The sequence below is a fragment of the Massilia sp. W12 genome (assembly GCF_037300705.1).
Classification (GTDB): Bacteria; Pseudomonadota; Gammaproteobacteria; order Burkholderiales; family Burkholderiaceae_D; genus JACPVY01.
Map to the genome: position 1 here is coordinate 115344 of NZ_CP147776.1, position 57671 is coordinate 173014.

The 57671-nt window shown below is 58.1% G+C and carries 41 protein-coding genes (1 of these 41 only partly in view); 24 read left to right on the plus strand and 17 right to left on the minus strand.

The features are described from left to right. Positions 1-151: 151 nt before the first annotated feature. Complete coding sequence (locus tag V8J88_RS00530) at positions 152-916, plus strand: SDR family oxidoreductase (RefSeq protein ID WP_338847186.1); 765 nt, start codon at positions 152-154, stop codon at positions 914-916. 2 nt (positions 917-918) lie between these two features. Here the strand turns inward: V8J88_RS00530 and V8J88_RS00535 are convergent, their stop codons facing one another. Continuing rightward, positions 919-1359 (minus strand): hypothetical protein, encoded by a 441-nt coding sequence (locus V8J88_RS00535; protein ID WP_338847187.1) that lies wholly within the window; start codon positions 1357-1359, stop codon positions 919-921. Between the two features lie 131 nt (positions 1360-1490). Here V8J88_RS00535 and V8J88_RS00540 point away from each other — a divergent pair, with 131 nt between their 5' ends. Further along, positions 1491-1766, plus strand: a complete 276-nt coding sequence (locus tag V8J88_RS00540; RefSeq protein WP_338847189.1) for a hypothetical protein — start codon at positions 1491-1493, stop codon at positions 1764-1766. Between the two features lie 177 nt (positions 1767-1943). Here the strand turns inward: V8J88_RS00540 and V8J88_RS00545 are convergent, their stop codons facing one another. Next, a complete protein-coding gene (locus tag V8J88_RS00545) occupies positions 1944-2276 on the minus strand; it encodes a hypothetical protein (RefSeq protein WP_338847190.1) in 333 nt (110 codons plus the stop codon). A gap of 93 nt (positions 2277-2369) precedes the next feature. Further along, positions 2370-2762: an MAPEG family protein gene (locus tag V8J88_RS00550; protein ID WP_338847191.1), complete on the minus strand. Its 393-nt coding sequence runs from the start codon at positions 2760-2762 to the stop codon at positions 2370-2372. Positions 2763-2870: 108 nt separating this feature from the next. Between V8J88_RS00550 and V8J88_RS00555 the strand changes: the two genes are divergently transcribed. Further along, positions 2871-4778: a SagB/ThcOx family dehydrogenase gene (locus V8J88_RS00555; RefSeq protein WP_338847192.1), complete on the plus strand. Its 1908-nt coding sequence runs from the start codon at positions 2871-2873 to the stop codon at positions 4776-4778. An 18-nt stretch (positions 4779-4796) separates the two neighbouring features. Here the strand turns inward: V8J88_RS00555 and V8J88_RS00560 are convergent, their stop codons facing one another. Together V8J88_RS00560 and V8J88_RS00565 are read right to left on the minus strand one after the other, a co-directional pair. After that, positions 4797-6791: an adenylate/guanylate cyclase domain-containing protein gene (locus V8J88_RS00560; RefSeq protein WP_338847193.1), complete on the minus strand. Its 1995-nt coding sequence runs from the start codon at positions 6789-6791 to the stop codon at positions 4797-4799. 5 nt (positions 6792-6796) lie between these two features. Next, positions 6797-7090, minus strand: a complete 294-nt coding sequence (locus V8J88_RS00565; RefSeq protein ID WP_338847195.1) for a hypothetical protein — start codon at positions 7088-7090, stop codon at positions 6797-6799. A 177-nt stretch (positions 7091-7267) separates the two neighbouring features. Between V8J88_RS00565 and V8J88_RS00570 the strand changes: the two genes are divergently transcribed. Both V8J88_RS00570 and V8J88_RS00575 read left to right on the plus strand, forming a co-directional pair. Beyond that, positions 7268-9313, plus strand: a complete 2046-nt coding sequence (locus V8J88_RS00570) for a S9 family peptidase (RefSeq protein WP_338847196.1) — start codon at positions 7268-7270, stop codon at positions 9311-9313. Continuing rightward, a complete protein-coding gene (locus V8J88_RS00575; protein WP_338847197.1) occupies positions 9310-11247 on the plus strand; it encodes a S9 family peptidase in 1938 nt (645 codons plus the stop codon). Before V8J88_RS00570 ends, V8J88_RS00575 begins: the two co-directional genes overlap by 4 nt. Positions 11248-11318: 71 nt before the next feature. On the opposite strand, the gene V8J88_RS00580 is transcribed toward V8J88_RS00575, so the two are convergent. Both V8J88_RS00580 and V8J88_RS00585 read right to left on the minus strand, forming a co-directional pair. Then, positions 11319-12185: a sulfotransferase domain-containing protein gene (locus tag V8J88_RS00580; protein WP_338847199.1), complete on the minus strand. Its 867-nt coding sequence runs from the start codon at positions 12183-12185 to the stop codon at positions 11319-11321. After that, positions 12182-14665: a prolyl oligopeptidase family serine peptidase gene (locus tag V8J88_RS00585; RefSeq protein WP_338847200.1), complete on the minus strand. Its 2484-nt coding sequence runs from the start codon at positions 14663-14665 to the stop codon at positions 12182-12184. The genes V8J88_RS00580 and V8J88_RS00585 overlap by 4 nt, the downstream gene beginning before the upstream one ends. Before the next feature lie 281 nt (positions 14666-14946). On the opposite strand from V8J88_RS00585, the gene V8J88_RS00590 reads away from it, so the two are divergent. After that, positions 14947-15438, plus strand: coding sequence for an Hsp20/alpha crystallin family protein (locus tag V8J88_RS00590; protein ID WP_338847201.1), 492 nt, complete (start codon positions 14947-14949; stop codon positions 15436-15438). A gap of 335 nt (positions 15439-15773) precedes the next feature. Here V8J88_RS00590 and V8J88_RS00595 read toward each other — a convergent pair whose 3' ends face one another. The 3 genes from V8J88_RS00595 to V8J88_RS00605 form a co-directional block, all read right to left on the minus strand. Next, on the minus strand, positions 15774-15989 hold the full coding sequence (locus tag V8J88_RS00595) for a hypothetical protein (protein ID WP_338847202.1): 216 nt from the start codon (positions 15987-15989) through the stop codon (positions 15774-15776). Between the two features lie 151 nt (positions 15990-16140). Then, positions 16141-16404: a RebB family R body protein gene (locus tag V8J88_RS00600; protein ID WP_338847203.1), complete on the minus strand. Its 264-nt coding sequence runs from the start codon at positions 16402-16404 to the stop codon at positions 16141-16143. 85 nt (positions 16405-16489) lie between these two features. Continuing rightward, complete coding sequence (locus V8J88_RS00605) at positions 16490-17326, minus strand: efflux RND transporter periplasmic adaptor subunit (RefSeq protein ID WP_338847204.1); 837 nt, start codon at positions 17324-17326, stop codon at positions 16490-16492. A 469-nt stretch (positions 17327-17795) separates the two neighbouring features. Between V8J88_RS00605 and V8J88_RS00610 the strand changes: the two genes are divergently transcribed. The 5 genes from V8J88_RS00610 (at position 17796) to V8J88_RS00630 (ending at position 26146) form a co-directional block, all read left to right on the plus strand. Next, positions 17796-19190 carry a TolC family outer membrane protein gene (locus V8J88_RS00610; RefSeq protein ID WP_338847205.1) on the plus strand — a complete coding sequence of 465 codons (1395 nt, stop codon included), beginning with the start codon at positions 17796-17798 and terminating at the stop codon, positions 19188-19190. 11 nt (positions 19191-19201) lie between these two features. Continuing rightward, a complete protein-coding gene (locus V8J88_RS00615; protein ID WP_338847206.1) occupies positions 19202-21061 on the plus strand; it encodes an efflux RND transporter periplasmic adaptor subunit in 1860 nt (619 codons plus the stop codon). A 19-nt stretch (positions 21062-21080) separates the two neighbouring features. Then, positions 21081-23228, plus strand: a complete 2148-nt coding sequence (locus tag V8J88_RS00620; RefSeq protein WP_338847207.1) for an HlyD family efflux transporter periplasmic adaptor subunit — start codon at positions 21081-21083, stop codon at positions 23226-23228. Continuing rightward, entirely contained in the window at positions 23221-25212 is a 1992-nt protein-coding gene (locus V8J88_RS00625) for a prepilin peptidase (protein WP_338847208.1), read from the plus strand. The genes V8J88_RS00620 and V8J88_RS00625 overlap by 8 nt, the downstream gene beginning before the upstream one ends. A 247-nt stretch (positions 25213-25459) precedes the next feature. After that, positions 25460-26146 (plus strand): PEP-CTERM sorting domain-containing protein, encoded by a 687-nt coding sequence (locus V8J88_RS00630; RefSeq protein ID WP_338847209.1) that lies wholly within the window; start codon positions 25460-25462, stop codon positions 26144-26146. Between the two features lie 179 nt (positions 26147-26325). On the opposite strand, the gene V8J88_RS00635 is transcribed toward V8J88_RS00630, so the two are convergent. The 4 genes from V8J88_RS00635 to chrA form a co-directional block, all read right to left on the minus strand. Beyond that, positions 26326-27084 (minus strand): PEP-CTERM sorting domain-containing protein, encoded by a 759-nt coding sequence (locus tag V8J88_RS00635; protein WP_338847210.1) that lies wholly within the window; start codon positions 27082-27084, stop codon positions 26326-26328. 517 nt (positions 27085-27601) lie between these two features. Continuing rightward, a complete protein-coding gene (locus V8J88_RS00640) occupies positions 27602-28798 on the minus strand; it encodes a serine protease (protein WP_338847211.1) in 1197 nt (398 codons plus the stop codon). A gap of 391 nt (positions 28799-29189) precedes the next feature. Further along, a complete protein-coding gene (locus tag V8J88_RS00645) occupies positions 29190-30386 on the minus strand; it encodes a serine protease (RefSeq protein ID WP_338847212.1) in 1197 nt (398 codons plus the stop codon). A 315-nt stretch (positions 30387-30701) separates the two neighbouring features. Then, the gene (gene chrA / locus V8J88_RS00650) at positions 30702-32039 is read right to left on the minus strand and encodes a chromate efflux transporter (protein ID WP_338847213.1); all 1338 of its coding nucleotides are present in this window, start codon (positions 32037-32039) and stop codon (positions 30702-30704) included. A 98-nt stretch (positions 32040-32137) separates the two neighbouring features. Between chrA and V8J88_RS00655 the strand changes: the two genes are divergently transcribed. The 7 genes from V8J88_RS00655 (at position 32138) to V8J88_RS00685 (ending at position 42863) form a co-directional block, all read left to right on the plus strand. Further along, positions 32138-32491 carry a DUF3147 family protein gene (locus V8J88_RS00655; RefSeq protein WP_338847214.1) on the plus strand — a complete coding sequence of 118 codons (354 nt, stop codon included), beginning with the start codon at positions 32138-32140 and terminating at the stop codon, positions 32489-32491. A 364-nt stretch (positions 32492-32855) separates the two neighbouring features. After that, the gene (tagH, locus tag V8J88_RS00660; RefSeq protein WP_338847215.1) at positions 32856-35054 is read left to right on the plus strand and encodes a type VI secretion system-associated FHA domain protein TagH; all 2199 of its coding nucleotides are present in this window, start codon (positions 32856-32858) and stop codon (positions 35052-35054) included. A gap of 98 nt (positions 35055-35152) precedes the next feature. After that, positions 35153-36481, plus strand: coding sequence for a type VI secretion system baseplate subunit TssK (gene tssK / locus V8J88_RS00665; RefSeq protein WP_338847216.1), 1329 nt, complete (start codon positions 35153-35155; stop codon positions 36479-36481). A gap of 153 nt (positions 36482-36634) precedes the next feature. Further along, complete coding sequence (gene icmH, locus V8J88_RS00670) at positions 36635-37954, plus strand: type IVB secretion system protein IcmH/DotU (protein ID WP_338847217.1); 1320 nt, start codon at positions 36635-36637, stop codon at positions 37952-37954. 31 nt (positions 37955-37985) lie between these two features. Next, a complete protein-coding gene (tssM, locus tag V8J88_RS00675) occupies positions 37986-41585 on the plus strand; it encodes a type VI secretion system membrane subunit TssM (protein ID WP_338847218.1) in 3600 nt (1199 codons plus the stop codon). Continuing rightward, entirely contained in the window at positions 41585-42310 is a 726-nt protein-coding gene (tagF, locus tag V8J88_RS00680; RefSeq protein WP_338847219.1) for a type VI secretion system-associated protein TagF, read from the plus strand. The genes tssM and tagF overlap by 1 nt, the downstream gene beginning before the upstream one ends. A 34-nt stretch (positions 42311-42344) precedes the next feature. Further along, a complete protein-coding gene (locus tag V8J88_RS00685) occupies positions 42345-42863 on the plus strand; it encodes a GNAT family N-acetyltransferase (RefSeq protein ID WP_338847220.1) in 519 nt (172 codons plus the stop codon). Between the two features lie 33 nt (positions 42864-42896). On the opposite strand, the gene V8J88_RS00690 is transcribed toward V8J88_RS00685, so the two are convergent. After that, positions 42897-43529, minus strand: a complete 633-nt coding sequence (locus V8J88_RS00690; protein ID WP_338847221.1) for a hypothetical protein — start codon at positions 43527-43529, stop codon at positions 42897-42899. A gap of 395 nt (positions 43530-43924) precedes the next feature. Between V8J88_RS00690 and V8J88_RS00695 the strand changes: the two genes are divergently transcribed. Then, a complete protein-coding gene (locus tag V8J88_RS00695; protein WP_338847222.1) occupies positions 43925-44581 on the plus strand; it encodes a hypothetical protein in 657 nt (218 codons plus the stop codon). A 63-nt stretch (positions 44582-44644) separates the two neighbouring features. On the opposite strand, the gene putA is transcribed toward V8J88_RS00695, so the two are convergent. Then, entirely contained in the window at positions 44645-48346 is a 3702-nt protein-coding gene (gene putA, locus V8J88_RS00700; RefSeq protein ID WP_338847223.1) for a trifunctional transcriptional regulator/proline dehydrogenase/L-glutamate gamma-semialdehyde dehydrogenase, read from the minus strand. 341 nt (positions 48347-48687) lie between these two features. Between putA and V8J88_RS00705 the strand changes: the two genes are divergently transcribed. After that, positions 48688-49146, plus strand: coding sequence for an Lrp/AsnC ligand binding domain-containing protein (locus V8J88_RS00705; RefSeq protein ID WP_338847224.1), 459 nt, complete (start codon positions 48688-48690; stop codon positions 49144-49146). A gap of 85 nt (positions 49147-49231) precedes the next feature. On the opposite strand, the gene V8J88_RS00710 is transcribed toward V8J88_RS00705, so the two are convergent. Next, positions 49232-49396 (minus strand): hypothetical protein, encoded by a 165-nt coding sequence (locus tag V8J88_RS00710; RefSeq protein WP_338847225.1) that lies wholly within the window; start codon positions 49394-49396, stop codon positions 49232-49234. Between the two features lie 322 nt (positions 49397-49718). On the opposite strand from V8J88_RS00710, the gene V8J88_RS00715 reads away from it, so the two are divergent. The 4 genes from V8J88_RS00715 to V8J88_RS00730 all read left to right on the plus strand — a co-directional run. Then, complete coding sequence (locus V8J88_RS00715; protein ID WP_338847226.1) at positions 49719-51443, plus strand: peptide-N4-asparagine amidase; 1725 nt, start codon at positions 49719-49721, stop codon at positions 51441-51443. Between the two features lie 2 nt (positions 51444-51445). Beyond that, positions 51446-51967 (plus strand): TrmH family RNA methyltransferase, encoded by a 522-nt coding sequence (locus tag V8J88_RS00720; protein WP_338847227.1) that lies wholly within the window; start codon positions 51446-51448, stop codon positions 51965-51967. Between the two features lie 451 nt (positions 51968-52418). Beyond that, positions 52419-56528 (plus strand): filamentous hemagglutinin N-terminal domain-containing protein, encoded by a 4110-nt coding sequence (locus V8J88_RS00725; protein WP_338847228.1) that lies wholly within the window; start codon positions 52419-52421, stop codon positions 56526-56528. A gap of 139 nt (positions 56529-56667) precedes the next feature. Further along, positions 56668-57671 carry the 5' end (the start) of a filamentous hemagglutinin N-terminal domain-containing protein gene (locus tag V8J88_RS00730; RefSeq protein WP_338847229.1) on the plus strand. Its footprint extends 10534 nt past the window's final position, so the window shows 1004 of its 11538 coding nt (coding positions 1-1004); it begins with the start codon at positions 56668-56670; its stop codon lies beyond the right edge, outside the window.

A 57671-nucleotide genomic window follows, 5' to 3' on the forward strand; every position in this document is an offset into this window, starting at 1 on the left:
CGGCTTGGCGCTGTATCTGCGCAGTCTGTGGCCGGGCTTGCTTTATTGCAGCATCGGTTTCCATCTCCTGTCGCTATGCTTGCTGTATGCCGCCTGGCGTGCGCTCGCAACATGGCCGCCAGGCGGATGAGACCGCACATGGGAGTGGCGTATGACATCGGATTTCAACGGTAAAGTGGCGCTGATTGTGGGCGGCACATCCGGCATTGGTTTGGCTGCAGCGCAGCTGTTTCACGCCGCCGGCGCACAAGTCGTAATCAGCGGGCGCGATTTGGAAAAAGGCCGCCATGCCGCGCACAGCATCGGGCCGCGTGCGCGCTTTCTCGCCTGCGATGTGACGCAAGCCGATCAGATCGCAGCCATGTTTGCGCTGCTTGGCGCGGAATACGGGCGGCTCGACGCCGCAGTCAACAGCGCCGCCGGCCCCGCCACGCCGGGCCAATTGCACGATATACCCGAAACGGATGCGCGCGCCCTGCTGGATACCGATGTGTTGGCCCCGCTGCTGTGCATGCAGCATGAAATCGCACTCTTGCGCCGGCAGGGCGGCGGCACGATTGTGAACCTGTCTTCCGTGAATGGTTTATCAGGCTGTCCCCAGGCGGCGCTCTACAGCGCAGGGCGGCATGCGGTGCTGGGCTTGACGCGCTCGGCGGCGCTGGAATACATCGCTGAAAATATCCGCATCAATGCGGTGTGTCCTGGCGCGGTGGATACGCCCAGACGCAGCCAGCGTCTGGCGCACTTGGCGCCGGAACAACAGCAAGCCGCCATGGCCCGGACTGCGCAGGACATACCGATTCGCCGGCTGGCGCGCGCGGAAGAAATCGCCAACGCCATTTTCTGGCTCAGCTCGCCGCAATCATCCTACGTGGTGGGGCATGCGCTGGTGGTGGATGGCGGCCTGGCGGCGTGAGATCAAACCTGCTTGAATTGCGGCCAGACTTGCCATAAACCCAGCGCATGGGTGAGGCCATAAGCCAGGCAGATCAAAGAACTCCATATCTCAAAACTGCCGACTTGCTGCGGCACAAACAGCCAAGCGGGAAACAGCGCCAAGCCGCGCAGCAAATAAATCGCCGTAATCAGGCAGAGCGCGGCTTTGCACCATGGCAAGCGGCGGATCAATCCGGCCCCGGACAGGGCATACGCCGCCCACCCCGCCAGCACGCAGGCAATCCCGGCTGTGATCAGGGCCGGATACAGGCTGCCCGCCTCGGCCGCCGCCGCCATGCCTTCGCCAGCGCCGAAAAAGCGATACCAGGGGCCGCCGCCAACAATGATGCAGAGATGCAAAAACGCGGCAAACGCGCTCAACGCAGCCCCGCACAGCAGCGCTGAATTCGGTTTATTTCTCATAGCAGAGTCTGATTGTTGAAGATTGTAATAGCCTGCGCAAATTGTTAAAAATTGCCGCATGGAAATGATTTGCTCTTATCGTGTCATGGCAGCTGGCTGTCAGCATGGATATGCAAGTCTTTGGAGAGAATATGTATTTTAGCGCAGCACTGTTATTGATTGCCTTTATCTTATTCGCGGGTTATCGCGAATTGCGCAAGCAGCCCCATCCCATCAACGGCGTCAGCACCTGGCTGTTTGCGATTCCGCCTTTTCTCGGCTTGCTGCTCAAGGTCAGCACGAATGAGGATTTGCCGCTGATGGTGCGCGGACTGACGGTCGGCGCTTTATGCGTGCTGGCGCTGGTGGTTTGCTGTGTGCTGTATCAATTGGCGCGCGAGGCGCAAAACGAAGGCAATCCATCGTAAGAAATCAATGGGAAATCAATGGGGTCAAAATCAAAATCAATGGAAATCAATGGGGTCAGACTGGATTGATTTTGATGAGGACTTGCCAGGAAATTTACATACGCATCTATTTGTATGGTTGGTATATTGGTAGTGTTCTGATATCGAGTAAAGGTAGAAAGCCAAAAGAATTTCAAATCAATCGAGTCCGACCCCATTGATCCACATTAGCGCCATGCTTGCCAACAGCGCAATGCCGGCGCCGCTCCACACGAGGCGCTTGATCTTTTTCTCCCTGGCCAGGCACGTTGCGCAAATCCGCAGCGCGCGCGCCGCGCCGATTGGCTGGATATATTCAGCTTGCACAGGCAACAAAAATTTACTGCAGCGTATGCATTGCGATTGGCTATCGCGCTGTTGCGCGCGTTGATCGAGGCGGCGCTGCAACAAGAGCAAAGCGATCACCGCGCCGAACAGATAAATTTTCCAGGGTGATTGGCGGCTGAAGAAAAAATAGTCCAGCCCGGCCATGGCAGCCAGGAAACAGAGGGCGAAAACAAGGCGGCGTGACATAATCAATAGAGCGGGATGGCGTAAACAGGCATTAAAACACGGCGTCGCATCTTACGGCCACAGCAGACACAACCAGAGTCCCAGCGCAGCCAGAAAATTGATGCTGAACACGGCCCCGCGCAAGCGGATATTCCCTGTGCAGATTTGCACTGCACTGTGCGCCAAGCGTCCTGCAATAAACAACCAGGCCAGCGTCAAGGCGGTTTGCGTATGGCTGGGCTGCACAATATGCAGCACGCCGGCGATATGAAACAAGAGCGGCCATTCAAACTGATTCGATAAATTCGCACTGATGCGCGGCTCCCAAAGCGCAAAAGGATTGCCGCCATCGGCGCGCCGCCCCACGCCCCACACAGCCGGTGCGCGCGCCACCGTCAACGCGCAATACAGGACTGCGCACCAGACGACATGTGCGGCCATGGGGTAAATCATTGCGTGTTGCATGCCGCGCCTCCAAAGGTAAATTTATCAGGACATATGATAAGTCTGTGCTTGCCATTCAAGTCTGCCAAATTATGGCAGCATGCAGTTTTCGCTTGGAATGTGCGCGCCATGTTGACGCAAATTTTATTCGCGGCAGCCCCCTTGCTGCTGTACGCCGTGTGGCTGGGCTGGCGTTTTGTGCGCGGGAACCCGCCGCCGCGTTTCGCTATCAATGTGCAACTCAGTTTGTGGCTGATGCTGTATCTGATGATTACCGCCGGCCTGGGCTTGTTTTGGGTGGCGAATCAGCAATTGCCGGTGTTCGACTGGCATTATTTATTCGGCTATCTGATGCTGCTGTTGTGCGGCGTGCATCTGTATTTCAATTTGCCGCTGGTGTGGCGTTATTGGCGCCGCCCCGGTGCGCAAAAGCAGCAGGCGGCGCAGCAGGCGCAAGCCGGCGCGCCGGCACAAGCCGCGCGCCGGCAGTGGGGACGGGTGGCGTTTTTGCTGTTCACACCTGCGGCGGCGTATTGGCTGGGGCGGCGCGGGCATGCCGCAAACGCCTGGTGGGAGCAGCCGGCGGCGGCAACCGGCGCGCCGGCGCTCCAAGCAGAGGGACAGAGCCAGCGCGCTTTGGTAATGCGGTATCACGAATTTTCTTCCGAGTCGCGGCGCGGCGTGTTTGCGCGCGCACCGGTGTTTGACTGGGGCCAGCGTCCGCCGCCCTTTAAAGATTGGCCGGGGTTGACGCCCTTGCGTTTGCAGCGCAGTGCGGCGCGGCGCAGTTTGCATCAGGTGTTGCAAGGGACGCAGCCGCGCACGCAGGACTTGCGCCTTGCAGAGCTGGCCGACATTTTGTTTGCCGGCCCCGGCATCACGCTGGCGCGGCCCGGTTCGGCCCCGTTGCGCGCCGCGCCATCCTCCGGCGCGCTGTTTCCGGCGGAGTTATACGTGCTGGTGCGGCGCATGGCTGATCTGGCCCCCGGTCTTTACCATTATGATGCGCGCGATGACAGCTTGCGCCAGCTGGCCGGCGCCGCCGCCGCCGCGCCGCTCAGCGCGCTGTTGCCGCCGGCCCCGCTGGCCTTGATCTGTACCGCAGTACTGGGACGCACCGGCTACAAATACCGGGAACGCGCCTACCGCTACGCCGGGGTGGATTTGGGCCATTTGCTGGAGAATCTGCGCTTAGCCGGGCATAACCACGATATGCAGGTTTTGCCGCTGGCGGCGTATGACGACGCGGCTTTGCAGCACGCCATGCGGCTTGATCTGCGCCAGGAATTGGCGCTGGCGGTGATGTTGCTGCAGCCGGCGCAAGAGATGCCGCAAGCTGTCCCCGGGATTTTGAGCGCACAGGCGCTGACGCCCGGCGCACTCGGTTTGAATGGTTTGCTGCATCAAGCCACTTCTTTGCATCAGACCGCTGCGGCGGCCATGCCGGCGCCCGGGCCTGATCCGGCGTGGTTGCGCTTGCCGCCAGCGCGTCCCTTGTCTGCGCCTTTGCGTGAAGTCTTGCAAAACCGGCGCAGCCGGCGCCGCTACACAGATCAGGCGCTCAGCGCGCAAAGCTTGAGCGATGTGCTGGCCGCATTGGCGGCGCCGGTGCAGTTTTCGCCTGCCATCCGCTGTTATCTGGGCCTGCAAAGGGTGGCTGGCGTGGCGTCCGGTTTGTACCGCTATCAGGCGGAGCGCGGTTTGCGCTTGCTGCAGGCGGGGGATTTTGGCGCCAGATTGGGGGCGGCTGCGCTGGATCAGGATGTGATTGGCGAGGCGGCGGCGGTTTTACTGATTTGCGCTGACAGCAAACTTGCGCTGGCCGCCGGCGCGCGCGGCTATCGCCATATGCTGCTTGAGTGCGGCATGGTGGGCGAACGCTGGTTGCTGGCGGCGCAGGCGCTCGGCCTGGCGGCATGTCCGGTCGGCGCGTTTTATGATGATGAGGTCAGTCAGTTATTCGGCTTGCAGGCGCGCGGCGAATGGGCTTTGCATTTTGCTTCGCTCGGGATTGCCGGGCAAGAAGAGGACGATTGAGGCGCAGGCCAGGGTGGCTTATTTCTGATCCAGGGTTTCCACCGCATCCCAATCTTCTTGCGGCGGATCTTTCAGAAAGCGCGCGCAGCGCGCGCGGTAGAGTTCGGTGACGGCGTCGTCTTCCAATGCGCAAAAGGCGGCGAAGGCGGCGTCAAATTCCGCTGCGCGATACAGCTGCAAGGCGGCATGGTAGGCTTGCAGCGCGGCCAGGGCGTCCGCCGATGTCTGGCTGCGCAGACCCAGCGCTTGATAAATCCGCACCGCCTGGCTCTTGCCTTTGACCCGCACTTTATCCAGTTCGCGCAGGCAGATATCGGGACAGGCTTGCGCCGTGGCTTCACTGACGATCACGCCGACTGCATATTTTTTGCACAAACCTTCCAGCCGCGCCGCCAGATTCACATTGTCGCCCAGCACGGTGTAATTCATGCGCGATTCAGAGCCGACATTGCCGGCCACCACATTGCCGCTGTGCACGCCGATGCCGACATGCAATTGCGGCCAGCCGGCGGCGGCGAAGTTGCGATTCAATTCCGGCAGCGCGGCCTGCATCGCCAGCGCGCATTGCACCGCCGCCTGGGCATGCTGCTGCAGCGCCACCGGTGCGCCAAACAGCGCCATCACCGCATCACCGATGTATTTATCCACCACTCCTTGCTGCTGGTCGATTTGCTGACTCATTTCACTCAGATATTGATTCAGCATTTGCAAAATCGCCGAGGGCGCCAAGCCTTCGGCCAGACTGGTGAAATTGCGGATATCGGAAAACAGCAAGGTCATTTCACGTTCTTCGCCGCCGAGTTCAATGCGGCGCGACAGCAATTCTTCCGCCACTTGCGGCGACACCACCTTACCCAGCAGCGAGCGGACTTTATCGCGCTCTTGCAAGCCGTGCACCATATTGTTAAAGGCATGCGCCAGCGCGCCGAATTCATCGCGCTGGTTGAGTTCTTCCACGCTGCGGTAATGGCCGGCGCTGATGTCTTGCGCGGCGCGCGCCAGGCGCGCCACCGGCTGCGTGACGCGGCGCGCGATCAAGACCGCCAGCAGCGCCGCCAGCAGGCTGGAGATGATGAAAATACCCAGCAATTGCCAGCGCAGCGCGCGGTAATCAGCAAGCGCCTCGTCCAGCGAGCGTTGCAGCAGCGCCAGCAAGACGCCGTCGCCGCCCCGGTTCAGGGACAGGGTCAGGGACACGAATTCAGCTTCTTGCAACAGCATGCGCGCTTGAGTCAGCGTATTCCGTTTGCTTTGCGCCAGCAGGGCCTGGCGCTGCGCCGCCGGCAAGGTGGAGGCCAGCATTTGCGGCGCGCCCGGCGCTGTCGCCGGGGCGGTTGGCGCGCCTTGCCAGAACAGGCTGACATGCGTGTGGGTTTGTTTTTCCAGCTCGGCGGCGAGCTGATCTGTGATCACAAAGCCGATCCCGACCCAGGCGATTTGTTCCGGTGCGCGCAAGGGCGCCAGCACCACCTGATACACCCGGCCTTTGATGATCAGGGCGCCGCTGCTTTCGCCTGATGCATGGCTGCGCGCGGCTTGCAGCAGGGCGGGGTGTTGAAACAGCGGTTTTTGCGGCGGCGCTTGTTCGCCATCCATGCTGTCGGCCAGCACCTGGCCATCCAGATCCAGCAGCACCATCCAGTCTGCATCGAGCCGTTTTTGATAACTGGAAAAAGCGGATAACACGGTTTCCCGGTCGCCTTCCGCGACTAAGGTTTTAAAGGCGTAATCATCGGCCAGCAGGCGCGCGTATTTGCGCAAATTCGCTTCGCGCGAACGGACGATGGTTTGCAGTGAGCTGGCGGTGAGTTCCAGGGTTTCCCTGCTGGCTTGCTGGGCTTGATTGTGCGCCGTGCTGCTGATCAGATAAAACAGCAGGGCTTGTAACACAATAATCAAACCCAGCATCAGCGCCAGCAGGCGCGATTGAAAACGGGTGAATTCAAAGCGGGGGCGCTTGAAGTTGAAGCGGCGGCGCGGCGTTGGCTCGGCGGGAGCTGGCGCGCGCTGCATCTGTGTTACTCCTGCGAGAAAATCGCGTCGCAGCCGTGGCGCTGTCCTTCCACATCCTGCAATTCATCCGCCATTTCCATGTCGAATAATTCTTCGACTGCGTTCATATAGTTTTTCAAGTGCATGCTGCCGATCAGGCGATAGATTTCGCCGCTGTCATTGCGGATGCCGATGATCATTTTTTCATCGCGCACTTCGGCTAAGCTGGTGTGCTCCATTAAAAGATTGTTGGTGATGTCGCGATCGAAACGCGGTACTTGGCGGCCTTCGATCAATGCGGTTTTCAGATGTGCGCTCATTACTGCTCCATATCAAATAGTCTGATCCGGGGCGCTAGTGTCGCACATGTGCCGCAAGCTGGCAAAATCTGCGCAGAATTACAGATTTGGCTTGGCCTCAATGCACAATTCAGGATTAACATATGCGTTTTTACGGCATACCGTCCGTGATTTTACCCACCGCATACATTTTCGCCCATGCCCAGCCCATCACCCACCCCGCAACAAGAGGCGATCAGCCTGCCAGGCTTCACCCCTGAACAATTAACACAATTGCAACGTGCGCAAAATCTGGCCTTAAGCCCTTGCGGGCGCTGGGCTGCCGTCGCACTGGAGCGCCTGCATGCGGATGGCGGGCATTATGTCTGCCATCTGTGGCGCGTGCCGCTGGATGGCAAAGGCAAGCCGCTGCAACTCACCAATGGCGATTGCCGCGACAGTCAGCCGGCTTTCCGCAGCGATGGCGGATTGGCGTTTTTGAGCGATCGGCGCGACGGGGAAAGCCCCGAAAGTTGCGATGCGCAACGGCGCCAGATCTGGCTCCTGCCGCCGCATGGCGGCATGCCGCTGCGCATCAGCGATGAGCCTTTGGGCGTGCTGGCCTTCAAGTTTGCGCGCAATGCTGAGACCATGGCCATGCTGGCGCCGCATTGGCCTGGCGTCGAACGCGACCAGCAGCGCGATGAAATGAAAAAGCGGCGTGAACACGGCCCCAGCGCTTTACATTACCGCAGCATGCCGGTGCGCCATTGGGACCACTGGCTGGGCGCGACGGCGCCGCATTTGCTGGTGGCGGATCAGGATGGCGCAGATGTGCGCGATTTGACCCCGGATCTGGATGCGCAGGGCGTGCGCGCGCTGGAACATGCCGAATTTGATATCAGCGCGGATGGCGCGCAAATCGCCATCACCTGGTCGCGCCTGGCGCCAGATCGCTATCGTGACAGTTCGCTGATGATTTTCACGCTCGACCGCGACACCCGCGCCATCGGTCAGCGTTTGTATGCGGTGCACGATTGCATACAAGTCGAGCACCCCCTCTTTTCACCGGATGGCAAAGCGCTGGCGTATTGCCAGGAAACGCGCAGCATGCAATATGCGCCGCGCCGCAGCTTGCACTTGCTGGATCTGGAGAGCGGCGACAGCCGCCGGCTGGCTCCAGAATGGGACGCCTGGCCGCAACCTGCAGCCTGGCATGACGATGGCAAGAGTTTGTTTGTCAGTGCGGAAGAGCAGGGCGAAGTGGCGATTTTCGCGCTCGAACTCGGCTCCGGCGATGTGGTTTGCATGACCCAGCATGGCAGCCACAGCGATTTGCATTTTGATGTGCGGCGCGAAATGCTGGTCGGCTTGCGCTCTTCGCTGCGCCATCCGCCGGAAGTGTTTCAGCTGGCGTGCAATGACAGCCGCACCCTGGATTTGCCGCACCTCATGTCCGGTTTCACCCCGGCGAAATTTGAAGTGCGCAAATTGCACGCCTATGCCGAAGATGGCAGCCGCATTCAATATTGGCTGTTATTGCCGCCGCATGGGGTGTATCCCTGCCCGGCGCTGATGTGGATTCACGGCGGCCCGATCAATGCCTGGCAGGACACCTGGCATTGGCGCTGGAATCCGCTGCTGGCGTTGGCCCAGGGCTATGCGGTGATTTTGCCGAATCCGCGCGGCTCGACCGGCTTCGGCCAGGAATTTGTCGATGGCATATGGAATAATCAATGGGGCGCGCAGTGCTATCGCGATCTGATTGCGGTCTTGAATGCTGTCAGCCAGCATGTCGAAATCGATCACCAGCGCATCGCCGCCATGGGCGGCTCGTTTGGCGGCTATATGACGAATTGGATCGGTACCCAAACCGGGCGCTTCTCCTGCCTGGTGACACACGCCAGCGTGTACGATATGCGCACCTTCGCCACCACGGTGGATGATCCGGCCTATTGGTATCTGACGATGGGCGGCGCGCCGTTTGCGCGCGGCCCGGAATATGAACGCTATTCGCCGGCGGCCCATGTGGCCAACTGGCGCAGCCCGACCTTGATTATTCACGGTGACAAAGACTACCGCGTGCCGGTGCAAGAAGCGCAAGCCCTGTTTGAAGCCTTGCAATATCACGGCGTCGAATCGGAAATGGTGATTTTCCCGGATGAGGGACATTGGATCGCCAAGCCGAAAAACACGATTGCCTGGTATGGCTTTATTTTTGAATTTTTACAGCGCCATTTAAAAGCGCAGGAGTTGTCGCAATGAGCGAAATCAAACCCTACGGCGAATGGCGTTCGCCGATTTCCGCCGCCCGCGTGGCGCAAGGCGCGCGCAGCCTGTCTTCGGTGCGGGTAGTGGGGACGGATGTATATTGGCTGGAAGGCCGCGCCAGCGAAGGCGGGCGCAATACGCTGCTGCGCGCCGGCGCTGCACCGCAGGAGGAAATCACCCCGCTGCCATTCAATGTCCGCAGCCGGGTGCACGAATACGGCGGCGGGGCTTATCTGGCGACCTCTGAATTTGTGGTGTTTTCCCATTTTGCCGATCATCAATTGCACCTGCAGCCATTTGCGGGACAGGTGCTCGCCTTAGGCAACGCCAGCACCCAGCGTTACGCCGATTTCATTCATGATGCGCAGCGCGCGCGCATTATCGGCGTGCGCGAAGACCATGCGCAATCCGATCTGCAACCGGCCAACACCTTGTGCAGCCTGGCGCTGGATGGCTCGGGCGCGCAAAGCGTGCTGGCGCAGGGACATGATTTCTATTCTTCCCCGCGCCTCTCGCCGGATGGCCGGCAGCTGGCTTTTTTAAGCTGGGATCATCCGCGCATGCCGTGGCAGGGCACGCAATTATGGCTGGCCGATTTTGCGGCGGATGGCGCTTTGCAGAATCTGCGCTGCGTCGCCGGCGGCGCTCAGGAATCGATTTGCCAGCCGGAATGGTCGCCGCAGGGCGAGTTGTTCTTTGTCTCCGATCGCAGCGGCTGGTGGAATTTATACCGCCTCGACGCGCAGGGCGCGGCGCATGCGCTGTGCCCGCGCGAGGCCGAATTCGGCGCGCCGCATTGGACTTTTGGCGAGTGGATGTATGGCTTTGTGGATAGCGCGCGGATTGTCGCCAGCTATATCGAAAACGGCGATAGCCATCTGGCCCTGTTGCAGGCGGATGAGGCCGGTAACTGGAGTATGCAGGCTTTGCCGCTGGACTATACCGACATCCATGAATTGGCGGTCTGCGGCGAGCAGGTGGCGCTGGTCGCCGCCAGTCCCACCATTCCGCTGCAAGTCGCCTGCCTGGATCTGGCCAGCCGCAATGTGCGGGTGCTGGCTTCCAGCATTGCCGAGCTGCCGCCGGCGAGCTATCTGTCACGTCCGCGCAGCATCAGCTATCCAAGTCATGGACGCACCGCGCACGCCATGTTTTACGCGCCGAAAAATGATGATTATCAAGCCCCGGCGGGCGAGTTGCCGCCCTTGCTGGTGTTCATCCACGGCGGCCCGACCGGCATGGCCAGCAGCAATTTACGTCTGCCTATCCAATTCTGGACCAGTCGCGGCTTTGCTGTGCTGGATGTGAATTACGGCGGCAGCAGCGGCTTTGGCCGTGCATATCGCGATTTGCTGCAAGGGCAATGGGGCGTGGTCGATGTGCAGGACTGCGTGGCCGGCGCGCAATATCTGGCGCAGCAAGGCTTGGTCGATGCGCAACGCTTGGTGATTCGCGGCGGCAGCGCGGGCGGTTTCACCACCTTGTGCGCTTTGGCGTTTTACGATGTGTTTAAAGCCGGCGCCAGCATCTATGGCGTATCGGATCTGGCGGCGCTGGATGCGGATTCGCATAAATTTGAATCGCATTACAACGCCTATCTGATCGGCCCGCGCGAACAGGCGCAGCAAATCTATCTGCAGCGCTCGCCAGTGCACCATGTCGATAAACTCAAGCGCCCCATGATTTTCCTGCAAGGTCTGGATGATAAAGTGGTGCCGCCTTCGCAATCAGAAACCATGGTGCAGGCTTTGCGCCAGAAAGGCGTGCCGGTGGCGTATCTCAGCTTTGCCGGCGAGGGACATGGCTTCCGCCAGGCCGCGACGATTGAGCGCGCCTGGGAAGCCGAGCTGTACTTTTACGCCAAGGTGTTTGGTTTCACTCTGGCGGATGTGGTGACGCCGGTGCAGATTGAGAATCTGCCTGACTGAGCCTGTCTTTTCCTGCGGACAACGGCCAGAATGTGGTCGTTGTCAGCGCAGCCAGCCTGCCGCCGATCTTGCTAAGTCCGGCAGCTTGCGCGCAGTGCGGCGTAATCGCGGTAGCCCAGGCCTGCCATTTCCTCTTGCCAGACTGCAGCTAATTCCTGCTGTACGGCGGCGGGCAGCTCAGGCCCGTTTTGTTGCGGCCTGACCTTCGCCGCCGCTCCGTGCGCGGGCAAGCCCATGGCCGGATTGCGCGTGCTTTGCACCAGATGGTCGTTGAATTTATCTGCGTGTTGCAGCATGAATTCGCGGCTCGATTGATGCAGCACGGTGGCCAGCAGTTCCGCATTCAGACCTATTCCCATCAAGTGTGCAATCTTGCGCACCGCGCCGGCCAGATCTTCCAGCAAGTCTTCATAAAACAGCAGCAAATTGCGGGACGGGTCTCTTTGCGCGAGCGCGGCTTGCGCGTGGCGATACCAATTTCTGCCGTGGCGGATGCGGTCGCGCGCGTATTGCTCCAGGCTGATGCTGTCCGGCTCAAACATCCAGCCGGACAGAAAGCGCCAATGCGACACCAGGCTGGCGCCCGGATCGCGCAACACAATGATGTACTTGCCGCCCTGCGGCAAATGCGGCAGCGGGTAATGGGTTTTGAAGGCTTGCGGCTGGAACGCCTGCCCGAGCGGCAGGCGCATATCGTGCGCCATCTCCAGCCATGGCACAACGCGCGTGATTTCATCAAATGACATATCGCCGCCGCTGCGCAAACCATGCACGATCTGTTGCACCCAGGTCGTGCCGCATTTGGGCGGCGTGACGATGAACACATCGCTGGCGCGCGCGCGGTAGGAGAGGCCGGCAGCCAGCCCGGCCTCAGTGGCGAAAAATTTACCACGCGCGTGCACTTCCTCCAGCGTGCGCGGCCGCTGCGCTGGCATCATGGTTTGTTCTCCCCATTTTTGGCTTCCGGCTTGGGCGGGTTTTTGACCCAGGCATTGAGCCAGTTCTCGCTTTCATACAGCATATGCAAAACCGATTCACGCGCGCGGTAGCCATGGCTTTCATTTGGCAGCATCACCAGTCGCGCCCGCTTGCCCAGACCGCGCATGGCTTGGAACATGCGTTCGCTTTGCATCGGAAAGGTGCCGGCGTTATTGTCCTGCTCGCCATGCACCAGCAATAAGGCGTCTTCAATCTTGTGTGCGTATTCAAACGGCGACATGGTGTGATATACCTCGCGCGCTTGCCAGAAATTGCGCTCTTCATACTGGAAGCCGAACGGGGTCAGACTGCGGTTATACGCGCCGCTGCGCGCCAAGCCCGCTTTGAACAGGCGTGTATGAGCCAACAGATTGGCGGTCATGAACGCGCCATAAGAGTGGCCGCCAACCGCCGCCTGGTCGCGCCGCGCCACCCCCATGGCCACTGCGGCGTCAAGCGCCGCTTCCGCGTTTGCAATCAATTGCGGCAGGAAGGTGTCATTCGGCTCTTTTTCGCCTTCGCCGATGATCGGCATGGCGGGATGGTCAAGCACGGCAAAACCCATGCTCAAAAACGGCAGCGGGCCGCCCACGCTGATGTTATTGAAGCGGTAGGGCGAGCCTTGCACCTGGCTGGCGGCCTTGGCGGATTTGAATTCATGCGGATAGGCCCACAACAAGATCGGCAAGGGGCCGTCGCGCTTGGCGTCATAGCCTGCGGGCAGGTATAAATCGCCGCTCAAATCCACCCCGTCCTTGCGCTTGTAATGGATTTTTTCTTTGCTCACGCCAGCCATGTGCGGATATGGATGCGGGAAGCTGGTCAGGGCCTGCAATTTGCCGTCCGCTTTGCGCAGGTGGTAATTCGGCTGCAGCTGCGGCGCTTCCCGGCTGATGATCAGTTGCTGTCCCTGTTTGTCGAGCAGGCCATGCACTTTTTCATAAAACGGCGGCGTGCTTTGGAAGACGCGTTCTGTTTTCTTGCTGCGCAAGTCAAAGCGGTCAAGGAAGGGACGGTCGCCTTGCGGTGAGGCGCCGTTGCCGTGCAGCCAGATGCTGTTGGCGTCGGCCATCAAGAGGCGTTGCTGTCCGCGTTCATCCTGGCTCAGCACCGGCTCGCCCGGATCGGCGTAGCGGTCTTCGCTGTTCAAATCGAACAGCAATTCCGCCGCCTGTTTACTATTCGGAGCGATGCGCCATACTTTTTCGCGGCGGGTTTTGCGCCAGCTTTCGGCAACCAGCGCCAGATTGTCATCGCCCCACAGCACATGCTGGATGCGAAAAGCGAAACGGCCCAATTCCTGCGCTTTGCCGGTAAACGGCGCGGCCAGGCTGTACAGGACTTCGCGCTGTTCCACTTTGCGCTCCGGGTCACCCTCATCCAGCGTCGCCACCCAGCTCAGGGTGGCCGGCGCATCCGCGCGCCAGCGCACATTGCGCATGCCATTCCGTTCCGCATCCACCCCGGCGGGCACGGTTTCCTGCAATGGATTGCTGCCGAGCAGGTGCGTCAGCTTGCCTTGCATATCGCGCACCTCGAAACGCTCGCTGAAATAATAGGCCGGAACCAGATATGACCAGGGTTTTTGCAAGCTGCTGGTGAGCAGAAATTTGCCATCCGGCGAGGGACGGACAGAAGTGAATTGATCCGGCCCGCCCAGCAGCCGGCTGCCGCCCTGCAGATCGGCAATCGCCAGCTGCACCGTGGTGTAATGTTCAAACAGGGCGGCGTCGCCCTCGTCTTTCAGCAAATCAGGAATGGTGCGCATCTGACTGCGCTGCCGCCCCAGGCTTTCCTGCACATTCGGGCCGCTCGGGACGGTGCTCTTTGGCGGCGGATTGCCGGCGCGCGGCGGGCGCAGCAGCAGGGCCAGATGCTGGCTGTCCGGCAGCCAGGTGAAACCGTTGGATTGCACCGTGTTCAAGAAATACGGCGAGGCGCGGCGCGCCTGACGCCTGGCGACATCAATCAACCATAATTCCACCCCTTCCGCATGCACATGGGTGAAGGCGATATGGCGCTGGTCGGGCGACCATTCCAGCTCCGCCACCGCCAGCCTGGCCGGCAAACCGCTGATCTTGATTTCGGCCCCGCTGGCGTTGTCCACCAGCCAGATATCTTTGCCAAACATATAGCGGCTGGCGGAATAATTGCGCGGATGGATGCGCAAACCGGCCAACTTCAATTCCACTTGCGCCACCTGGGCAATCGAGGGCAGGGCAGGGCGCTGCACCAGCGCGCTCAAATCGCGCTTGGGACTTAAATACATCAATGGCTGGCGCGGCGCGTCGGCAATCGCGCGCAAGGCTTCAGAGGGTTGCTGGTAGCCGCTGAGATTTTTGGCCGGCGCCGCGTTGGCGGCATGCGCGCTGTTCAGATAGGCGGGGACATGAAAGGCCAGGATCAGGGCCAGGCTGCTGCTGAGGATGGTGGTTTTCATAGGCATGTGGAAGTGTCTGGAATCAGCGGAAGATTGTCGATTGTAAGCGAAGTTCCCCTACGCATGGCATATGCGTTTGTGTTGCAATTTGTTACATTCCCGTGTTTTTTTCCGCCATTGAAAATGCCGCAGCCTGCCACATATTCGATTCAGGCAGACGGCGCAGCATCAAAACAGCAGCGCAGAACTGTAAAGATTTCACAGGTTTTTTATGGAAGTGGCAAGCGCCAAGGGCGGCGTTTTGCCCGCAGAAACGATAATCACCGGCACAGGAGGCCAAAATGACAGTTGCAACCCGTTATGATGCAGTGGATTTATTTGATCAGGTTTTGAATAATATGCTGCGTCCACGTAATTATGAAGCGAATTGCAAAACCCGCGCTGCGGTTGAGGAAGTGCGTTTAATCCGCATGGATGTGGCGGAAACTGATACGGAATATCTGTTGTGGGCGGAATTGCCGGGTGTGAAAAAAGAAGATATTCAAATCGAAATTGAAGGCAAGCAATTGGTGTTGACAGCGCACGGCGCAAAACAGGCGGCGGGGCAAACAGCGCAGGAAAATGCGCAAAATGCAGAAGCGCAAGCACAGCAAAGTGCGCCGGCGCTGCGTCCGCTGCTGTCGGAGCGCTATAGCGGAAAATGGACGCGCCGCCTGCAGTTGCCTGAAGAAATCGATCAGGAACAGGCGCAAGCCAAATATCAGGATGGGGTGCTGGAATTGGTGTTGCCGAAACACAAGCCGAAACTGGCGCGCCGCTTGCAAGTGCTGTAATGATGGCCGGAAAGCGCCGCAGTCAAATGGCGCAATAATGCAGTAAAGCGCAGCTCAGATGAAAGGAGATTTATGCAAATAACACAGGGGCATGAATGAAATGGTATGTTGCGGCAGGCGCAAGCCTGCCGCTTTTTATTTCAATTCACGGTTCAATAGAAAACCGTTGAATTTGAATAAATGCTTTCTCTGATTGATAAAATAAGTGGCGACTATTCAGCCGAATTCAGGCCATCAGAGCAGACAGGGTTGAGCGTAGCGATAATCCTGCATCTGACAGCGCTGGCTCAAAAAAGGAATGAGTGCAAGGGATAAACAAGATGGCTTGCAGAGTTTTAAATACCTTGCAGCAAGTTCTCAGAATAGATGCTGCAACCGTATCTATTCAGCCGTTGCGCCGATAATCCGGCTTTGTATGCGAAGCGGGGCGCAGTTTCACAGTGCTTGTCGAACCACGGTTTTGGTTTAGAGCCGTTCGTGGTGAGCTTGTCGAACCACGGTTTTCCATGATCAACCATGTCCTTCGACAGGCCGAGTACGAACGGTTGCAAGGTTCGGCGCCTCGGCGACTGAATGACCACCTGAAATAATTGTGTTCTGCACGCGGATAGTTATTCCGTTATCAGGTGCAGCCGCTTGGCGCCATTTGCATACACAGGCATGCAAATAGCGGTAACGACGTGTGCTTGCGCAGTCTTGCGGCTAATGCTTGCGCAACACCGTAATCGCCGGCTGCCCCTCATTCATGCCATACAATTGCAGCAGTCCCATGGTGGACGCTGCTTGCGACAACATCTGCTGTTGCTGCTGCGACTGCACTGCGTTTTGCATGCTCAAACCGATGGAATGGGCCAGCGATTGATAAATGTCGCCCATCGCCATGGCCGGCGCCTCGCCCAGCACTTTGACATTGGCTTGCGTAACGGCGTCGGTGATTTGATTATTGACTGCGGTGGGGAAAGCCATTCTGCACTCCTTTCAGGAAGAACTGAGCATGCCGGCTTGCGGCGTCCGGACTTCAGTATAGAAGCCCGGCAGCGCCGCGCAAGTATCACTTTTTCGGCGCGTCCAGCGTGAACGGCAAATCGGCGCGACACTTCACGCCGGAAGGAATTTCATGCTTGGGATTGGGCATTTCGGCATACACCGCAAAGCTGCCCGAAGCGGCGTCAATCACCTTATCCAGCAGTTTAACGGTGGCGCTGTATTGGCCGGTGAGCGGGGCTTCCGGGCTGACTTGCACCTTCATGCCGGCCTTCACCTTGCCAAAGGCGGCCAGCGGCAAAATCACATGAATGCGCAATGGATCAATCTGGGCGATGCGCAAAATCGGCTTTTTTTGCGAGCCGGAAGACGGTTCCACAATTTCACCCGGATACAGCAATTGATCTGTCACCACGCCGGAAAACGGGCTGCGGATGGTGCGCAAATTCAGCAGGCTGCTTTGCTGCTGCCATTCCAATTTGGCTTGTTCGCGGTTTTCTTTGGCCAATAAGACTTCCGCTTCCGCCTGCTTCATCTCGCCTTCGGCGTCATCGCGTTCTTGCGCCGACAGGTAATTGCTGCTTTGCATATCGCGCTTGCGCGTGAATTTCTTTTTGGCGAATTCGAGTTTGCTCTCCGCACTCTTGCCCGGGCCTTGCATTTGCGATTTGTACAAAGCCAGCGCAGTGGCGGCGCTCTCGGCGCGCGCTTCCAGGCTGGCCAGCACTTGTCCCTGGCTGATGCGCTCGCCGCGCTTGACATGCACTTTTTCCAGCAAACCTGTGACTGGTGAGGCGATATCCACCGTTTGCGCCGGCTCAATCAGACAATCAAACACTGCTGCAGCGGAAATCGGTGCGGCAACCATGCCTAAGCTTGCCAGCAAACACAATTTTGTTTTCATACTTTGCTCATATCTTGTTATTTCTTGCGGGGGCGACTTCAGGCGCGCGCAAAGCCGCGCCATCGCGCCAAACGGATGCGCGCTTAAAGCCGTTTCACCACAGTATTTCCGGATTGGCGCGCTTGCCGCGTCGCCATTGCTTAAAAAAGGGCGCACAACAATCCCGGACAAAACGACAGCCTGCACTGGCAGTGAGAATTCATCATATGCGCAAGCAGCAGGCCAGAGCAAGGAAAATCCGGCAAAAACAAATGTGACCCCATGCACAAGATACGCTATTGTGGTGGAAGACAAATGACGTAAAATGCAAAAGATTTTCCCCGGCATACATGGATATTTTTGAGGCCGGCAGGCGTGGCAGGCGCCCTGCGCCAGCGCGTCAGGCAGCGCAGCACCTCCCGTCGCACGAACCATAGGCTACGGCGCCCCTTTTCAAGCACGCCTATGCCCTGAAGAACAGGAGTCAAGCTTGTCGCAATTTACTCTGCCCACCACGCGTCTGGCGCGCTTACTTGCCTGCGCCTTGTTGATCAGCTGCCAGGCGGGACATGCGCAGCAATTGCGCATCAGCGAGGCGCTGCAGATGGCGCGCGCCGGCGACCCTTCCTGGCAAGCTGCGCAAGCTGCGCAAAGCGCCATGGATGAGCGCTTGAAACAGGCCAAGGCGGCCTTGCTGCCGCAGGCCAATATCAGCGCCAATGCGAATGACAACCGGCGTAAATACATTACCCGCAATTCGCCGTTTCCAGCTGCATATGACAATTACGAAAGCAATAGCGTACAGCTGAATATCAATCAGCCGGTCTGGCGCACGGCCAACCGCGCGGCGGTGACGCAAGCCAAAGCCACATTCAACCAGGCGCAATATCAAACCCTGGCAGCGGAACAGGATTTATTGGTGCGTCTGGCGCAAGCCTGGTTTGACTGGATGCTGGCGCGCGATGGGCAATTAGCGGCGCAAGCGCAATTGCAGTTATCTGAATTCCAAATGGCGCAAGCCGAACGCGGTGAAAAAACCGGGCTGACCTCCAATTTGCAGACCGAGGAAGCGCGCATGCATTTGCGCCAGGCCGAGGCGGATTGGAGCGCGGCGCAAGCCGACTATGAGGTGCGCCTGGCGGCTTTGGAGCAAGTCACCGGGCCGCTGCCGGCCAATCTGCAGCCGCCCATGCTGGCGGATGAATACAAGGCGCCGGAATTGAAGCAGGCGCAAATGCGCGAATGGCTGGATATCGCCAATCAGAGCAGCCCGCAGGCGCAGGCCGCGCGTCAGGGCGTGCTGGCGGCGCTGGAAGAAGTGCGCAAGCAGCGCGCCGGACATGAGCCGACGCTGGATTTTGTCGCCACCCTGTCACGCACCCAGCAGGAAGCGGGCGGTTTTCCGGGACAGAATGGCTCCGATGTGCGGCAGCGCAGTTTCGGCTTTCAATTGAATATCCCGCTGTTTGCCGCCGGCAGCGTGAATTCGCGCGTGCGCGAAGCGCTGGCGGCGCGCAGCAAAGCGGAAAGCGAACTCGAAGCGGCGCAGCGCCAGGCGCGCTTAAATACGCGCCAGGCCTGGAATCAGTGGAACGCCAGCAATGCGCGTGAAAACGCCGCCCAGCAAGGGGTGCGCTATTGGACTGAGATGTTAAAAGCCGCCAACACCGGCCAGGCCACCGGTTTGAAATCGGGACAGGATGTCTTGCAAGCGCAGCAACAGTTGTACAACAGTTTGCGCGAATTGCAAAAAGCACGCTACGACCAGGTGACCAGCTATTTGAAGTTGAAGGCGCTGGCCGGCTTATTGCAAGACAGTGATTTGCACGCTTTGGAGCGCTGGTTGATCCCTGGCCGCAATACGCTCGCCGCTGGCGTGCGCTAACAGGAGGCAGCATGAGTTTCAGCACTTGGGGACAAAACGGCGGCGGCAATTGGACGCTGGAGGAAGACGCCGAAGTCTGGCGCACCTTCGCCCAGCCGGACAGCGACCAGGCGTTTTGCCAAGCCTGGCTGTCTTTGCTGTGCCGTCAGCTGCCCGGCGTGGCGGCTGGCGTGGTCTTGCTGCATAGCGATGATGAACACACCTTCACGCCGGCGGCGGTGTGGCCCGATTTCAGTCAGGATTTTTCATTTTTAAGCGAAGTCGCAGAGCGCGCATTGCGTGAAGCGCGCGGTGTGGTGCACTGGCCGGAAGCGGACGCCGGCAGCGAACAGCGCTTGCATGTGGCGTATCCGGTGCATATTGCGCAGCGCGTGGCCGGCGCGGTGGTGCTGGACGTGGCCCCGCGTCCGGAACAGGAAGTGCATGCGCTGCTGCGTCAGGTGCATTGGGGCGTGGCCTGGGTGCATGATTTGCTGCACCGGCGCGAAGCGCGCGCGAATGCCGGCGCCGGCGAGCGCATCGGCAGCGCAATGGAAGTGCTGGCGACCGGTTTGCGCCAAAGCAAGCTGCAACAAACCCTGTTTGAGCTGGCCAACCATATCGCGCGCCAGCTTGGCTGCAGCCGGGTCGGGATCGGCATGGTGCGCGACGGCGCAGCGCGCCTGATGGCGCTGTCGAACGCCGCCTGGTTTGAAAAAGACGCCCCGCTTTCCAAACACTACAAGGCGGCGATGCAAGATGTGGCCGAGCGCGCCGGCCCCATCAGCTGGCAACGCGGTGAAGACGAAGGCGCGCCGCTGCAAGCCAACCATATGCGCTTGGGCAATGAAAGCGGGACAGAGTATGTGCACAGCCAGCCGCTTTTGCTGGGCGCGGCGGTGTTGGCGGTGATCACGCTGGAGCGCGACAAGCCGCTGGTGGATGAAGAGCGCGAATGGCTGGAAACCCTGGCCGTGCTGCTGCCGAATATCATCGAATTGAAACGGCGCGCCGAGCGCAATCACCGCGCCCATCTGGCCGACGATTTGCGCGCGTTTGGCCGCAAACTGTTCGGCCCGCGCCATTTGCTCTTAAAAACCATCGCCAGCGTGCTCGGTTTAACGGTCGCGTTGTCGGTTCTGATTGAAATCGATTACCGGGTCTCGGCCAAAACTGTGATCGAAGGCGAGGTGCAACGTTCGCTGGTGGCGCCATTTGAGGGCTTTGTGGTGGCGAGCCATGTGCGTCCCGGCGACAGTGTGCAGCGCGGGCAGGTGCTGTGCGAGCTGGAAGACCGGGAACTCAAGCTGGAACAGCAAAAGTGGCAGAGCGAGCATGATCAGTACGAACGTAAATTGCGCGAAGCGATGGCCAATCATGAGCTGTCTGAAGTGCGGATTCTGAGCGCTCAGTCACAGCAGGCGCAGGCGCAATTGAATTTGGTGAATGAACGCCTGGCGCGCATCAAGATCAGCGCGCCGTTTGACGGTTTGATTATTTCCGGCGATTTGTCGCAGTTGATCGGTTCACCAGTGGAAACCGGCAAGAAATTGCTGGATATCGCGCCCTTGCAAGCCTATCGCGTGATTTTGCAGGTGGATGAGCGCGAAATGCGGCATATCCGTTTTGGCCAGGAGGGCAAATTGGTGATTTCCGGCCTGGTTGGCGATCCGCTCACTTTCCGCGTCAGCAAGGTCACGCCGGTGGCGAATGCGGCGGACGGCAAAAACTTTTTCCGGGTGGAAGCGCATCTGACGCAAGCCCCGCCCAAATTGCGCCCTGGCATGGAAGGGGTGGGCAAGATCAGCACCGGCAAACAGCGTCTGTGGTGGATTTTGACGCACAGCTTTACTGATTGGCTGCGCATCACGCTGTGGAACTGGCTGCCATGAGCGGCGCTAAAGGATAAACATGGGACAGTCTGTTTTCAGTCAGTCATGGCATCTGGTGGCGCCCTTGAAGCCGCGTCTGCTGTCGCATGCGCGCATTTTTCCGCATCACTATCGCGCTCAGCGCTGGTATGTGCTGCAGGATGTGGCGGGTGGCCGCTTTCACCGCTTAAGCCCGGCGGCATGGGAGTTCATCAACCGCATGGATGGCCGCCAGACTGTGCAACGCATCTGGGATGAAGCGTGCGCCGCCGGCGGGGAGCATGTCCCGGGGCAGGAGGAAATTGTGCAACTGTTGATGCAGTTGTACACCAATGATTTATTGGAATGCGATGTCAACCCGGATGCGGCGGAAATGTTTGCGCGCTATAAAAAGAAGCGCCAGCAAAAATGGCTGCAATGGCTGATGAATCCCTTGAGCGTGAAAATTCCGCTGCTCGATCCCGACCGTTTTTTGCATCATCTGGCCGCCGCCACGCCCTGGCTGTTCCGCCGCAGCGGCTTGATTTTATGGCTGGCGGTGGTCTTGCCGGCCCTGCTGCTGGCAGGCGAACATTGGGGCGAGCTGACCAATAATCTGTCTGACCAGGCGCTTTCCGCCAGCAATCTGCTCTTGCTCACCCTGCTTTATCCGCTGATTAAAGCCTGTCACGAAATCGGACACGGGCTGGCGCTGAAAACCTATGGCGGCGCGGTGCATGAAATGGGCTTGATGTTTTTGGTGTTCGCGCCATCCCCCTATGTCGAGGCGTCCGGGGCTTCGGCGCTGCGTTCCAAATATCAGCGCGCGGTGGTCGGCGCCGCCGGCATGATGGTGGAATTATTTATCGCCGCTATCGCTTTGTATATCTGGCTGAATGTGGAAAGCGGCATGGTGCGCGCGCTTTGCTGGAACACCATGTTTATCGCCGGCGTCTCGACCCTGGTGGTGAATGGCAATCCGCTGATGCGCTATGACGCGTATTACATTCTGTGCGATTTGCTGGAAATACCGAATATGGCGCAGCGCGGTCAGCGCTTTTTAACGCTCTGGTTTGACCGCATCGTGTGCGGCGCGCGCGAGCTGGAGGAAAGCGATGAAAGTAAAAGCGAGCGGCGCTGGCTGGTCGGCTATACCATCACCTCCTGGCTGTACCGCTTTTGGATCACGGTCACGATTATCTTATTCATCGCGGGCGAATTTTTTATCTTTGGCGTGATTCTGGCCCTCATGTCGGCCTTCGGTCTGGTGGTCAAGCCGGCCTGGCAGGGCATCAATCATGTCTTAAACAGTCCGGCTTTGCAGCGCCAGCGCAGCCGCGCCAAGAAAATCACATTTGGCGGCATCGCCCTGATTTTGCTGTTTGTCTGTTTTGTCCCGCTGCCTTTGCGCAGCCAAAGCGAGGGCGTGATCTGGCTGCCGGATGAGGCCATGGTGCGCGCCGGCGACAATGGCAATTTTGTGCGCTGGCTGAGCAAACCCGGCGCAATCGTGCAAGCGGGACAGCCTCTATTGCAGATGGAAGATCCCTTGCTGGCGGCGGAATTGGCGGTGGCTGAAGCGAAAGTGGCGCAAGCGCAGGCGCGTTACGATGTCGAGCATTACCGCAATCCGGCCCAGGCCGGCATTTTGCTGCAGCAGCTGCAATTTGAGCAGCAAAGCCTGCAGCGCGCACGCGAACGGCATGCGCGTCTGCAAGTGCGCGCCGGCGCGCATGGCGTGCTGACTTCGCCGAATGATGTCGATATGCCGGGACAGTATTTCAAGAAAGGCCAGGTGCTGGCGTATATCCTCAAGCCGGAGCGGCTGATTGTGCGCACCGCAGTGCTGCAAGACAATATCGACCTGGTGCGCACGCGCTTAAAAAGCGCCAGCATCCGCATCAGCGATAACCCCGGCGCTGTGTGGGACAGCAAAATTCTGCGGCAAACCCCGCAGGCGCAGGAAGAATTGCCGACTGCTGCGCTGGGCTTGAATGGCGGCGGGCAATTGGCGGTGGACCCGCAAGACCCGAACGGCATGAAATTGCTGGAACGGGTGTTTTTCCTTGATCTGGAAATCCCGCAGCAAGCCGGGGTGCGCACCTTCGGCGCGCGCGTGCATGTGCGTTTTGAGCATCAGGCCGAACCGCTCGCTCTGCAAGGCTGGCGCCGGCTCCGACAACTTTTCTTATCGCGCCTCCATGTCTAATGTCGCCGCCCTGATCAAATTCCGCCAGCCCGAGCTATCCGACGGGCTGTATCTAGAGCGCGCCGATGAACGCGTCTCGCGCCCGGAAAAATTTTTGCGCAAAGCCTATGCGCGCATGCCGCGCAAACGTGCGCCGGGCGCACGCGCCTGGGCCTTGGTGCGCGCCGTGAATGCGCTGGAAGCGCAGATGCAAGCCGCCACTGATGAGGACTTGCGCGCCGCCTTGCAGCAAGCCGGCAGCGCGATGCGTCAGGCCGGTTTCAGCGACGCCCTGTTGGCGCAAGCCTTCGCCGCTGTGCGCGAAGCTTCGCGCCGCATCAATGGCATGCGCCATCACGATGTGCAATTGATCGGCGGCTGGGCCTTGCTGCAGGGACGGATTGCAGAAATGGAGACCGGCGAAGGCAAGACCCTGGTGGCGACGCTGGCGGCCTGTGTCGCCGCCGCCGCTGGCAGCGCGGTGCATGTGATCACAGTGAATGATTATTTAGCGGCGCGCGATGCGGAATTAAACGGCGCGCTGTTCGCTTTTTTCGGTTTTTCCGTCGGCGTCATCAAGGAAGGCATGGAAGCGCAAGAGCGGCGCGCGATTTATCTGCAGGATCTGGTGTATGTGTCGAATAAGGAAATCGTATTCGATTATTTAAAAGACCGCATCGCCGCCGATGACGCCCTGGCCAGTCAGCAGAAAATCCGCAGCCTGTACCGTGGCCGGCAAACAGGCCGCCTGCTGTTGCGCGGTCTGCACCTGGCGATTGTGGATGAGGCTGACAGCATTTTGATTGATGAGGCGCGCACGCCGTTGATCATTTCCGAAACCGTGCCGGATGAGAATGGGCCGGACTTATATAAACAGGCGCTGGCGCTGGCGGAAAAACTGCAGCGCGAAATCCATTTTGATATCAGCATCCACCGCGAAGTCTGGCTCACGCGCGCCGGCGAAGCGTATTTGCGTGAATTGTGTCAGCCGCTCTCAGGAGTGTTTTCCTCGCCATTGTGGCGCCGCGAATTGATCGAAAAAGCGCTTTCCGCGCTATGGTGTTTTGAGCGCGATCAGCATTACATTGTGTTTGATGACAAGGTGCATATCGTGGATGAGTTTTCCGGCCGCGTCATGTCTGACCGCAGTTGGGAACGCGGCTTGCATCAAATGATAGAAGCCAAGGAAAACGTCAGCATCACCGGCGCGCGCCGCACCCTGGCGCGCTTAACGTATCAGCGTTTTATGCGGCGCTATCTGTTTTTATGCGGCATGACCGGCACCGCCGCCGAAGTCGCGCCCGAATTGCGCCATGTGTATGAGCTGGATATTTTAAAAATCCCGACCAATTTGCCTTCCAAACGGCTGCGCGAGCCGGACTTATGCCTGCTCACGCCGCAAGCGCGCTGGGAACGCGTGGTGCAGCGCGCGCGCGCCGTGGCGGACAGTGGACGCGCGGTCTTGATCGGCACGCGCAGCGTGGAAGCGTCCGAACATTTAAGCGCGCTGTTTGCCGCTGCCGGGGTCAGTCACAAGGTGTTGAATGCGCGCCAGGATAAGGAAGAAGCGGACACCGTGGCCCAAGCCGGCCAGCCCGGCCAGATCACCATCGCCACTAATATGGCCGGACGCGGCACCGATATCAAGCTGGCCCCGGAAGTGGCGGAAAAAGGCGGCCTGTTTGTGATTTTGACCGAATTCCACGAATCCGCCCGGGTCGATCGCCAGCTGTTCGGGCGTTGCGCGCGCCAGGGCAATCCGGGCAGCGTGCAAGCCATCGTCTGCCTGCAAGACGATTTATTCAGCCGTTTTGCGCCTTTGCTGCGCGAACTGGCGATCAAGAGCGCCAACAGCGCCGGCGAAGTGCCGCCCTGGATGCTGCGCCGGATTGTCGCCTATGCGCAGAACAACGCTGAGCGCTATAACCTCAAGATCCGCAGCCAGACCATGGCGCATGATGAAAAGCTGCAAGATATGCTGGGTTTCGCCGGGCGTCCGACTTAATGCATCAAACTGGAGGATGTTGGCTTGCATCAGCACGGTGTGGAAATTTCTGATGCCGGGATTGTTTTTCTGCAGCTGTTTCACGGTCGATCTTGCTTATCGCTTGCTCTGGCGCATGGGTGGTTCAAATGCTGCCGGACGCCGGGCTATCGCTGCACTCAACTCAGGCTACATTTTCCGCATCGAATATTACTTAATAGTAATAAATTATTTTAAATTGACAATATGATTTCCGTGGAATTACTCTGTGCCCGCCGCAGCAATACAAGCTGTTATTCAAAACTGTGCTGCGGAGGTTTTTCAACCAATCATATTTCGCGAGTACACAATGAAAAAGATTCAGACTATTGCAGCCCTTTCCGCTCTCGTTTTAGCGGGCGCAGCACAAGCAGCCAGCTTCAACAACACAGCAGGCCTGGCCGGCATCACTTCCTATACGCTGGAAACATTTGATAACGCGGGCGTACCGGATGATACTCTGGCTGGCAATTTATTCGCAGGCTTGAGCTTTGGCCCGAATATTTACATCAGCAATAGCTATATCGGCTCTTTTGCCAACTTCAGCGGCAGTTCGCTGACCAATTTCTACCCTTGCTGTACCGCAATCACCTCGTTTTCTTTTAATTCACAGGTCAAAGCCGCAGCTTTTGCCTTTGTGACCAATCAAGGCACGTCGACTTTTTACGCCAAACTGAACGGCAATGTGGTGGAATCGTTCTCCGCCCCAACTAACACCCAAGGCAATGTGAATTTCTACGGCTTCAGCGGGATTATCTTTGACTCGATTGAAATCCACTCCGGCGGAATCAATAACGCCTATGCACTGGACAATTTGCAAGTTGCCGCCGTGCCTGAAGCAGAAACCTGGGGCATGATGTTGGCCGGCTTGGGCGCACTCGGCTTTATGGCGCGCCGTCGTCAAAGCCAAAAATAATGCATCGCCCGCAAGCATAAGCGCGCTTTTGCTGTCGTTCAAAAACAGGGGATTTCCCCTGTTTTTGCGTTTACCGCCCCGGCAGCTTGCTGCATACAGCCGGCAGGCTGAAGCGCTGCGGCGTGGCGATGATGAAAGCATAAAAAAGCAGGCCGCAGCCTGCTTAGTCACGACAAGATTTACTTACGCTTGGCGCGTTTGCGGCGCAGCGCTGTCAGCGCAAGCAAACCGCCGCCCAGCATCGCCCAGGTTTCGGCTTCCGGCACCGGCGCGGGATGATTGACGCTGCCAAAGACTGAGCTGGTAGCGGACACGGAGCCATATCCATATCTCGCAGTATTATTGCTGAACGTGAATTTGAAATAATGGCTGCTGGAGTCGCCATTATTTTCGCTCCAGGAATGGCTGGCGGAATCCGACATCCATTTGCCATCCACATAGCCGCTGAGGCTCATATACGTATGGGCCATGCTCTCGTCGCCCTTGGTGGCGCTGGCTGCGCCACTGAATGTGCCGAAAATCACCAGCACACTGTGCGGCGTCAGTGAATAGCTGCTGGAGAAGCTGTGCGAAGCAGAATAACCGCCATCGCTGTAGGCATAGCCTTTGCTGGCCAAGCCGGTTGCGGCGCTGCCCCAGGCATACGCGGCCTGATCACCCAGGCTGATGCCGGCGGAAGAAGAATCCTTGCCGCTATTAAAGTCATGTTTGCCAATCCACGGATCATGCGGGCGTACTTGTGCTGAGCTTAAGGAGTTTTGGATATAAAAGTCCACGCCAGCAGTCACGCCATCATCCGGCGCCAGGTCAATTACCTGGTATTGATAAGAAATTGCGGAATTCGACGAGGTGCTTTGCCCATTGTCCGCCATACTGGCGCTGCTGGCGAAGGCCAGTGTGATGCCGGCGATTGTCGAGGTGAAGTGGGAAGTAGTCATATTTGCCTTGTTGTGTCGTTTGTGGAGGGAAATGCAGGTGAGATGTGAGGCGCTGGAAACAGCGGCAGCATCCAATCAAGCATATCATTAGTCAGTAAAAAACACATTCAGCTATAGCTTATAACAGAGTAGCAAACCTCCCAGCGATAAAATTTTGTAATTTTCTTATGATTTCTGGCGGATTCATGGATGCCATGAACACTTGCCATGCGGCGTCCGGCATCTTGCCGCCAGCAGCAAACCCCAATACTGATTATTCGCAGTTGAAAACAAGGATGGGCGAAGCCGATGCAGCTCGCCCTGAGCCTGTCGAAAGGCAGGGTTGATCATGGCTCGACAAGTTCAACCCAGCCTGCGTTTTTTGGCCTGAATTCGGATGAACTGTCACTTTTTTATTCATACATCGGGCGTATTCACATCTCAAGCCCTGTTCCGGCAGCCGGATTAGCACTGCGGACAGCCTGATCATGATCAAACAAGCTGCCGCATGCCGCATGCCGCTGCGCCAAGCCGCCGTTTACGGGATCACATTCCCGAAATAGCTGGCGATTTCCGGCCAGATGTTTTTGATCAAGACACCGGTATTGGTCGCATTCGGGCAATTGCCGATGTGGTGCAAAGCAATCACCTTATGCGATTGGGCGGCGATTACCGGCGAACCGGACGAGCCGCCGGCGGTATCGCATTTATAACCGGTATCCACCCCGCTTTGCGGCACATCGATTTCACACATGCCGCTGCTGTTGACATCGCTGTGCAGCGCCATTTCTTTGGGATTGCCCTGACCGTGCTGCGGAATATAGATGCGCTCGCTTTGTGCGGCGTCGCGCACATCCAGACTCAAATAGCCAAAGCTGCTCACGGCGCTGAAATTGTTCAAGGTGTACAAACTGTAATCCAGCGCTTTGCTGGTTTTCAACATGCTCGAACCGCGCACTTTGATGACGCCGCTTTGTCCCTTCACCCCGCATTTGGTGTTTTGGTAATTGAACCAGATCTCGCTCTTGGAGGGGCCTGCAGCGCCGGAAATGCAGTGGTTATTGGTCAGCATCAGATTTTGCGGGCCGACCCGCCAGGTGGAACAAAAGGCGATGCCGTTAATCAGCATGCGCGCCACCGGCCTGCTCTTGCCATACTCGGTCGGATGGCTGCTGGCGTAGCACACCGCATCGCGCCGCTGATTCGCGCCGCATGTTGAGAAGGGAGAGATTTGCGCCTCCTGCGCACGCATATCGCCGGCCTGATAGTGGTCGATTTTCACGCTGTGCAGGCGCTCATTCCATTTACTGCCCGCCGCCAAATGCACGGTGATGATGGCGCTGTCGCCAAACACCGACATCGCAGAAAAGCGGCGCAATCCATCTTCGCCTTGTTCGCTATCCCAGGTGGCATGGGTATTTTGCCGGCCATCGTAGTGATAGATTTCCTTGCCGTCGCGTGAACTGACGCTGATTTTGGCGCCGGCTGGCAATTTGACATGGGCAAAATGGACTTTGATGAAGTCCGCGCCGGGGTGGCTGATTTCATGGCGGATGGCGTACCCCTTGCGCAAGAGGCCGCCTTGCTCGCGCAGCACATAGCTGTGCGGCGCCAGTGTGACGTCATGCGCATGGGTTTGCGCCACTTGCAGCGGGGCCGGCACAGCAGTGCCCGCGAAGGCTGGCGCAACAGCAAAAGAAAGCGCAAACGCCGCGCATAAGCTGGTGAATTTCATTGTGTTTCCTCAGGTGTGTCACCACAGCCAGACAAATCGCTGGCGGCGGATGTTTTTTATGGGATGTGGCGCAGGACAGGGCAAGCACGCTCGCCGCAACGCCCGGTTTGTGTCTCCTCAAGCCGGGGCCACGCAGATATATTAAGGATGCAAGAATATATTTGCAACAATAGTGAAAATATTGATGCAAATTATTTCATTTATTGTCGTAATTACTACACACCGTGCCTCATGCAGCGCTGCAAGCAGCATCCTTCTCTGTGCGCAGGCGGAATAAGAAAACGGCGCAAGCCCGCCACAGTCCGTCTTGCAAGTCGAACCTGGCGGCTTGCGCCGTCATGTTTTCAGCATCTGCGCAGCGCCCGCAAGGGTTGCTGCGCCGGCCGCTTGATTAAGGAATCACGCCGCCGAAGAAGGTCGAGATTTCCGGCCAGATTTTCTTGACCAGCACACCCTTATTGGTGCAGCCGCCCAGATGGTGCAGCGCAATCACTTTATTGTATTTAGCCGCCAGCACCGGCGAACCGGAGGAGCCGCCAATTGTGTCGCACATATAGCCGGTGTCCACACCGGTGACTGCGATATCAATCGCGCACAGGCCGCCGGTATTTCTGTCGCTGGTGATCGCCAATTCTTTCGGATTGCCCGCGCCATGTTGCGGAATATAGATGCGCTCGCCTTTGACAGCGTCGCGCACATCCAGGCTCAGATAGCCAAAGCCGGAAATCGCATTGAAATTATCCACCGTGAACAGGGTGTAATCGAGCGGGCCGCTGGTTTTCTTCATGCTCGAACCGCGCACCTTGGTGACAGTCCCCAGGCCTTTCACACCGCATTTGGTGTTTTGATAATTGAACCAGACTTCAGAGCCGGTCGTGGCGCTGGAGGTGGAGATGCAATGGTTATTGGTCAGCATCAGATTTTGCGGGCCAACGCGCCAGGTGGTGCACAAGCCGCCACCGGAAATCAAGAGGCGCGCCACCGGTTTGGATTTGCCAAACTCAGTCGGATGGCTGCTGGCGTAACACACAGCATCGCGCCGCTCATTCACGCCGCAAGTGGAGGTCGTGCCCATCTGCTCTTCCGGATTCATATTGCCGGCCAGATAGCTGTCAATTTTGACGGCATGCGCTTGTTCATTCCACTTGCTGCCAGCCGGCAGGTGCAGCTTGATAATGGCGCGGTCGCCAAACACCGACATCGAAGAAAAGCTGGTGCGGCCATCTTCGCCTTTGGCGCTATCCCAGGTGGCGTGATCTTGCTTGCGGCCATCGAAGGTGTACACCTCTTTGCCATCCGGCGAGCTGACAGTCAGCTTGGCGCCAGCCGGCAATTTGAAATGCGAGAAGCGCACTTTGATGAAGTCAGCGCCGGGTTGGCTGACTTCGCGCTGGATCACTTGCGCACGCCGCATCACGCCGGCATTTTCACGCAGTAAATGTACTTCAGGAGCCAGGGACAGATCCGTGGCATGGGTCTTGGCTACTTGCACAGGCTTTGGCAACGCTGCCGCAGCAACTGACTCAACATCCGCAGCGGAGGCGGCAAAAGAGAGCGCCAGCAAGGCGCACAGGCTGGTGAATTTCATTCTGATTCCTTAGATGTGCAACGTCCGCCACGGGGGTGGTTTGGCTGCGTTTGTTTTTGATGGAATGTGGCAAAGGATCCGGCAAGCACGCTCGCCGATTGTCCCCGCTGCTGTCTCCTTCAAAGCGGGGGGCCACACAAGAATACTAAGGAAGCTGAAATCGATTTGCAAGAAATATGTGTATTTTTATGCAAATAATTTTACATTAAGTTTCCAATAAGAAAATAAAATTACAATACGGAAAGCAAACCCGGAAAAATCTGTTTCTATTGCAATTTATGCAATACGCGCAGAGTATGCCGTCTTCCGTGCCGGCTAAACGGTGCGCCAGCCTGCCGCGCTCAAGGCCATGCCCAGCAAGGCGGCGCCGGCCAAGACCCGCAAGGCGCTTTGCGCGCGCACTTGCAAAGCCCACCAGGCCAGCAGCGTCAGGCCGGCGGCCAGCCAATCGGTCTGCGCCAGTCCTTGCCAGCCCTGCGGCCACAGTAAGTGCGCGCCAAATTGCAGGCCGAGCAAGACAATCATGCCAACCACCGCCGCGCTGATCGCGCTGAGCGGGGCTTGCAGTTGCAAGTCGTTGCGGCTGCGTTCAACCAGCGGGCCGCCGGCCAGGATGAAGAGGAAGGAAGGCAAAAAGGTGTACCAGCTGACCAGGCAGGCGGCAAACACGCCGGCGGCCAGCGGGCTGTGGCCCGGCCACATGCGCCACTCCCAGGCGGCGACAAAGCCGACAAAGGCGACGATCATAATCAAGGGGCCGGGCGTGGATTCGCCCAGCGCCAGCCCGTCCATCATGCGGCCCGGCGTCAGCCAGCCCCATTCATGCACCACGCCTTGATACACATAAGGCAGCACGGCATACGCGCCGCCAAAGGTGAGCAGGGCCGCCTTGGTGAAAAACCAGGCCATGCCGGGAAAGGGATGGGACGGGCCGAAATTCAGCGCCAGCAGCAATAAGGGCACGGCCCACAACAGCAGCGCGCACACGACAATCAGGCTCAAACGGCGCCAGCTGTGGCGCGCATGCAGCGGGGTCGGGCTGTGGTCATCAATCAAGGCCGCTTGTGTTGCCGCATCTTTGCTCTGGCTGTGCGCGGCGCCCGCCGGGATCCAGCGCCGGCCCCACCAGCCAAACAGCGCTGCCGCCAGCACAATCAGGGGAAACGGTAAGGCCAGCGCAGCGCTGGCTGTCAAGGAAAACAGCGCCAGCGCGCGCAATGCCGTCGATTTCAAACTGCGGCTGGCAAGACGCCATGCAGCTTGCGCGATCAAGGCCAGCACCGCCGCCTTCACCACATACAGCACGCCAGCCAGCAGCGGCGCCTGGGCATACGCCATATACAGCCAGGACAGCAAAATCAAGATCAAGAGTGAAGGCAGGATAAACAGCGCGCCGGCCAGAATGCCGCCGGGAATGCCATGCATCAGCCAGCCGATATAAGTCGCCAGTTGTTGCGCTTCCGGCCCCGGCAAGACCATGCAATAGTTCAGCGCATGCATGAAGCGGCGCTCGGAAATCCAACGCCGCCGCTCCACCAATTCCTGATGCATCAAGGCGATCTGCCCGGCCGGCCCGCCAAAACTGACCCAGCCGAGTTTGTGCCAAAAGCGCAGCGCTTGTGAAAATGCCGGGGCGGAGGAGGGCTGGGACATGGGGCGCACCTGAACAGGGTTGAGGACGGCGCTATTGTGTCAGTTTTGCAGCGCGGCAAAAAGTCCGTATGCTGTGTTTTTTTCAGCGGGGGAATCTGATGATCTGGTTATTGACCAAATATGCATGCAGCGCCGCGCTGGTGGTGGCGATTTCGGAATTGGCCAAACGCAGCGACCGCCTCGGCGGCTTGCTCGGCGCGCTGCCGCTGGTGACGCTGCTGAGTTTGTGCTGGTTGTATCTGGAAGGGCAGCCGCAGGAAAAGCTGGCGAATCACGCCTGGTACACATTCTGGTATGTGTTGCCGACCTTGCCGATGTTTTTGGCGTTTCCCTGGCTTTTGCGCCAATTCGGTTTCGCCGGCGCGCTGGCCGCCAGTTGTGTCATGAGTATTCTGTGTTTTATTTTATTAGACAGAATTTTGCGCGCCTGGCTGCAAATCAGCTTGTGGTGAGGCTGCGCTTTTCGTTTGAGGATTGGCGCAACATTGCCGCAGGCTGCAATTGCAAGAGGCGCTGCAGTGTGGAGTATGGGGGCTGCCGGCGGTGTTTGCTGGTATTGCCGGTTTGCTGCGATCTGGCAAGTGATGAATAAATTTCCTTTTTAGTGCTTAATGTTTATTTGTATTTAGTTGCGCCGGCTGTGCTCCCGGTATCAACTCCCGTACCCGCTGTCGTAAAAGCCGCGCCACAGTCACGCCACGGGCATGAATTCACACGCCCACAGCGCTGCGGCAGTCGTATAATGCTTGATCCATGTTTCCGGAAATATCAGTCTTTCCTGCTGGAAATATCCAGTCTATTTGAAGAGTCCTGCCCATGCCATTGATACTGCGCGTTACCTCATATCGCAAGCAAGCGCCTCTTGCACCGATCGAAAAGGCCTTTGATCCGCTCGGCGGTACGATCGGGCGTGGCGCGAACAATGATTTGATCTTGCCGGACGACTCCAAATTCATCTCCCGCACCCATTGCCGCATCGATTTCGTCAGCGGCGCCTTCCATCTTTCCGATCAGGGCAGCAATCCTGTGTTTGTGAACGGGCGTTCGGTGGGCAATGGCAAGCAAGTGCGCCTGGGACACGGCGACTTGATCGATATCGGCGAATACCAATTGCAAGCCGCGTTGAGCGATAACGCCAGCGTGACGCCGGGGCCGGTCGCGATGCCGGCGGCGCCGGCCAATTTACATCCCGGTCTGGCGTTTGAGTCAATCGCGCCGCCGGTCGCCGCGCCTGCTGCGGGCGGCGGATTTGCGCCGAATCTGGGCGGTCATCAGGGCGGTTTTTCCGGCAGTAATAATACCCAGGCTATTCATCTCGGCTCGACCGACAACACCGCCGGCGCGCTCGACACCCTGGCGGCTTCAAATATTTTAAATGTGGGCGGCAATCTGGGCGGCCCCAGCGCTGGACGCGATCCGCTGCAGCTGGGCGGCGCCATGGGCGGCGGCGCGCCTTTGGGCGACCCGCTGTTCGGCAGCGCGCCGGCGCCGCGCCCCGGTGCGTATCAGGGTTCTGAGCAAGACCATTTGCCGGCCCACCATATGCCGATGCCGCAAATCAAGCCCTTGTTGCCGGATGACTTTGATTTGCTGGGGCCATCGCCCAGCCCCTTGCCGGCGCCTGCTGCGCCAGCGTTTAAACCGGCTCCGGCCCCGTTTTTGCCGGATGATTTTGACTTGCTCGGCCCGCCGCCCTCGGCCACCAATCCGCTGCTGGCGCCCGCGCCGGCGCCCAGCATGTCGCCGGCCCCGGCGCTGTCGGCTGATTTTGATCCGCTCAAACCGGCTGCCGCGCCTGCCGCAGTGGCGGGCGGCGGCGCAGGCGGTTTGCCGGCCAATTTTGATCCGCTGGAAGGCTTGGGCGGGCCGGCGCCGGCGGCGTTGCCGGCCGATTTCAACCCATTGGCGCAAGCCCCGGCGCCGGCGCCTGCTGGCGCCGGGCTGGCGGCGGACTTCAACCCGCTGGCCCCTGCGCCGGCGGCGGCTGGCCTGGGTTTGCCGGCGGATTTCAATCCACTGGCGCAGGCAGGAGCGGGCCTGGGGGCAGATTTCAATCCTTTGGCGCCGGCCGCCGCGCCGTCGCCGGCGCACGCTGCAGGCATGCAAATTCCGCTGCCCGGCGGGGGCCGCAATGTGCAGCGCGCAACCGAGCTTGGCTTGAATACCGGCAGCTTCCAGGCGCAACAATTGGCGGCCCAGGTCGCGGCCCATGCGCCGGCCCCGGTTCCGGTTCCAGCGCCAATTCCTGTGTCAATTCCTGCCCCGGTTCCGGCGCCAATTCCAGCCCCGGTTCCAGCCCCGGTTCCGGCGCCAATTCCAGCGCCAATTCCGGCCCCGATTCCAGTCCCGGTACCCGTGCCGGTGCCTGTGCCTGTGCCGGTTCCCGTGCCAGTCCCGACGCCAGCCGCCGGCGGCAATGATGCCGAAGTGATGGCGGCACTGCTGCGCGGTTTGCGTTTGCAGGATTTGCAAACCAAGCACACCTCGCCGGAAGTGGCGGAAATGGTCGGCGCCATGTTGCGCGAAGCGGTGGATGGCGCGATGGCTGTGCTGGCCGCGCGCACCATGACCAAGCGCGCCGCGAATATCGAATCGACCATGCTGGCCAGCAAGGGCAATAATCCGATGAAATTCATTCCTGACCCGGATGATGCGCTGCGCCAGATGCTGACCAATGCCTATGCCGGCTTTTTACCCGGCGTGAAGGCGATGAATGACGCTTTTGCCGATTTGCGCGCGCATGAATTGGCCACCATGGCCGGCATTCGCGCTGCGCTGGCCGGGGTGCTGGCGCGCTTTGATCCGGCGGCGATTGAAGCGCGCCTGGCTGAGCCGAGTGTGATGGACAAAGTGCTGGCCTCCAGCCGCAAAGCCAAGATGTGGGATCGCATGGTCGAGATGTATAAGCAGATGAGCAATGAGGCGGAAGACGATTTCCAGCGCCTGTTCGGCGAAACCTTTGCGCGCGCGTATGAGGAGCAAACCGAACGCATGCGCCAGAGCAAGAAAAACTGAGTCCGCGCCGGCGCAGCGCTGTTGCGCCGGCCCACCGCATAGCAAGCCTGGCGCGGCCACGTTGCGCCGCCGGGCATTAGAGAAAAGAGTGAGGAAGAATGTCCAGGAACAGCAAAATCGTTTGGTCTGAGGGGATGTTTTTACAACCCCAGCATTTTCAGCAGCATGACCGCTATTTGCAAAACAGCCTTGAAATCCGCACCGGCCAGTTGCGTCCCTATGCCTGGGGCTTTACCGAGCTGACGATTGACGAATCGCAACTCGGCCTGGGCAAATTGGCCTTGAGCACGGCGCGCGGCGTGATGCCGGACGGCACGCCATTCAATATGCCGGCGGATGATGATTTGCCGCCGCCGATTGATCTGCCGCCGGAAGCGCGCGGCGCGCTGGTGGTGTTAGCGCTGCCGATCAGACGGCCTGGCGTGCCGGAGACCTGGAATGAAGATTCGCTCGACAATTTCGCGCGTTATCGCACCCAGGAAGTGGAAGTGCGCGACTCCAACGGGCAGGATAATCACACCCATTTGCAAGTCGGCAAGCTGCGCTTCCGGCTGGCGCTGGAAACCGAAGTCAAAAACGCCTATTCCAGTCTGGGCGTGGCGCGCGTGGTGGAGCGTCAGGCGGATAACCGCATTCAGCTGGAGCTGGAATATTACCCGCCTTGCCTGGATTACCGCATCGTCAAGCGCCTGGCCGCCTTAACCGATGAAATGCTGGGCATGCTCAAGCAGCGCGCCGACACCATCGCCGCGCGCTTGAACCAGCCCGGCATCACCGGCGCGGCGGAAATCGCCGACTTTTTGATGCTGCAATTGATCAACCGTTTTGAACCGCTGTTTTTCCATCTGTGCAAATCCAGCGGTCAGCACCCGGAAACCCTGTATCAGGCGGCGGTGCAATTGGCGGGCGAAATGGCGACTTTCGGCGCGCAAAACAAGCGCTGCCGCACTTATCCCGAATATCAGCATGACAAGCTGGCGGCAGTGTTTGCGCCGGTGTTTGAAGATCTGCGCCGCTATCTCTCGATTGTGATGGATGCGCATGCGGTGCAAATCAAACTCGAAGAGCGCAACCACGGCATCCGCGTGGCGCAAGTGCCGGACACCGAGTTGCTCAAATCCGCCGCCTTTGTGCTGGCGGTCAGTTCGCAGCAGCCGGCGGAAACCGTGCGCACCTATTTCCCGCAGCACGTCAAAATCGGCCCGATTGAAAAAATCCGCGATCTGGTCAATCTGCAGTTGCCGGGCATTGGCTTGCGCGCGCTGGCGGTGGCGCCGCGCCAACTGCCTTTCCACGCCGGCTTTACGTATTTTGAATTGGATCGCGGCAGCGAGTTTTGGAAGATGCTGACCGCTGCCGGTTTCGCCATGCACGTCGCCGGCGATTTTCCGGGTTTGCAAATGGAATTCTGGGCGATCCGGCGCTAGACGTCTGCCGGGCTTGGGAGACGCGCCGCGAAATTCAGCCGGGCGCAAATAGATTTTGCCGGCTTTGCAGCAGCTTGTTCCAAGTCTGACAGGTTTTTTGGTGGATCGCAGTGTTAACAGATAAAGCGCATGCAGCGCACAAGGTAGAACAAAGTGAGTAATCAACATCCTTTCCCGGGCGGCAACCATGACCCCGAAGGCACGGTGATGATTCCATCGCCGGGCGGACGGCGTTCCGGCGCGCCCGCCGCCGCCGCATCCAATGCGCGCGGCCCCGCGCCTGACGCCGGCAATATCCGCCTGCACGGCATGGGTTTGAATCCCCTGCTCAAAGCCGCCAATCCTTTATTGGCCCTGGTGCTGCCGCTGCGCCATATGCACGCCTATTCCAATCTGGATGAATTGCGCGCGCAATTGATCCAGGCCATGCGCAATTTTGAAGCCGAGGCGCGCGATCAGCGGGTTGACCCCGATTCCATCGCCGCCGCGCGCTATGCGCTGTGCACGTTTTTGGATGAGACGATTTCCTCCACCCCCTGGGGCGGCAATAATGTCTGGTCCAGCCGCAGCTTGCTGGTGGTGTTCCACAACGAGGCCTTCGGCGGTGAGAAATTCTTCCTCATCATGCAACGCCTGGCGCAAGATCCGAAAACCCATGTGAATGTGCTGGAGCTGATGTACGTCTGTCTCTCGCTTGGCATGGAGGGGCGTTACCGCGTGATCGAAAATGGCCGCATGCAGCTCGAATCGCTGCGCGAGCGCTTGCAGCAAATGATTCAGCAGCAGCGCGCGCCGCTGGAAAGCGATCTGTCGCCACGCTGGCGCGGGGTGATCACGCAAAGCAAAACCGGCTTGCGCGTGGTGCCGCTGTGGGTGATTGCGGCAGTGGTGTTTGCGCTGGTCTTGATTACGCAGATGATCATGATTTTCATGCTCAACCGCAATTCCGATCCGGTGTTTACCGGCTTGAATAAGCTCAAACTTGACACCGTGGTGGCGCAGCCCGCGCCGCCGCCGCCGCCGGCCAAGCCGATTGTGCGCTTAGCCGGTTTCCTCGAAGATGAAATCGCCAAAAAAACCGTGGATGTGGATGAAAACGCGCAACGCTCGATTGTCACGATTCGCGGCGATGGTCTGTTCAAATCCGGCAGCGCGGAATTGATGCCGGAGTTTAACGGTTTGATGCAGCGCATCGGCGACGCCCTGCGCACCGTGCCGGGCAAGGTCGTGGTGGTGGGACATACCGATGACCAGAAGCCGGGCGCGTTTGCGCGTTATCCCTCGAATTACGATTTGTCCAAAGCGCGTGCGCAAACCGTGCTGGATAAATTGAAAGAGCGCAGCGGCGCGCCGGAGCGCTACAGCGTGGAAGCCAAGGGTGACGCCGAGCCTTTGGTGAAAAACGATACGCCGGCCGGGCGTGCGCGCAACCGGCGCGTGGACATCATCGTGCAAACTCCGGCGGGCAAATAAGCCGCCCTCGCAACTGAGAAGCTGACGATCTATGAAAAACTTTTTTGCCTGGTTTGTGAAGCCGCCTGTGCTGTCCTTTATCGGCGTGCTCTTACTTTCGCTTTTGATCTGGTTCGGCGGGCCGCAGCTCGGCTTTGGCGAATCGCATCCGATGGAATCGGAAACCGTGCGCTGGGTGATGATAGGCATCGCCTTTGCGTTGTGGGCCGGCTATTTCTTGTGGAAATGGCTGCAAGCCAAATTGGCGAATGCGCAATTAATGAAGAGCATCGCCGGCGAAGGCGAAGCCGCGCCGGCTCCCGGCGCGCAGGAATCCGCCGCCGAAGTGGCCCAGCTCAGCAAGCTGATGCAGGAAGCCATGGGCACGCTGAAAAAATCCGGCAAGGGTAAATTCGGCAGCCAATACATGTACCAGCTGCCCTGGTATATGTTTGTCGGCGCGCCCGGCACCGGTAAAACCACGGCGCTGACGCAATCCGGTTTGAATTTCCCGCTGGCCGAGAGCATGGGCAAGCGCGCCATCGGCGGCGTTGGCGGCACCCGTAATTGCGATTGGTGGTTCACCGAGGAAGCCGTGCTGCTGGACACCGCAGGCCGCTACACCACCCAGGATTCGTATGCGGAAGTGGATAAGGCCGGCTGGTTCGGCTTTTTGGATCTGCTCAAAAAACACCGCCGCCGCCGTCCCATCAATGGCGTGATTGTGGCGGTCAGCGCGGCGGAATTGCTGACCATGACCGAGCAGGAGCGCAAAACCCAGGCGCTGGCGATCCGCGAACGGATCAAGGAATTGCATGACCGCCTGGAAATCCGCTTCCCGATTTATGTGCTGGTCACCAAGTGCGACTTGCTGGCCGGCTTTATCGAGTTTTTCGACAATCTGGGACGCGATGAGCGTTCCCAGGTATGGGGTACAACCTTCCCGGTGATTGATCCGCAAAAAGTGGATGATCTGCTGCAAGCCTTCCCGCAGGAATTCCGCGCGCTGGAGCAGCAATTGCAAGCGCGCGTCTTGAGCCGGGTGCAGGCCGAGCGCGATGTGCAGCGCCGTGCGCTGATTTACAGCTTCCCGCAGCAATTCGCCGCTGTTGGCGAAAACCTGAATCTGTTTTTGCATGAAGTGTTTCAATCCACCCGCTATGAAGAGCGGGCTTTGCTGCGCGGCGTGTATTTCTCCAGCGGCACCCAGGAAGGCAGCCCGATTGACCGCGTGATGGGCGCGCTGGCCGGCGCTTTCGGCCTCGACCGTCAAGCCCTGCCGCCGGGTGTGAATCAGGGCCGTTCTTATTTCCTGACGCGCTTGCTGACCGATGTGATTTTCAAAGAAGCCGATCTGGTTGGCGCGAATCTGCGTTTTGAAAAACAGCGCAAGCAGATTTTCTGGGGTTCCTGCATCGCCTTGGGCCTGTTCCTGGTGGTCGCCATGGTCTCGCTCGGCGTCAGCTATAAGCGCAATCAAGACTATATCGCCCAGGTGCAAAAACAGGTCGATGATTTGAACGCCAAGATCAAACAAGTGCCGCAAAGCGTCGGCCCTTTGACCCTGTTGCCGGTGCTGGATGACGCGCGCAAAATTTCCGGCGGCTATACCGATCAGAAAAACAAAGTCGAGACGCCATTGTTCTCGCGCTTTGGTTTGTCGCAGCGTCCCAAGCTGGGCGATGGCGCGATGTCCACTTATCAGCGCGTCTTGAAACAGGGCATGTTGCCGCTGGTGCAAGCGCGTCTGGAAGAAGAGTTGCGCAAAGGCAGTGCGGCCAACCCGGATGAATTGTATGAAACCCTGCGCGTGTATTTGATGCTGGGCGATGGCAAGCATTTTGAAGCGGAGTCTATCGGGGCCTGGATTGCCTTTGACTGGGATCGCAGCTTGAATGGCGCGAATGAAAACCAGAAAGCCGCTTTGGAAGGCCATATCGGCGCCTTGCTGGAAAGCGTCAAAGACGATACCCCGATTTCACTCAATAAAGACTTGATCGAAGGCACCCGCCTGGTGCTGGCGAATATGCCGCTGGACCAAAAAGTGTATAACCGCGTCAAGCGTGATCTGGGGGCGGCGCGCCTGCCGGAATTCTCGGCGCAAAACGCCGGCGGTTTGCAAGCGCCGCAAGTGTTTGCGCGCGCTTCCGGCCAGCCGTTGACGCGCGGCGTGCCGGGCGTGTTCACTCTGGCCGGTTATCAGAAATTTGACAGCCTGGCGAATACCGCCGTGGCGGATGTGGCGAAAGACTCCTGGGTTTTGGATAAGCAGGAAGATGTCGGCAGTCCGCAGAAAATCGAGCAGCTGAAAAAAGCCGTGGAAAAGCTGTATTACGATGAATACATCAAGCAATGGAATACCTTCCTGGCGGATGTGCGCATCAAGCCGTATTCCTCGCTGGACGAGGGCGCGCGCATTATGACGATTCTGGCCGGCGGCGAATCGCCCTTGAAGAAATTCATCCAGGCCGCGGCCAAGGAAACCACGGTGGCCAATGCCGACACCGGCAAGGCGGTGGCGGACGCCGCCGCCGGCATGTTCAAAGGCAAGATCGACGCCGCCAAAGAAAAGCTGAAAAGCGCGATTGGCGCCGACCCCACCGCCGCGCCGACCCCGACTGTGCAGCAACATCCTATCGACAAAGAATTTGAGCGCCTGCGCCTGATGGCCGGCTTGAATCCCGCCGCTGCTGCGGCTGCCGCTGGGGCCGGCGGCGCCCCGCCGCCAGGCGGGGGCGCCGCGCCGATTGACGGCACGATTGCGATGATGAAGGAATTGGCGCTGTATATGAGCCAGGCCAATCAAGCCAAATTGAGCGGCCAGCCGGCCCCGGCGGGCGACATCCTGACCCGCATTAAGATGGAAGGCGAGGGCAAGCCGGAACCCCTGGCCGGCATGCTGAAAAATGTTGATAACGCCACCTCCGGTTTGACCAAGGGCAGCGAGCGCGAGCGCATTAATTCGCTGTGGAGCGCGGGCGTGGCGCAATTCTGCCGCCAGGCGATTGCCGGACGTTATCCGATGGTGCGTTCAGCCAGCCAGGAAGTGACGGCGGATGACTTTGGCCGCTTCTTTGCGCCGGGTGGTTTGATGGATGATTTCTTCCAGAAAAACCTGGCAGCGTATGTGAATCAGGGCGGCGCCACCTGGAGCTGGCGCCCGGTTGGCAATTCCGATCTGGGCATTCCGCCGCATGTGCTGGCGCAATTCCAGCGCGCCGCCAAGATCCGCGACGCCTTCTTCGGTCAGGGCGGCAAGCAGGCGTCCTGGCGCTTTGATTTGAATGTGCTGTCGGCTGATCCGGCCCTGCTCAAGCTGACTCTGGATATCGACGGCCAGCAATTGCAATACGCCGCCGGTACGCCAAGCCGCTCTGTGAATATTCAATTGCCGAGCGGCAAGGGAAATGGCGATGTGCGCTTCTTTGATGTCATGCCGGCTTTAAGCCGCGACATGCGCACCAGCGGAACCTGGGCCTGGATGCGCATGATGGATCAGGGACGTTTGGAGGCGAACGGCGGCAAAGAGCGCTTCAAACTCAGCTTTACTCTGGACGGCAAGCCGGTGGTGCTGGATGTGCGGGCATCGAGCGTGATCAATCCTTTTGAACGCAGCGTGCTGGAGCAATTCAGCTGCATGGATAAACTGTGATGGATAACGGATACGATAGCGCGCCGGGCTTTTACGGCAAAGTCACAACCCATGGCGATTTTGTCACGCGCCGCTTGCCGCGCGCTTTTATTGACGGCTGGGACGAATGGTTGCAAGCGGGTTTGCACTATGCGCGCCAGCGTTTGGGCGCGACCTGGCTGAATGCTTATCTCACCTCGCCGCTGTGGCGCTTTGCGATCAACGCCGGGGTGCTTGACCGCGCCGCCTGGAGCGGGGTGGTGATGCCCAGCGTTGACCGGGTCGGGCGGCATTTTCCGCTGACAATTGCCTGTCCCGCTTTCGGGCAGCCGCGTTTGCTGGATTGGGTGCGTGAAGGCAATCCCTGGTTTGAGAATCTGGAGGATTTCGCGCTTTCCTCGCTGGCGGAAGGTTTTCAGCTGGAGAAAATGGAAGCGTCTTTGCAAGCCACGCCCGGCTTGACGCAGATGCTGGCGGCGCGCTTAGGCCCGCCGCGTCCGCCGGTTGGCAGCGCGACTTGCATGGCGTTTGGCAGCATGCAGCAACTGCTGCAAGCGCAAAACAATCTGGTGCAAGACTTGGCCAGCCAGGCCCTGCAAGGGGCCACGGTATGGTGGACGGAAGGCTCAGACCGCATCAAACCCTGTATGCTGATCAGTCGCGGCATGCCGACGCCGCAACAATGCTGCGCCATGATGGATGGCAATTGGAGCGGCGGCGGCTGGGTGTATCAGGAATTGGGTTGAGCCGGCGCTGGCGGTTGTTCAAAGAGGAGCTTGCATGACGATCATCCGGCCATTTCAAGCTTCAGACAGCTGCGGTGTGCGCGCGCTGATTTTGCCGATTCAGCGTGCTGAATTCGGCTTGCCGGTGACCTTGGAAGATCAGCCGGATTTGCTCGATATTCCCGGCTGGTATCAACAGGGTGCGGGTAATTTCTGGGTCGCGCTGGATGGCAGTGAGGTGGTGGGCAGCATCGCCTTGCGCGATATCGGCGCCGGCCAGGCGGCCTTGCGCAAAATGTTTGTCGCCGCGCCCTGGCGCGGCGCCCAAGCCGGTGGCGTCAGTCTGGCGCAGCAACTCTTGCATACCCTGCTGGAGTGGGCGCGCATGCAGGGGCTGCGTGAAATTTATCTGGGCACGACTGCCCAATTTGCCGCCGCGCAGCGTTTTTACCTCAAACACGGCTTTGAGGCGATTGCAGCGGCCGACTTGCCGCAACGCTTCCCGCGTATGAGGGTGGATACCCTGTTTTTCCGTTACCGCTTTCAAGCTTCAGCGCAGGCGCCGCTGGAATGAGGCGCCTGCGGCGGCGATGCGCGCCGCCCTTGCTTACCAGTTGGTGGTGATTTGCATCGCTGCATTCGGATCGCGTGCGATGGTGATGCTGCGCAGCTTGCTCAGGTCGCCATGGAAAGCGATGCTGCGCTTCTGGCTGCGGTTTTTCGCATGCCCGCCGATGAAGTGTAATTGCCCCTGCTCCAGCACCAGCAAATCTTCCTGTGTATCGCCATCAAAATCGCCGCGCAAATAATCCTGTCCCTCTGTGTGCGGATGCAAGCCGAAGTGGCGTAAATCCGGCGCGCTGGCGGCGCTGATTTCCGCGCTGCCCTCGTTGCTGCGCGGATTGCGCACCACCACCTGAATCACAGCTGTGGTCACGCCATATTGGCCATAACAACTGAGCGGCAGCACCGTGGTTTGCCGCAGATACTGGGTTTTGCTGCCGGAAGGGCCATGCGGAGTGCCGGAGGCATTGCAATAGAAAGCATACACACTGTTCCAATACAAGGTGGTGTTGCCGGGGTTTTGCAAATAGGGTGGATTGGCAGAGTACATCGTGATCACCGGCGGAATCGGCGGCGGCGCAGCCAGGCTTGGCGCTGCGCTTTCCTGCGCCGGCGCTTGCGCCAGGGCGCTGCAGGCGAGCGTGGTAAGAGTCAATGCGAGCAGGGTTTTTTTCATCGGAATGCCTTTGTGAAATATTTGTTTGGGAGCATTACTATGGCATAAAAGCATTGTTAATTTGCGCTCTATTTCAAGAAAATGATGGCAGAATGGAATTTTTCTTGTGGCTTTCATGCATGATCCTGCTGTGTTCAGCTTGATTTGTTTTGTGTTTTTGCAACTATTCAGCCGCATACAGACCGCAAGCGCAGGCTGGCGTGAGCGCAGCGATAAGTCAGCGCCCGACAGCAGGGGATCAAGCAAGGAATAGACGCGAGACACAAAAAATCTGACAGGCTCTTTTTTTAGATAAAATAAGGTCAATAATATAAAAAAGCCTTCCTGAGTCGCGCAGATTCAGCGTTTGGCGCTCTCCAGATGTTTTCCCTTCCTTCACTTTCAGGCATACCCCCATGAAACAAAACATGATGTTCGCCTTATTGGCATCCTGCTGCGCGTTTGGCGTCAGCAGCGCGCAAGCAGATACGATCAGCTTCAACTACAACTTTGATTTGACGCAACCGAGCTATCAGGAAGCGGATTTGATTTCCTTTGACGGCGCCCGCATTGAAAGCCAGCGCGTGCAAGTGGGCGATGTGGTGGAAATGACCTACACCTTCAAGCCCGGCCAAGCGATCAATCTGCGCGCCGGCAATAGTGAACAGATTTTATGGCTTGGCGCAGAGCAGGATGCTTCGCGCAGCAAGCCGAACACCAGCAATTTCACGATTGCGAATCTGTCATTTGATTTGCTGGGATTGCGCGGCAACTTCCAGAGTCCGCCCGCCGGCGCCATCCATGCCAGCGGCTCTTCGCATATCGGCTCGTATTTTTCCGGCAATTTCATCACGCCGGGACAGAGTGTAAGCTTCACCGGGCTGCGCGCCCGTTTTTCCGTGCAGGAGCTGCAAGACAATGCGCATTACTATAATGCGCCCTTCTTTTTACTGGCCAGCCTGGGCGGCTCGGTGAGTGTGCAAGCGGTGCCGGAAGCGCACACTTACGCCATGTTGCTGGGCGGTTTTGCCGTCTTGGCTTTGCTGCGCCGCCGCTACCCCAAGCCAGCCTGAAGCAGCGCCGCCGCATCATCGGCACATTGTTTGCAACAGGCCCCGGGCGGGGCCTGTTGCATCTTATGCCTGCAACGTCATCAAACTCGCATTGCCGCCGGCTGCGGTGGTGTTGAAGCATACGGCGCGCTCGGCCACCAGGCGCCACAGCGGCAGGGCGACATCTTCCACGCTTTCAATCACGCCCACCACTGCGCCTTCGCGCGCCGCCAGGATGGTGCGCAGGCTGGATAAGAGGGAAGATTGCACCAGCGCGATTTGGAATTCCTCCGCCACCGCATCCAGGCTGTCCGCCACGGTAATTTGCTGCAATACGGCTTGCGGCAAACCTTGCGGCAGCAGGTTTTGCTGACGCGCCAGGATGATGGCGCGGTTGCCGGTGGCGAACAGGGCCAGCATTTGATTCAATAACACCGGCAAATCGCTGGCGGCGCACAATACCGCGCCGCGCTCGGCGAAGCGCAGGGTGTTGCGTTCACCGGTCGGGCCGGGTAATTGCAACTCTGTCCCCAACAGCGATTGGTGCAAGTATTCATCGCCAAGCGCGGCGACCCGTGCATGGCCATGGGTTTTGGCCCAGTTCAGCAAGGCGTCCAAGGCCGGTGTGGCGGGGCGCTCGTGAATCTGGTGACCACCCAATTGCACATGCGGATTGCGTTGCAGACGTTTCAAATACAGCGGGCCGCCGGCTTTCGGGCCGGTGCCGGATTTGCCTTCGCCGCCAAAGGGTTGCACGCCGACTACCGCGCCGACGATATTGCGGTTGATATAGATATTGCCGACATGGGCGCGCTGGCAAATGAAGTTGATGGTTTCGTCAATCCGCGAATGGATGCCCAGCGTTAAGCCATAGCCGGTGCGGTTGATCGAGTCGATCACTTGCGGCAAATCCTGGCGCGCATAGCGCAGCACATGCAAGACCGGGCCGAATACTTCACGCTGCAATTCGCTCAAATCGTTGATTTCAAACACCACCGGCGCAATGAAAGTGGAGGCGGCGGCGTCAGCGGCATTGCGCAGCGCCGGCGCGGGCAATTCGTAATGACTGCGCGCGCTGGTTTTCATGTTGTCGATATGGGCTTGCAAACCGGCTTGCGCGTCAGCGTCAATCACCGGGCCGATATCTGTCGCTAAGCGGTCGGGATTGCCCAGGCGCAGCTGTTGCATGGCGCCTTTCAACATGGTCAGCACCTTATCCGCAATGTCTTGCTGCAAATACAGCACGCGCAAAGCGGAGCAGCGCTGACCGGCGCTGTCAAAGGCGGAGGAAATCACATCTTGCACCACTTGCTCGGGCAGGGCGGAAGAATCGACGATCATGGCGTTTTGTCCGCCGGTCTCAGCGATCAGCGGGATATCGCAGTTTTCCGCCACCGCGCGTTTAGCCAGGGTGCGATTGATGATTTGCGCCACTTCAGTCGAGCCGGTGAAAATCACCGCCTTCACGCGATGGTCGCCGACCAGCGCGGCGCCGACCACTTCGCCGCGTCCCGGCAGGAATTGCAGGGCATACGGCGGCACGCCGGCGGCATGCAGGATTTGCACCGCGCGGTGCGCAATCAGCGGGGTTTGTTCCGCCGGCTTGGCCAGCACCACATTGCCGGCGGCCAGCGCGGCGGCCAGCTGGCCGATGAAAATCGCCAGCGGGAAATTCCAGGGGCTGATGCAAACCACCGGGCCGAGCGCCAGCGGGTTGGGATGACTTGCCACTTGCGCGGCGTAATAGCGTAAAAAGTCCACCGCTTCGCGCACTTCCGCAATCGCATTCTGGAAGGTTTTGCCGGCTTCGCGCACCGCCAGGGCAATAAATTCCGGCATCGCTTCTTCCAGCGCATCGGCGGCGCGATGCAAAATGCGTGCGCGCTCTGCCGGCTCCACGGTTTGCCAATCCAGCGCATATTGTTCGGCGCAGGCCAGCGCGGCTTGCACTTGGGCCGCATCGGCTTCCTCCACCTGGCCTACCACATCGCGTCTTTGCGCCGGGTTCAGCACCGGCTGGAATTCAGGCGTATGCGCGGCTTTGGCTTCCACGCCCAAGAGCGGCGCGGCGTGCCAGTGGCGTGCCCCATCCAGGCTGGCCCCCAGGCTGCGCAATACCTCTTCATTGCTTAAATCCAGACCGCGCGAATTGGCGCGTTCGTCGCCATACAAATCGCGTGGCAGCGGAATGGCGGGATGCAGTTTGCCGCCGCTGTCCAGGCTGGCTTGCACCGGATCGCCCAGCAATTGATCCAGCGGAATGTCTTCGTCCACGATCTGGTTGACGAAGGAGGAATTGGCGCCGTTTTCCAGCAGACGCCGCACCAGATAGGCCAGCAGCGTTTCATGCGAGCCGACCGGGGCGTACACGCGGCAGGCTTTATTCAGATTGGCGGCCCCGACCACCTGGTCGTACAGGGTTTCGCCCATGCCGTGCAGGCATTGAAATTCATAATGATCAATTTTGTCCTGCTGCGCCCAGGTGTAAATGGTGGCCAGGGTGAGCGCATTATGGGTGGCGAATTGCGGGTAAATCACATCTGTTGCGGCCAGCAGTTTTTGCGCGCACACCAGGTAGGACAGGTCGGTGTGATATTTGCGGGTGTACACCGGGTAGCCGGGCAGACCATCGACCTGGGCGCGCTTGATTTCCGAATCCCAGTACGCACCTTTGACCAGGCGCACCATGAATTTGCGCTGGCTGCGGCGCGCCAGATCGACCAGATAATCGATCACATACGGGCAGCGTTTTTGATAGGCTTGCACCACGAAGCCGATGCCGTCAAAACCGGCCAGGCTGGGATCCGCCGCCATCGCTTCCATCAAGTCGAGCGAGATTTCGAGGCGGTCGGCTTCTTCAGCGTCGATGTTCAAGCCGATATTGTATTGCTTGGCCAATTGCACCAGCTTGGTCAGGCGCGGCAGTAATTCTTCCATCACCCGCGCATGCTGCGCGCGCGCATAGCGCGGATGCAGGGCGGACAGCTTGACCGAGATCCCGGGGCCTTCCTGAATCCCGCGTCCGTTCGAGGCTTTGCCGATAGCGTGGATGGCTTCTTCGTAGGCGGCGTAATATTTGTCAGCGTCGTGCTCAGTCAGCGCCGCTTCACCCAGCATGTCATACGAATAGCGATAGCCGCGCGCCTCATTTTCGCGTGCATTTTTGAGCGCTTCGCCTATCGTCTGACCAGTCACGAATTGATTGCCCAGCATGCGCATGGCCAGATCCACGCCCTTGCGGATCAGCGGTTCGCCGCCTTTGCTGATCAGGCGCGTGATGGCCGAACCGAGGCCGCCTTCACTGTTGGAAGAAACCAGTTTGCCGGTGATCAGCAAGCCCCAGGTGGCGGCATTCACAAACATGGAAGGCGATTCGCCCAGATGGCGTTTCCAATCGCCTTTGCTGATTTTGTCAGCGATTAAGCGGTCAGCAGTGGCTTTGTCGGGAATCCGCAGCAGCGCTTCGGCCAGACACATCAGTGCCACGCCTTCTTCAGAGGACAGGGAAAATTCATGCATCAGCGCATCCACGCCGGAAGCGCGGGTGCGTTTTTCGCGCACGGCGGCGACTAATTTGCGCGCCAGATTGCTTTGCTGTTCGCGCACATCAGCTTTGCCGGACAGCGCGGTTTGCAGTGAGGTGTGCAAAAACTGCACCGCTTCCACTTCATCGCGCCGGTAGGCGGCGGTAATCGCGCTGCGCAGCGGGGTAAAACTGCGCCGGATTTCTTCCTGGTATGCGGCAAAAGGGATAAAGTCTGCGCCGGGGCGGGTAGCTTGTTGCATGCAATCTCTCATCAATACGGTCAGGGGTGGAAGCGTTGATTCGCGCAGATGCGTATCAGGCCTGACTTTGTGCCATACTGCGCAGCCATCGCCACAACCTCATTTTGCATCTGGTCAACATTCGGCAATTGTACGGGTGTTTGTTGTAGATTTATTCCGGTAATCAGGAATTTTGCCCATACAATGCATTTTAATGAGACAATTTAGCCAAATAAAATTTCAGGAAAGAAATTCCACCCTGCCGCGCGCCAGAGTTTTATCTGCAATCGCTGTATCTCCATACAGTCCTGTCTTTGCCTGAAATTCAAAGGCGTGCGTTTTTGTTCACAACAGGAAGCAATATGCTTGACAAGATTAGCAAAAAGATTTTGACCGAATTGCAAAGCGATGGCCGCATCAGCAATGTGGAGCTGGCCGCACGTGTCAACCTGTCGCCGGCGGCCTGCCTGGAACGGGTGCGCAAACTGCACGAAGCCGGCTACATCCTTGGCTACACCGCGCAACTCAATCCGCAATTACTTGATGTGTCTTTGCTGGTGTTTATCGAAGTGGTGTTGGATCGCACCACGCCGGAAGTGTTTGACGCATTCAAACGCAGCGTGCAAACAATTCCCGAAGTGCAGGAATGTCATATGGTGGCGGGCGGGTTTGATTATCTGGTCAAGGCGCGCGTCAAGGACATGGGCGCGTATCGCGAATTTCTCGGCAAAACCCTGTTGCAGTTGAAAGGCGTGCGTGAAACGCATACCTACGCTGTGATGGAAGAAGTGAAAAACACCACCAAGCTGCCGATCCGCTAAGCGGCTTGTGCGCCGACGAAAAAAACAGGCTGTGGCGCTTTGCCACAGCCTGTTTTTTTATGGCGCCGGCGCATGGCCGGCGGATTCAGAATTCGGCGCGTGATTCCGCGCATGCATAGACTGTTTCGCTCCAGTCGCGGGTGCGCAATTGAGGCATCCGTCTGGCGCGCTGCGCGAGACTGCGGCGCACCAGAAAAACCACGCTGACCACCATAGCCAGCACCAGCAGCAACAAGATCAGTTTCAACATGATTTTCCCCTTTGGCGATAAAGATTTCTTTTGGCGTTAACGGCATTATCAAGGTTTTTTTGATAAGAGCACAGAAGAAGATTGTAAAAAATTATGTGAGAACAGTTTTACTTGCGGATGACAGCATGCATGGCATGCAGGGTAACAGATACGCTGCACTGAAGGGTGCCCCGACATTCGGTATTTTGATTGCATGCCGGCAATCCCTGTGTTATATTCCACACACTTTCTGTCTGATTCCGGTTCGCAACCTTGTTTGCGCAATGCCCGCCGAATCCAGACCCGTTTCACTTCCCCCCTATTTCCCTCCCGAGGTTGTTTGATGTTTTCTCCCCTGCTGCGCGCTGTCGCTTGCTCTTCTCTGTTGGCTCTGATGCTATGGGCTTGTGGCGGTGTGACGCCGCCGAATGAATTGCAATTGCTGCCGGCTGCCGGATTTGAAACGGGATCAATGAATGTGGCCAGCGCCGATGCGCCCTTGCCGCGACCGGCTGCGCAGCCGTGTGTGGTGGATTTGTATGCGGATAAGGAATTCCGCGATTTTTCTTCCAGCAGTTTTAAATACAACCCGGTTTGCCCCGGCCCCTGGGCCAAAGTGATTTTGCAGGCCGATTTTGCGGTGAATGCAGGCCGCCAGTTTGACCGCACCGGCCATATCTCGCTCGGTGGCGTCAATCTGTACACCGGCACAACGCAAGAACCTTCGGCGGCGAATGCGGCCAGCTGGCGGATTGAGCGCGATGTCACCGATTACTCGCGCCTGTTTGCGCAAAGCCAGGAAGGCGCGGTTGACTTGGATAATCTGGTCAACGAAACCTATACCGGCGTATTGCGCGGCAGCGCGCGCCTGCTGTTTTATCCGCACGAAGGCGACAGCATAGCGCCGCGCAGCGCGGATATGGTGATTGCCCTGACCGACCGCAAAGATGGCCGCCCGCTGCAATTAAAACAGGGCGCACCCGAATATAAGCACACGCTGCAATTGCCGCGCAATAATTTGCGCGCCTATCTGGATGTGATTGCGCAGGGGCAGGCCGATGATGAATTCTGGTACGCCTGCGCCCCGGATGATCTCGCGGAAACTTTACAAACCTGTCCCGGTGGTGGCTTGCGTCAAGTGCAAGTGCTGTTGGATGACAAGCCGGTCGGGCTGGCCCCGATCATGCCCTGGATGTTCACCGGCGGCATCAGCCCGCGTCTGTGGCGGCCGATTCCCGGCATTCATGCCCTGAACTTCCAGCCCTTCCGCCTTGACCTGTCTCCCTTGGTGGGGATTTTGAATGATGGCCGGCCACACACGCTGGCTTTACGGGTGCAGAATGTGCGCCATTATTTCAATTTGAGCGCCAATCTTTTGCTGTATCGTGATGCGCAAAGCGAGAGTATTCCGGGCCGCCTGCTGGAAAACACCCTGAGCGCACCGCAACAGCAGCTGCGCAAGCAGGCGCAGGGCGACACCCTGAGCGAATTGCAGGTGAGCAGCGATAACAGCTATGTGTTGCGGGGTGAAATCCATACCGCGCGCGGTCGGGAGTTGTTGGAGGTGGAGCAGAAAATGCGTTTTTCGAATCTGCAAAAATATGCAGGCGCACTGCAAGTGTTTGACCAGGGCAGCACGCTGGAAACCAGCTCACGCGTCAGCACGGCATACGCCAGCAGCCGCTTGCAGCGCAGCTACAGCATGCCGCTGTGGCTCAGTCATCGCGATGAAAATGGTTTGCTGGATATCCGTATGAAGTTGGGCTTGCATGCAGTCAACCGCTTGAGCTGGCAGGATAATTTGAGTTGGGGCAGCCAGACCACGCATGAACTGGAAACCACCGTGGCGCGCACTGTCCCCGGCGCCAGTTTGAGCAGCAAGGCTTGGCATCGGCTTGAACAGCGGGATACGCGCGGCGCCTGTTTTGCGCGTCTGGTGAATGCGCAGGACGCCAAATTGCAAAGCGCACAGGATGAAAGCGCTTGTCGCCAGCCTGTGCAAGACAAGCCCTGGGGCATTCAGCCTTTGGAGTGGGGCGATTTGTGGCTGGCTTTGATCAATCAATAAATATGCACACACAGTTGGAACATCATCAGCATCAAGGCGGCGCCGCGCAATATGCGCTGTGCATTCTGGCGCATGATCTGGATGACCCGATGAATATCGGCAGCCTGTTTCGCATGGCTGACGCATTGGGCGTGGCGAAAATCTATCTGAGCGGCAGCTCACCCACCCCGCCGCACGCCAAAATCAAGCGCACATCCCGTTCGGCGGAAAAATATGTGGCCTGGGAATATGCGCCGCAAGCCTTGCCGCTGCTTGAGCAATTGCGGCGCGATGGCTGGCGCATTGTCTGCCTTGAAATCACCTCGGCCAGCATTCCCTTGCGTGAATTCGCTATCGCCCCCGGCGATAAAATCTGCCTGATTCCCGGTTCGGAAAACAGCGGCGTGTGTCAAACCTTGCTGGATGCAGCGGATGTTGCGCTGCATATTCCAATGCAAGGACAGAACTCTTCCATGAATGTGGCGACTGCCTGCGCGATTGCCGCGTATGACATTTGTGGCAAGCTGATCCCGGGCGCAGCTTGATGCTATGCGCTTTGCGCCTGCGCTGAGACAGGTTTCCCCTTTTCTTGGCAAGGCTTGCTTGGCGCTTTCAGTATATTCGGATTGCGGCGGCAAGCCCTGGCCAGTCCCTCCGCCGCACCGTCCGGCAATCGGATTCTGACGCCGCCGGTTTTTCCAACGCCAATTTGCTGCATTTCAGCCGGCGCCACTTATGGCGATAATACGACGGCCATTTCCGGCTTGTTTAATCCCAATATCGCCATGCGACAAAGTTGGTCGATCTGTCTGATAGTGAGCAATCACGCCGCAGCAGCAATGCCTGCGCTACCCTGAGCCGGGACTGATTCCGCTTTATTGCAAGCAATGCCGCACAGTGCCGAGCCTTTGGCGCGAGGCGATGCTGTTCTTGACAGACACTTGCTTATTTTGCATTAAAATGATATGCTAGCTTACCAAATGTTTGGAGGTATGTATGCACATCCCCTGTTTCAATCAAGCGATCCATCCCCGTCCTCAGCAATTCCCGGGCCTGCGTTTGCGCCTTCTGACCTGCGCGCTTGGCGCCTGCTACGGCTTGGCCATGGCTAATCCACAACAGCCTCAAGTCGTTCATGGGCAAGTCAATATCGATCAACAGGGCAAGATGATGCAAATCACCAATTCGCCTAACGCCATCATCGACTGGCAAAGTTTTTCGATTGCCGCCGGTGAAACTACCCGTTTTATTCAGCAAAGCGCTAACAGCACTGTGCTTAACCGCGTGCGCGGGGTGGATCCTTCGCAGATTTTCGGCGCTTTGCAATCGAATGGGCGGGTGTTTTTGCTGAATCCTAACGGGATTTTGTTCGGCCCCTCGGCCAAGGTCGATGTGCACAGCCTGGTCGCATCCAGTCTGCCGATGGCGAACGAAGATTTCTTGCGCGGCAAATGGCAATTTGGCGATGGCAAGGCATATGACGGTAAAGTAATCAATGCCGGCCAGATCAACAGCGAAGCCGGCGGGCAGGTGATGTTGATTGCTCCGCAGGTGGAAAACAGCGGTATCATCACTTCGCCACAGGGGGAGGTGATGTTGGCGGCGGGCCATTCCGTGCAGTTGGTGGATGCGAACAACCCGGATATGCATGTGGTGGTCTCGGCGTCTGAGCAGCAAGCCCTGAACCTGGGTGAAATCGTGGCGAATGCCGGCAAGATCGGGATTTACGGCGCACTGGTCAAGCAGCAGGGCAGGGTGTCAGCGGATTCGGCCCAGCTCGACGCCAGCGGCAAGGTCGTCTTCAAATCCAGCAGCAAAACAGTACTGGGTGAGAACAGTGTGACCAGCGTGCGCGGCGTGGGCAATGGCGGCACGCTGATGGCCCTCGGGCCGCAAATCCATATGCAAGATGCGGCCCTGATTGACGCCAGCGGCGCCACGGGCGGCGGCACAGTCATGCTGGGAGGCGACTTTCAAGCTAATCAAGCGCCGACGCCAAACGCGCAGGAAGTTATTGTGCACCTTCAGGCGCAGATTCTGGCCAAGGCAGAGCAAAGCGGCGTCGGCGGCAGCATCCTCGCCAGGAGCGAAGGCCTGACCGGGTTCTACGGTACGGCAGACGTTTCCGGCATTGCGCAAGGAGGGTTGTTGGAAACTTCCTCCGGGCAGCACTTAAATGTGCGTGCGGAATCTGTGCGCGCTTCTGGCGCCAAGGGAGGTTCATGGTTGCTTGGCATGAATGACATTACCGTAGCGCGCGGCCATATTGGCGTCACCACGGATGGGGTGTTTACTATTGGTAGTGAAGACATTAATCAAGCATTAAACAATGGGTTTGACGTTCGTTTGCAAACCAACAATAAGCAAGGGGTAATCAAATTACATAGTGGTGATATTAACAATGAAAAAGGAGGCGCCCGGTTATTGACAATGGCCGGTAAAGTCGAAGGTCGTCAGGATTTTAAATTAAGTGCTGTAGCGCAATCTTCTTTGAGCATTGATCTGCTGAATGGAGGTGTGCTGAGTGGTGAATTTGACTTAAATGGCGGTGCATTAAAATCCATTCCTGGCGATAGTGTTAACTTTGAGTCTTTAACTTTAAGACAAGCTAACATGCAAGGAGATTTCATAGTAAAAGGGAAGGGATATTATTTAAATGTAGAAAATGGTGTGAAGTTGGATGATAATTCAAGCATCTCACTGTTTAATGACACGCAAATGTGGGTAAGTGATACTCTGCGCGCAGGAAAAAATGGCGTGATCAAGATGTATGGAGATCCTTCTGGTTTGCTTTTTTCAGATCATGGTCCACGTTTGGTTCTTTATCCTTTATTTAATGGGAAATCGAGCGATATTGATATTTTTCCATCAATCCAGATTCAAGACGCTGGCTCCAGTATTGATACTGGAGGCTCATTGGCATATATTCGTTCGCCGATTATTGTTGAAAAAAATGGTTCCGTATGGCACAAAGGTTCCCTTCCTTTGACCAGTACTTCAGTTATTCACATCAAAGAGGACGCTCTGCTGCAGGCAGGGAAGGTGAATCTTTCTGGAAAATTTATTATTGAGAAGGACGCCAAAGCGTATTTGGATGAAGTTAATACGGCAAGTCTGAGCGAATTGACAAATCATGGCCGCCTTATATCGAAATCAATTGATAATCGCGGTGCAATTTTGGATATTACCCCAGGAGGCCCTCTGGGTGATAATGAACGTGTCACTTTATATGAAATTAATGGTGGCGTGATCAAGGCAAACAAGACAAGAATGATTGATTTTGATAATCACTTATCTCTTAAGAGTGTAAGTATGGATGGTGATTTTGAATTGTTTAATCCTACGACTGTCTATGGTGATTTGCATTTGAAAAATGGCACGCGGCTGACGATTGGTGATTTTTTCAGTGGCACTAATGAAGCGCCTAACAGGCTTTTATCATTTGATGATCAAAAGCATCAATCAATTTTAAGCGATGGTATGGCTGAAATCAACTTCCGGGCAGCCGCTCTTAATATTCATTCCAGTTATGAAACGAACCTCAAAACACTAAAATTAAACCAGGGCATCTCCCTTACAGGAAACTACCAGATTGTTAAATCTGGAAATTTAGATGTGAAATTAATCAATCAAGCCATTATGCGTGCAGATGCTGAAAATAAAAACATCATTCGAGATGTTCATCTGCAACAAGATGGTGAGATTGTAATCAGCGCGGGCGCTTCGTTTGATCTTAGCGAAAGTATTTTGCACGCGGGCAACGGCCACACCATTAATTATGGAAATTTGCGCCTGTCTGAAGGGTTTTCCAAGCTGGGGCAGATCAAAAACCACAATACGATTGATCTTAATTTATCCAGCCAAAATCAAAGCATTGATTTACGTAATCTGGGAGCATCTATCAATCTGTCAGGTAAGGTTCAGGGAGGGGAAATTCTGGCGAACCAAGGCAGTGCGATTCATTTATCCAATCTGAGTCTGGATAATGTTGAATTGGGTGGCATGCTTCAATTGTCTGGCGCTGCCAATGTGCTGCAGGATTTCTTGCTCAAACCCGATGCGCAGTTGCACGCAAATGCGCTCTCATTGCAATTCCAAGGTGGACAAACGCATCGCATCAGCAGTCCGGGGCAGGCCCGCATACAAGTCAACACCCCCCTTTTGAACATTCTTCATACCGATCCCTTGCAGCTGCAAATCGATCATGGGGTGAGTGTTTCTGGCGCAATCAATGTCAGCGGCATGAGCAAAGGCGCATTGCTGAACTATGGCCAAGTCACGCTGGTGCAAAATTCTGACTTCAGTCAACTTGCCCTGGAAAATCATGGGAAGCTGGTGCTTGACGGCGCCAGCTTGAAAGTGAATAACAGTCTGCACAACATGGGCAGCATGGTATTGCGCAATCAGGCCGAACTGCACACACAGGGGAATACGCTGCATAACCAGGGCATGCTCAGTGGCAGTGGCGTTTTGAACTTGGTCGGCAGCATCTTGCACAATACCGGCACAATCGCCCCAGGCGATGAGTCGGGTTTTGGACGTATGCAGATCAATGGCAATCTCAATCTGCAGCAAGGCGGGATGCTGCAATTGACGCCAGCATTGAGCACGCCAGGCGTGCAGCTGGGCGTGAGCGGTGATTTACAAATTGATGGCTTGCTGCGCTTGCGTGCGCCTGCCGGGGATGTTTGTGGCCAATGCAAATTATTGGAAGCAGGGGGGCAAATTGATGGCCGCTTCAGCGCTGTGCAGATTTCCCCGGAATTGAGGGGGGATTTGCGCAACGTGAAAAATGCCTGGTATTGGTTGGCGCAGCAAAAACCAATTGGCGACAAACCGGGCAGCGATGGCGCGAATGGCGGCAGTGTGGTTCCGCCCACGCCGAAGCCGGGGTATAGCCTCAGCTCTATTCCGCGCCCAGGCGGCAATGCGCCGCCGACGGTACTGCAACTGCCCATTGGCGCCAGCACGCCTCAGGCGCGTGGATTCCCAGCGCCAAACAGCAATCAACCCACAGGCGCTGTGCCGCAAGCCAAGATGCCGGTGGTGGACGCCAGTTTGCAAGCGGTCAGCGGCAGCAGTACTCCCCAAGCCAGGTATAAGTAGGCTGACAAGCACAGATTTGCAAAAATGCGACACGAATAATGACAGATTGCTGTCTTGCTCTCTGGCAAGGGCTGTTTTTCGTTCTTGTCAGCGGATTGCAAAGCTTATATGCTGACTTATCAGCCCATTGGAGGTCAGCATGCCTGCTTCAGTCACACATCGTGCCGCGCCGCAATTTTTGATCGCCAACCTGCACCGCATCACGCCCGATCATTTATATAAGCGCACGCTTCTGGCCAGCCTGCTGGCCGCCTCCTTGAGTGCGGCCTACGCCAACCCGCAATTACCGCAGGTGGTGTACGGGCAAGTCAATATCAATCAGCAAGGCAAGGTGATGCAAATCACCAATTCGCCTAACGCCATCATCGACTGGCAAAGTTTTTCGATTGCCGCCGGCGAAACCACCCGTTTTATTCAGCAAAGCGCGAACAGCGCGGTGCTCAACCGTGTGCGCGGGGTGGATCCTTCGCAGATTTTCGGCGCCTTGCAATCGAATGGGCGGGTGTTTTTGCTGAATCCGAACGGGATTTTATTCGGCCCCTCGGCCAAGGTCGATGTGCACAGCCTGGTCGCATCCAGCCTGCCGATGGCGAATGAAGATTTCCTGCGCGGCAAATGGCAATTTGGCGACGGCAAGACGCATGGCGGCAAGGTGATCAACGCCGGCCAGATCAATAGCGGGGCCGGCGGGCAGGTGATGTTGATTGCGCCGCAGGTGGAAAACAGCGGCATCATCACCTCACAACGCGGCGAAGTGATGTTGGCGGCAGGCCACTCGGTGCAATTGGTGGATGCGAACAACCCGGATATGCATGTGGTGGTCTCGGCCCCCGCGCACCAGGCCCTGAACCTGGGTGAAATCGTGGCGAATGCCGGCAAGATCGGGATTTACGGCGCACTGGTCAAGCAGCAGGGCAGAGTGCTGGCCGATTCGGCCCAGCTCGACGCCAGCGGCAAGGTGGTGTTCAAGTCCAGCCGCAGCACGGAACTGGGGGCCAACAGCGTGACCAGCGTGCGCAGCGTGGGCAACGGCGGCACGCTGATGGCGCTCGGGCCGCAAGTCGATATGCAAGGCGCGGCCATGATTGACGCCAGCGGCGCGACGGGCGGCGGCACAGTTCTGTTGGGCGGCGATTTTCAGGG

Excerpts from the sequence above, each read along its gene's own strand:
- V8J88_RS00530 (WP_338847186.1), top strand. The coding sequence starts at position 152 with ATGACATCGGATTTCAACGGTAAAGTGGCGCTGATTGTGGGCGGCACA.
- V8J88_RS00535 (WP_338847187.1), bottom strand. The coding sequence starts at position 1,359 with ATGAGAAATAAACCGAATTCAGCGCTGCTGTGCGGGGCTGCGTTGAGC.
- V8J88_RS00540 (WP_338847189.1), top strand. The coding sequence starts at position 1,491 with ATGTATTTTAGCGCAGCACTGTTATTGATTGCCTTTATCTTATTCGCG.
- V8J88_RS00545 (WP_338847190.1), bottom strand. The coding sequence starts at position 2,276 with ATGGCCGGGCTGGACTATTTTTTCTTCAGCCGCCAATCACCCTGGAAA.
- V8J88_RS00550 (WP_338847191.1), bottom strand. The coding sequence starts at position 2,762 with ATGCAACACGCAATGATTTACCCCATGGCCGCACATGTCGTCTGGTGC.
- V8J88_RS00555 (WP_338847192.1), top strand. The coding sequence starts at position 2,871 with ATGTTGACGCAAATTTTATTCGCGGCAGCCCCCTTGCTGCTGTACGCC.
- V8J88_RS00560 (WP_338847193.1), bottom strand. The coding sequence starts at position 6,791 with ATGCAGCGCGCGCCAGCTCCCGCCGAGCCAACGCCGCGCCGCCGCTTC.
- V8J88_RS00565 (WP_338847195.1), bottom strand. The coding sequence starts at position 7,090 with ATGAGCGCACATCTGAAAACCGCATTGATCGAAGGCCGCCAAGTACCG.
- V8J88_RS00570 (WP_338847196.1), top strand. The coding sequence starts at position 7,268 with ATGCCCAGCCCATCACCCACCCCGCAACAAGAGGCGATCAGCCTGCCA.
- V8J88_RS00575 (WP_338847197.1), top strand. The coding sequence starts at position 9,310 with ATGAGCGAAATCAAACCCTACGGCGAATGGCGTTCGCCGATTTCCGCC.
- V8J88_RS00580 (WP_338847199.1), bottom strand. The coding sequence starts at position 12,185 with ATGATGCCAGCGCAGCGGCCGCGCACGCTGGAGGAAGTGCACGCGCGT.
- V8J88_RS00585 (WP_338847200.1), bottom strand. The coding sequence starts at position 14,665 with ATGAAAACCACCATCCTCAGCAGCAGCCTGGCCCTGATCCTGGCCTTT.
- V8J88_RS00590 (WP_338847201.1), top strand. The coding sequence starts at position 14,947 with ATGACAGTTGCAACCCGTTATGATGCAGTGGATTTATTTGATCAGGTT.
- V8J88_RS00600 (WP_338847203.1), bottom strand. The coding sequence starts at position 16,404 with ATGGCTTTCCCCACCGCAGTCAATAATCAAATCACCGACGCCGTTACG.
- V8J88_RS00605 (WP_338847204.1), bottom strand. The coding sequence starts at position 17,326 with ATGAAAACAAAATTGTGTTTGCTGGCAAGCTTAGGCATGGTTGCCGCA.
- V8J88_RS00615 (WP_338847206.1), top strand. The coding sequence starts at position 19,202 with ATGAGTTTCAGCACTTGGGGACAAAACGGCGGCGGCAATTGGACGCTG.
- V8J88_RS00620 (WP_338847207.1), top strand. The coding sequence starts at position 21,081 with ATGGGACAGTCTGTTTTCAGTCAGTCATGGCATCTGGTGGCGCCCTTG.
- V8J88_RS00625 (WP_338847208.1), top strand. The coding sequence starts at position 23,221 with ATGTCTAATGTCGCCGCCCTGATCAAATTCCGCCAGCCCGAGCTATCC.
- V8J88_RS00635 (WP_338847210.1), bottom strand. The coding sequence starts at position 27,084 with ATGACTACTTCCCACTTCACCTCGACAATCGCCGGCATCACACTGGCC.
- V8J88_RS00640 (WP_338847211.1), bottom strand. The coding sequence starts at position 28,798 with ATGAAATTCACCAGCTTATGCGCGGCGTTTGCGCTTTCTTTTGCTGTT.
- V8J88_RS00645 (WP_338847212.1), bottom strand. The coding sequence starts at position 30,386 with ATGAAATTCACCAGCCTGTGCGCCTTGCTGGCGCTCTCTTTTGCCGCC.
- chrA (WP_338847213.1), bottom strand. The coding sequence starts at position 32,039 with ATGTCCCAGCCCTCCTCCGCCCCGGCATTTTCACAAGCGCTGCGCTTT.
- V8J88_RS00655 (WP_338847214.1), top strand. The coding sequence starts at position 32,138 with ATGATCTGGTTATTGACCAAATATGCATGCAGCGCCGCGCTGGTGGTG.
- tagH (WP_338847215.1), top strand. The coding sequence starts at position 32,856 with ATGCCATTGATACTGCGCGTTACCTCATATCGCAAGCAAGCGCCTCTT.
- tssK (WP_338847216.1), top strand. The coding sequence starts at position 35,153 with ATGTCCAGGAACAGCAAAATCGTTTGGTCTGAGGGGATGTTTTTACAA.
- tssM (WP_338847218.1), top strand. The coding sequence starts at position 37,986 with ATGAAAAACTTTTTTGCCTGGTTTGTGAAGCCGCCTGTGCTGTCCTTT.
- tagF (WP_338847219.1), top strand. The coding sequence starts at position 41,585 with ATGGATAACGGATACGATAGCGCGCCGGGCTTTTACGGCAAAGTCACA.
- V8J88_RS00685 (WP_338847220.1), top strand. The coding sequence starts at position 42,345 with ATGACGATCATCCGGCCATTTCAAGCTTCAGACAGCTGCGGTGTGCGC.
- V8J88_RS00690 (WP_338847221.1), bottom strand. The coding sequence starts at position 43,529 with ATGAAAAAAACCCTGCTCGCATTGACTCTTACCACGCTCGCCTGCAGC.
- V8J88_RS00695 (WP_338847222.1), top strand. The coding sequence starts at position 43,925 with ATGAAACAAAACATGATGTTCGCCTTATTGGCATCCTGCTGCGCGTTT.
- putA (WP_338847223.1), bottom strand. The coding sequence starts at position 48,346 with ATGCAACAAGCTACCCGCCCCGGCGCAGACTTTATCCCTTTTGCCGCA.
- V8J88_RS00705 (WP_338847224.1), top strand. The coding sequence starts at position 48,688 with ATGCTTGACAAGATTAGCAAAAAGATTTTGACCGAATTGCAAAGCGAT.
- V8J88_RS00710 (WP_338847225.1), bottom strand. The coding sequence starts at position 49,396 with ATGTTGAAACTGATCTTGTTGCTGCTGGTGCTGGCTATGGTGGTCAGC.
- V8J88_RS00715 (WP_338847226.1), top strand. The coding sequence starts at position 49,719 with ATGTTTTCTCCCCTGCTGCGCGCTGTCGCTTGCTCTTCTCTGTTGGCT.
- V8J88_RS00720 (WP_338847227.1), top strand. The coding sequence starts at position 51,446 with ATGCACACACAGTTGGAACATCATCAGCATCAAGGCGGCGCCGCGCAA.
- V8J88_RS00725 (WP_338847228.1), top strand. The coding sequence starts at position 52,419 with ATGCACATCCCCTGTTTCAATCAAGCGATCCATCCCCGTCCTCAGCAA.